The 57,377-nt window shown below is 66.9% G+C and carries 52 protein-coding genes (2 of these 52 cut by a window edge); 14 read left to right on the top strand and 38 right to left on the bottom strand.

Features of this window, described 5'->3' with window-relative positions; all coding sequences use genetic code 11:
- The 3 genes in view from ligA to E3O06_RS16805 are tightly spaced (at most 55 nt apart) and all read right to left on the bottom strand, a layout consistent with a single transcriptional unit that may run on beyond the window.
- Positions 1–1,161, bottom strand: the 5' portion of a protein-coding gene (gene ligA, locus E3O06_RS16815) for an NAD-dependent DNA ligase LigA (RefSeq protein WP_134504602.1). The gene continues 1,089 nt to the left of window position 1, outside the view; only the first 1,161 of its 2,250 coding nucleotides appear in the window; it begins with the start codon at positions 1,159–1,161; its stop codon lies beyond the left edge, outside the window.
- Positions 1,154–2,317, bottom strand: a complete 1,164-nt coding sequence (gene mnmA / locus E3O06_RS16810) for a tRNA 2-thiouridine(34) synthase MnmA (RefSeq protein ID WP_134504600.1) — start codon at positions 2,315–2,317, stop codon at positions 1,154–1,156. Before mnmA ends, ligA begins: the two co-directional genes overlap by 8 nt.
- Before the next feature lie 55 nt (positions 2,318–2,372).
- Positions 2,373–3,569, bottom strand: coding sequence for a cysteine desulfurase family protein (locus E3O06_RS16805; protein ID WP_134504598.1), 1,197 nt, complete (start codon positions 3,567–3,569; stop codon positions 2,373–2,375).
- Between the two features lie 85 nt (positions 3,570–3,654).
- Here E3O06_RS16805 and glgX point away from each other — a divergent pair, with 85 nt between their 5' ends.
- Complete coding sequence (gene glgX / locus E3O06_RS16800) at positions 3,655–5,733, top strand: glycogen debranching protein GlgX (RefSeq protein WP_134504596.1); 2,079 nt, start codon at positions 3,655–3,657, stop codon at positions 5,731–5,733.
- A gap of 8 nt (positions 5,734–5,741) precedes the next feature.
- Here glgX and glgP read toward each other — a convergent pair whose 3' ends face one another.
- Positions 5,742–8,309: an alpha-glucan family phosphorylase gene (gene glgP, locus E3O06_RS16795; protein ID WP_134504594.1), complete on the bottom strand. Its 2,568-nt coding sequence runs from the start codon at positions 8,307–8,309 to the stop codon at positions 5,742–5,744.
- Between the two features lie 114 nt (positions 8,310–8,423).
- Between glgP and E3O06_RS16790 the strand changes: the two genes are divergently transcribed.
- Together E3O06_RS16790 and glgB are read left to right on the top strand one after the other, a co-directional pair.
- The gene (locus E3O06_RS16790) at positions 8,424–10,514 is read left to right on the top strand and encodes an alpha-1,4-glucan--maltose-1-phosphate maltosyltransferase (protein WP_420898895.1); all 2,091 of its coding nucleotides are present in this window, start codon (positions 8,424–8,426) and stop codon (positions 10,512–10,514) included.
- The gene (gene glgB / locus E3O06_RS16785) at positions 10,511–12,835 is read left to right on the top strand and encodes a 1,4-alpha-glucan branching protein GlgB (protein ID WP_134504592.1); all 2,325 of its coding nucleotides are present in this window, start codon (positions 10,511–10,513) and stop codon (positions 12,833–12,835) included. Before E3O06_RS16790 ends, glgB begins: the two co-directional genes overlap by 4 nt.
- A gap of 76 nt (positions 12,836–12,911) precedes the next feature.
- Here the strand turns inward: glgB and E3O06_RS16780 are convergent, their stop codons facing one another.
- Together E3O06_RS16780 and E3O06_RS16775 are read right to left on the bottom strand one after the other, a co-directional pair.
- Positions 12,912–13,904 carry a tetratricopeptide repeat protein gene (locus tag E3O06_RS16780; RefSeq protein ID WP_134504590.1) on the bottom strand — a complete coding sequence of 331 codons (993 nt, stop codon included), beginning with the start codon at positions 13,902–13,904 and terminating at the stop codon, positions 12,912–12,914.
- On the bottom strand, positions 13,901–15,739 hold the full coding sequence (locus E3O06_RS16775) for a DUF8094 domain-containing protein (protein WP_134504588.1): 1,839 nt from the start codon (positions 15,737–15,739) through the stop codon (positions 13,901–13,903). The genes E3O06_RS16780 and E3O06_RS16775 overlap by 4 nt, the downstream gene beginning before the upstream one ends.
- Positions 15,740–16,005: 266 nt before the next feature.
- On the opposite strand from E3O06_RS16775, the gene E3O06_RS16770 reads away from it, so the two are divergent.
- Complete coding sequence (locus tag E3O06_RS16770) at positions 16,006–17,613, top strand: coiled-coil domain-containing protein (protein WP_134504586.1); 1,608 nt, start codon at positions 16,006–16,008, stop codon at positions 17,611–17,613.
- A gap of 23 nt (positions 17,614–17,636) precedes the next feature.
- Positions 17,637–18,686: an AI-2E family transporter gene (locus E3O06_RS16765; RefSeq protein ID WP_134504584.1), complete on the top strand. Its 1,050-nt coding sequence runs from the start codon at positions 17,637–17,639 to the stop codon at positions 18,684–18,686.
- Between the two features lie 63 nt (positions 18,687–18,749).
- On the opposite strand, the gene E3O06_RS16760 is transcribed toward E3O06_RS16765, so the two are convergent.
- From E3O06_RS16760 to rpsB, 9 genes are all read right to left on the bottom strand, one after another.
- Positions 18,750–19,490 carry an alpha/beta hydrolase gene (locus E3O06_RS16760; protein ID WP_134504582.1) on the bottom strand — a complete coding sequence of 247 codons (741 nt, stop codon included), beginning with the start codon at positions 19,488–19,490 and terminating at the stop codon, positions 18,750–18,752.
- 29 nt (positions 19,491–19,519) lie between these two features.
- The gene (locus E3O06_RS16755; RefSeq protein WP_174843250.1) at positions 19,520–19,825 is read right to left on the bottom strand and encodes a hypothetical protein; all 306 of its coding nucleotides are present in this window, start codon (positions 19,823–19,825) and stop codon (positions 19,520–19,522) included.
- A gap of 47 nt (positions 19,826–19,872) precedes the next feature.
- Complete coding sequence (locus E3O06_RS18135; RefSeq protein WP_241980354.1) at positions 19,873–20,535, bottom strand: aggregation-promoting factor C-terminal-like domain-containing protein; 663 nt, start codon at positions 20,533–20,535, stop codon at positions 19,873–19,875.
- Positions 20,536–20,589: 54 nt separating this feature from the next.
- Positions 20,590–21,327: a DivIVA domain-containing protein gene (locus E3O06_RS16745; RefSeq protein ID WP_134504580.1), complete on the bottom strand. Its 738-nt coding sequence runs from the start codon at positions 21,325–21,327 to the stop codon at positions 20,590–20,592.
- A 47-nt stretch (positions 21,328–21,374) separates the two neighbouring features.
- The gene (locus E3O06_RS16740; RefSeq protein WP_134504578.1) at positions 21,375–22,388 is read right to left on the bottom strand and encodes a phosphatidate cytidylyltransferase; all 1,014 of its coding nucleotides are present in this window, start codon (positions 22,386–22,388) and stop codon (positions 21,375–21,377) included.
- A gap of 11 nt (positions 22,389–22,399) precedes the next feature.
- Positions 22,400–22,954 (bottom strand): ribosome recycling factor, encoded by a 555-nt coding sequence (gene frr / locus E3O06_RS16735; protein ID WP_092108831.1) that lies wholly within the window; start codon positions 22,952–22,954, stop codon positions 22,400–22,402.
- 30 nt (positions 22,955–22,984) lie between these two features.
- Entirely contained in the window at positions 22,985–23,746 is a 762-nt protein-coding gene (gene pyrH / locus E3O06_RS16730; protein WP_134504724.1) for a UMP kinase, read from the bottom strand.
- A 144-nt stretch (positions 23,747–23,890) separates the two neighbouring features.
- Positions 23,891–24,718, bottom strand: coding sequence for a translation elongation factor Ts (tsf, locus tag E3O06_RS16725; RefSeq protein ID WP_134504577.1), 828 nt, complete (start codon positions 24,716–24,718; stop codon positions 23,891–23,893).
- A 10-nt stretch (positions 24,719–24,728) separates the two neighbouring features.
- Positions 24,729–25,664: a 30S ribosomal protein S2 gene (rpsB, locus tag E3O06_RS16720; protein WP_134504575.1), complete on the bottom strand. Its 936-nt coding sequence runs from the start codon at positions 25,662–25,664 to the stop codon at positions 24,729–24,731.
- A gap of 342 nt (positions 25,665–26,006) precedes the next feature.
- Between rpsB and E3O06_RS16715 the strand changes: the two genes are divergently transcribed.
- Positions 26,007–26,573: a murein hydrolase activator EnvC family protein gene (locus E3O06_RS16715; protein WP_134504573.1), complete on the top strand. Its 567-nt coding sequence runs from the start codon at positions 26,007–26,009 to the stop codon at positions 26,571–26,573.
- A gap of 53 nt (positions 26,574–26,626) precedes the next feature.
- Here E3O06_RS16715 and E3O06_RS16710 read toward each other — a convergent pair whose 3' ends face one another.
- The gene (locus E3O06_RS16710; protein ID WP_134504571.1) at positions 26,627–27,658 is read right to left on the bottom strand and encodes a tyrosine recombinase XerC; all 1,032 of its coding nucleotides are present in this window, start codon (positions 27,656–27,658) and stop codon (positions 26,627–26,629) included.
- Positions 27,659–27,698: 40 nt separating this feature from the next.
- Complete coding sequence (locus tag E3O06_RS16705) at positions 27,699–28,616, bottom strand: phosphodiesterase (RefSeq protein WP_134504569.1); 918 nt, start codon at positions 28,614–28,616, stop codon at positions 27,699–27,701.
- A gap of 165 nt (positions 28,617–28,781) precedes the next feature.
- Here E3O06_RS16705 and E3O06_RS16700 point away from each other — a divergent pair, with 165 nt between their 5' ends.
- Complete coding sequence (locus E3O06_RS16700; RefSeq protein WP_134504567.1) at positions 28,782–30,266, top strand: pyridoxal phosphate-dependent decarboxylase family protein; 1,485 nt, start codon at positions 28,782–28,784, stop codon at positions 30,264–30,266.
- Between the two features lie 45 nt (positions 30,267–30,311).
- Here E3O06_RS16700 and dprA read toward each other — a convergent pair whose 3' ends face one another.
- The 4 genes from dprA to E3O06_RS16680 all read right to left on the bottom strand — a co-directional run bounded on the left by dprA (position 30,312) and on the right by E3O06_RS16680 (position 34,782).
- The gene (dprA, locus tag E3O06_RS16695) at positions 30,312–31,652 is read right to left on the bottom strand and encodes a DNA-processing protein DprA (protein WP_134504565.1); all 1,341 of its coding nucleotides are present in this window, start codon (positions 31,650–31,652) and stop codon (positions 30,312–30,314) included.
- A complete protein-coding gene (locus tag E3O06_RS16690; protein WP_134504563.1) occupies positions 31,649–33,184 on the bottom strand; it encodes a YifB family Mg chelatase-like AAA ATPase in 1,536 nt (511 codons plus the stop codon). Before E3O06_RS16690 ends, dprA begins: the two co-directional genes overlap by 4 nt.
- Complete coding sequence (locus tag E3O06_RS16685) at positions 33,184–33,540, bottom strand: YraN family protein (RefSeq protein ID WP_134504561.1); 357 nt, start codon at positions 33,538–33,540, stop codon at positions 33,184–33,186. The genes E3O06_RS16690 and E3O06_RS16685 overlap by 1 nt, the downstream gene beginning before the upstream one ends.
- A 102-nt stretch (positions 33,541–33,642) precedes the next feature.
- Positions 33,643–34,782: an alcohol dehydrogenase catalytic domain-containing protein gene (locus tag E3O06_RS16680; RefSeq protein ID WP_134504559.1), complete on the bottom strand. Its 1,140-nt coding sequence runs from the start codon at positions 34,780–34,782 to the stop codon at positions 33,643–33,645.
- A 39-nt stretch (positions 34,783–34,821) separates the two neighbouring features.
- Here E3O06_RS16680 and E3O06_RS16675 point away from each other — a divergent pair, with 39 nt between their 5' ends.
- Positions 34,822–35,265, top strand: a complete 444-nt coding sequence (locus tag E3O06_RS16675; protein ID WP_134504557.1) for a nitroreductase family deazaflavin-dependent oxidoreductase — start codon at positions 34,822–34,824, stop codon at positions 35,263–35,265.
- Positions 35,266–35,383: 118 nt separating this feature from the next.
- Here the strand turns inward: E3O06_RS16675 and E3O06_RS16670 are convergent, their stop codons facing one another.
- The 9 genes from E3O06_RS16670 to nirD all read right to left on the bottom strand — a co-directional run bounded on the left by E3O06_RS16670 (position 35,384) and on the right by nirD (position 41,857).
- Positions 35,384–36,859 carry a glyceraldehyde-3-phosphate dehydrogenase gene (locus E3O06_RS16670; protein ID WP_255453639.1) on the bottom strand — a complete coding sequence of 492 codons (1,476 nt, stop codon included), beginning with the start codon at positions 36,857–36,859 and terminating at the stop codon, positions 35,384–35,386.
- 63 nt (positions 36,860–36,922) lie between these two features.
- Positions 36,923–37,246 (bottom strand): DUF2469 family protein, encoded by a 324-nt coding sequence (locus E3O06_RS16665; RefSeq protein WP_022886464.1) that lies wholly within the window; start codon positions 37,244–37,246, stop codon positions 36,923–36,925.
- Between the two features lie 12 nt (positions 37,247–37,258).
- Positions 37,259–37,903, bottom strand: coding sequence for a ribonuclease HII (locus E3O06_RS16660; RefSeq protein WP_134504554.1), 645 nt, complete (start codon positions 37,901–37,903; stop codon positions 37,259–37,261).
- A complete protein-coding gene (lepB, locus tag E3O06_RS16655; protein ID WP_134504722.1) occupies positions 37,903–38,631 on the bottom strand; it encodes a signal peptidase I in 729 nt (242 codons plus the stop codon). Before lepB ends, E3O06_RS16660 begins: the two co-directional genes overlap by 1 nt.
- Positions 38,632–38,779: 148 nt before the next feature.
- The gene (gene rplS / locus E3O06_RS16650) at positions 38,780–39,121 is read right to left on the bottom strand and encodes a 50S ribosomal protein L19 (RefSeq protein WP_092108884.1); all 342 of its coding nucleotides are present in this window, start codon (positions 39,119–39,121) and stop codon (positions 38,780–38,782) included.
- A gap of 176 nt (positions 39,122–39,297) precedes the next feature.
- Positions 39,298–39,849 carry an MFS transporter gene (locus E3O06_RS16645; RefSeq protein WP_134504552.1) on the bottom strand — a complete coding sequence of 184 codons (552 nt, stop codon included), beginning with the start codon at positions 39,847–39,849 and terminating at the stop codon, positions 39,298–39,300.
- A gap of 29 nt (positions 39,850–39,878) precedes the next feature.
- The gene (gene trmD, locus E3O06_RS16640) at positions 39,879–40,679 is read right to left on the bottom strand and encodes a tRNA (guanosine(37)-N1)-methyltransferase TrmD (protein ID WP_134504550.1); all 801 of its coding nucleotides are present in this window, start codon (positions 40,677–40,679) and stop codon (positions 39,879–39,881) included.
- 9 nt (positions 40,680–40,688) lie between these two features.
- Positions 40,689–41,471 (bottom strand): sirohydrochlorin chelatase, encoded by a 783-nt coding sequence (locus E3O06_RS16635; protein ID WP_134504548.1) that lies wholly within the window; start codon positions 41,469–41,471, stop codon positions 40,689–40,691.
- The gene (gene nirD, locus E3O06_RS16630) at positions 41,468–41,857 is read right to left on the bottom strand and encodes a nitrite reductase small subunit NirD (RefSeq protein ID WP_134504546.1); all 390 of its coding nucleotides are present in this window, start codon (positions 41,855–41,857) and stop codon (positions 41,468–41,470) included. The genes E3O06_RS16635 and nirD overlap by 4 nt, the downstream gene beginning before the upstream one ends.
- Before the next feature lie 215 nt (positions 41,858–42,072).
- Here nirD and nirB point away from each other — a divergent pair, with 215 nt between their 5' ends.
- From nirB to E3O06_RS16615, 3 genes are all read left to right on the top strand, one after another.
- Positions 42,073–44,784, top strand: coding sequence for a nitrite reductase large subunit NirB (nirB, locus tag E3O06_RS16625; RefSeq protein WP_134504544.1), 2,712 nt, complete (start codon positions 42,073–42,075; stop codon positions 44,782–44,784).
- Positions 44,785–44,788: 4 nt separating this feature from the next.
- Positions 44,789–45,598, top strand: coding sequence for a uroporphyrinogen-III C-methyltransferase (cobA, locus tag E3O06_RS16620; protein ID WP_134504542.1), 810 nt, complete (start codon positions 44,789–44,791; stop codon positions 45,596–45,598).
- A 119-nt stretch (positions 45,599–45,717) separates the two neighbouring features.
- Positions 45,718–46,860 (top strand): uroporphyrinogen-III synthase, encoded by a 1,143-nt coding sequence (locus tag E3O06_RS16615; RefSeq protein ID WP_134504720.1) that lies wholly within the window; start codon positions 45,718–45,720, stop codon positions 46,858–46,860.
- Positions 46,861–47,178: 318 nt separating this feature from the next.
- Here the strand turns inward: E3O06_RS16615 and rimM are convergent, their stop codons facing one another.
- Genes rimM through rpsP form a run of 3 tightly spaced genes read right to left on the bottom strand, consistent with a single transcriptional unit; the run spans position 47,179 to position 48,534 of the window.
- The gene (gene rimM / locus E3O06_RS16610) at positions 47,179–47,856 is read right to left on the bottom strand and encodes a ribosome maturation factor RimM (protein WP_241980350.1); all 678 of its coding nucleotides are present in this window, start codon (positions 47,854–47,856) and stop codon (positions 47,179–47,181) included.
- A gap of 33 nt (positions 47,857–47,889) precedes the next feature.
- Entirely contained in the window at positions 47,890–48,126 is a 237-nt protein-coding gene (locus tag E3O06_RS16605) for an RNA-binding protein (protein WP_035879344.1), read from the bottom strand.
- A 3-nt stretch (positions 48,127–48,129) separates the two neighbouring features.
- Positions 48,130–48,534, bottom strand: a complete 405-nt coding sequence (rpsP, locus tag E3O06_RS16600) for a 30S ribosomal protein S16 (RefSeq protein WP_092341199.1) — start codon at positions 48,532–48,534, stop codon at positions 48,130–48,132.
- 216 nt (positions 48,535–48,750) lie between these two features.
- Here rpsP and E3O06_RS16595 point away from each other — a divergent pair, with 216 nt between their 5' ends.
- Entirely contained in the window at positions 48,751–49,887 is a 1,137-nt protein-coding gene (locus E3O06_RS16595; protein WP_134504540.1) for a glutamate--cysteine ligase, read from the top strand.
- A 42-nt stretch (positions 49,888–49,929) separates the two neighbouring features.
- Here the strand turns inward: E3O06_RS16595 and E3O06_RS16590 are convergent, their stop codons facing one another.
- The 3 genes from E3O06_RS16590 to E3O06_RS16580 form a co-directional block, all read right to left on the bottom strand.
- A complete protein-coding gene (locus E3O06_RS16590) occupies positions 49,930–50,715 on the bottom strand; it encodes an LLM class F420-dependent oxidoreductase (protein ID WP_134504538.1) in 786 nt (261 codons plus the stop codon).
- Positions 50,716–50,943: 228 nt separating this feature from the next.
- Positions 50,944–52,533 carry a signal recognition particle protein gene (gene ffh, locus E3O06_RS16585; protein WP_134504536.1) on the bottom strand — a complete coding sequence of 530 codons (1,590 nt, stop codon included), beginning with the start codon at positions 52,531–52,533 and terminating at the stop codon, positions 50,944–50,946.
- Between the two features lie 7 nt (positions 52,534–52,540).
- Positions 52,541–53,140: a TetR/AcrR family transcriptional regulator gene (locus E3O06_RS16580; RefSeq protein ID WP_134504534.1), complete on the bottom strand. Its 600-nt coding sequence runs from the start codon at positions 53,138–53,140 to the stop codon at positions 52,541–52,543.
- Between the two features lie 70 nt (positions 53,141–53,210).
- Here E3O06_RS16580 and E3O06_RS16575 point away from each other — a divergent pair, with 70 nt between their 5' ends.
- A complete protein-coding gene (locus tag E3O06_RS16575) occupies positions 53,211–54,773 on the top strand; it encodes an MFS transporter (RefSeq protein ID WP_134504532.1) in 1,563 nt (520 codons plus the stop codon).
- 87 nt (positions 54,774–54,860) lie between these two features.
- Here E3O06_RS16575 and E3O06_RS16570 read toward each other — a convergent pair whose 3' ends face one another.
- Entirely contained in the window at positions 54,861–55,364 is a 504-nt protein-coding gene (locus tag E3O06_RS16570; protein WP_134504530.1) for a DUF2004 domain-containing protein, read from the bottom strand.
- Positions 55,365–55,386: 22 nt separating this feature from the next.
- Positions 55,387–56,262: a signal recognition particle-docking protein FtsY gene (gene ftsY, locus E3O06_RS16565; protein WP_134504528.1), complete on the bottom strand. Its 876-nt coding sequence runs from the start codon at positions 56,260–56,262 to the stop codon at positions 55,387–55,389.
- Between the two features lie 323 nt (positions 56,263–56,585).
- On the opposite strand from ftsY, the gene E3O06_RS16560 reads away from it, so the two are divergent.
- Positions 56,586–57,377 carry the 5' end (the start) of a nitrite/sulfite reductase gene (locus tag E3O06_RS16560; RefSeq protein WP_134504716.1) on the top strand. Its footprint extends 942 nt past the window's final position, so 792 of the gene's 1,734 nt are visible here — the first part of the coding sequence; it begins with the start codon at positions 56,586–56,588; its stop codon lies beyond the right edge, outside the window.

Genomic DNA, 57,377 nt, shown 5'->3' with positions numbered 1-57,377 from the left:
GCCCTTGGCCTTGACGACGTCCTGGTTGTGCAGGGTGGCCTGGCGCACCTCGCTGCCGGCCACCAGCACCTTTTCCATCACGGCAAAGGGGGTGGCGCGGCCGGTGCGGCCGACGCTCACGACGATGTCGAGCAGTTTCGTGTTGACCTGCTCCGGCGGGTACTTGTAGGCGATCGCCCAGCGCGGGGCCCGGTTGGTGGCGCCGAGCTCGGCGTGCAGGGCGAGCTCGTCGATCTTGATCACGATGCCGTCGAGTTCGTGCACGACGCTGCCGCGGTGTGCGCCGTAGTAGTCGATGAACTCGGCCGCCTCGTATACCGTCTCGACGACCGTGAAATAGCTGCTGGTCGGCAGACCCCAGCCCGCGAGCAGGCCGTAGACCTCGGACTGGGTCTGAACGGGCGGGTTCTCCCAGGCGCCGATCCCGTGCACGAGCATGCGCAGCCGGCCGAGGCGGGCCTTCATCAGACGCAGCTGGTCGGCGTTCTTGCCGGCGGCTTTCTGCCGCAGCGACCCGGCCGCCGCGTTGCGGGCGTTCGCGAAAACGCGCTCGCCGGCGGCGGACTGTGCGGCGTTCAGGTCGTCGAACGCGGCCGTGGGAAAGAACACCTCACCACGTACCTCCATGAGCGGCGGATGCCCGGTGCCGGCCAGCCGCGACGGGATGCCGGGCACGAGGTCGATGTTTTCGGTGACGTCTTCGCCGACCACTCCGTCGCCGCGGGTCGCCGCGGAGACGAGCACACCGTTGGCGTAGCGCAGGTTGATGGCGAGGCCGTCAATCTTGAGCTCACACAGGTAGTGCACGGCGCGGCCCGAGTTCTCCGCGGTTTTGCGCGCCCAGCCCTCGAATTCTTCGAGCGAGAAGACGTTGTCGAGGCTGAGCATCCGTTCGGCGTGGGTGACCGGATCGAACAGGGTGACCTCGGCGCGGCCGCCGACGGTCTGGGTGGGGCTGTCCTGGCTCTGCAGCTCGGGGTGCAGCCGCTCGAGTTCGCCGAGACGCTGCACCAGAAGGTCGTATTCGGCGTCGGCGATGACGACCGCGTCCCGCCCGTAGTAGGCGTCACGGGCGGCGAGCACGCGCGTGGTGATGTCGGCAGCCTCGGCGGCCGCGGCGGCGAGGCTCGCCGGAGTGGTGTCGGCGACGGACTCAGGCATTGACCGGGACGGGGCTGGCCGAAGCGGTGTTTGTTGAACTGATGGAAACCGGAATGGCGCTGACCGTGCGGTCGATGGTGCACTGGCCGAGCACCCTGGTACCCACGTAGACGACGGCGGTCTGGCCGGGGGCGACGCCGGCGAGCGGCTCGTTCGGAATGATGCGCAGTTCGAGGGTGCCGTCAATGCCGGTAACCGCCGTGGTTGACACCACCTGCGCGACCGCCGGAACCGGGTCGGCGTGGGCGCGAATCTGCACGTGGCAGGCGAATTCCACCTCGGGATGTTCGGGCGCGAGGCCGGCCCAGGTGTATTTGTTGCCGGCGATCTCCCTGATGGCGAGTGCCTCCTTGGGCCCGACGATGACCGTGTTGCTGATCGGGCGCACCTCGAGCACGAACCGCGGCTTGCCGTCGGCGGCCGGCGTGCCGATCGACAGCCCCTTGCGCTGGCCGACGGTGAACGCGACGGCTCCGTCGTGCTGGCCGAGCGTATTGCCCTCCCGGTCGAGGATGTCGCCGGTCACCGGGGCGACCCGTTCGCCGAGCCAGCCCTTGGTATCGCCGTCCGGGATGAAGCAGATGTCGTAGGAGTCCGGCTTGTTCGCCACCGAGAAGCCGCGTTCGGCGGCTTCGGCCCGCACCTCGGCCTTGGTCGGCGTCGCGCCGAGCGGGAACAGGGAGTGGTTGATCTGGTCGGCGGTAAGCACGCCGAGCACGTAGGACTGGTCCTTGGCCCAGGCGGCCGCGCGGTGCAGCTGCTTGTTGCCGTCGGCATCCGTCAGAATGCTCGCGTAGTGGCCGGTGCAGACGGCGTCGAAGCCGAGGGCCATGGCCTTTTCGAGCAGGGCGGCAAACTTGATCTTCTCGTTGCAGCGCATGCACGGGTTCGGGGTGCGGCCGGCCGCATATTCGGCGATGAAGTCATCGACGACGTCGAGCTTGAACCGTTCGGAGAAATCCCAGACGTAGTAGGGAATGCCCATGATGTTGGCGGCGCGCTGGGCATCCATCGAGTCTTCGACGGTGCAGCAGCCGCGGCTGCCGGTGCGCAGTGTGCCCGGCATGCGGCTCAGGGCAAGATGCACGCCGACCACCTCGTGTCCAGCTTCGACCGCACGCGCGGCTGCGACGGCGGAATCAACACCGCCACTCATTGCTGCTAAAACCTTCACCCAACGAGTGTACGCGGAGTGCCTGTTGGAGCCAACGTCAGCGCCCCGGCACCCGATCGGCCATGCCGGCGGCGAGCGCCTGAGCGTGCGCGGCCGGCAGGGCCGCGAGCAGCGCGTCGACGTCGGCCTCGGTCGACGAGTGGCCAAGCGTGATGCGCAGGGCACCGCGGGACTCGGCCTCGCTCCGCCCCATGGCCCGGAGTACGTGCGACGGTTCTGGCACACCGGCCTGGCAGGCCGACCCGGTCGACACCGACACCCCGGCAGCGTCGAGCAGGAACAACAGCGAGTCACCCTCGCAGCCGGCAAAGCTGAAGTGGGCGTTGCCGGGCAGCCGGTGCACAGGGTCGCCGTTCAGCACCGCACCGGGGGCGAGCCGGGCCACCCCGTCGATCACCCGGTCGCGCAGCGCGGCCAGACGGGCGGTTTCGACGCCACCCGCAGCCGCCGACAACCGGTCGAGAACAGCGGATGCCGCCACCGCGAACGAGACCGCCGCCGCAACATCCTGAGTACCGCTGCGCACCTTGCGCTGCTGCCCGCCGCCGTGGATGAGCGGTTCGACCGTGGTGGCGCGGCCGAGCACGAGGGCGCCGATGCCGACCGGACCGCCGATCTTGTGCGCCGAGACGCTCAGCGCCGACACTCCGGCAGCGGCGAGCGTGCGAAAGTCCACCGGAATGTAGCCGTAGGCCGCGACGGCGTCGACGTGCACGGGAATGCCGTGGGCCGCGGCGAGCGCCGCCACCTCCGCGACGGGCTCGATCGTGCCGACCTCGTTGTTGGCCATGATCACGCTCACCAGCGCCACATCGAGGGGGTCACGCGCGATGGCAGCCGCGAGCGTGCCGAGATCGATGCGTCCCTGGTCGTCGAGCGGGATCCACTCGACGGTCGCTCCGTCATGCTGCGCGAGCCACTCGACGGTGTCGAGGGTCGCGTGGTGTTCGCCACCGGGCACCAGGATGCGGCGGCGCGGGGCGCGTGCCCAGTACAGGCCCTTGATGCCGAGGTTGATGGCCTCGGTTCCGCTGCCGGTGAAGACCACCTCGATCGGGTCGCAGTGAAGGCTGGCGGCCACGATTTCACGCGACTCTTCGAGCATCCGTTTCGCGTTCTGGCCCTGGCTGTGCACCGAGGCGGGGTTGCCGACGATGCCCATCGCTTCGGCATAGGCAGTAATAGCGGCGGGAAGCATGGGCGTGGTCGCCGCATGGTCCAAATAGACAACCATGCGCCCTATTTTACGCCCCCAAAATTTACCGTCGAGCGGATGCCGGTGGTCGTCACGCTCCCCCGCACTGATTACTCTTGAACCCATGAGTTCCACCGACCCCCTGCGCAACCTCGGTGTGCGATTGACCAGCGCCGGCGGCGAACTCCGCGTATGGGCCGAGCACGCCGACGCGATGGACCTGTGCCTGTTCGACGACACCGACCCGAACTGGATCATCAAGAGCGTGCCGATGACCATGGACGTGCACGGCGTCTGGTCCGGCAAATCGCGCACCCTGTCGCCTGGGCGACGCTACGGCATCCGGGTGTCGGGTCCGGCGAGCCAGAAGAACTCGTTCCACCCGGAAAAAACCCTGATTGAACCATATTCTCGTGGTCTGGTGCGGGTCGGGGCCGGGCTGTGGCAGTCCTCGGTCGTCGACGACTATTTCGACTGGAACGGCACCGGAAAACCGGCAACGGCCCTCGATCACACCGTGGTCTACGAGGCGCACGTGCGCGGCCTCAGCCGGCTGAACCCGTTGGTTCCGGCCGCGCTGCGCGGAACCTACGCGGGTCTCGCCCACGAATCGACCATCGCCTACCTGAAAGACCTCGGCGTGACCGCGGTCGAACTGCTGCCGGTGCAGGCGTTCGTCTCGGAGCAGCGCCTGATCAAACAGGGCCTGATCAACTATTGGGGGTACAACACCCTCAACTTCTTCACCCCGCACGCCGACTACGCCACCCAGGCGGCCCAGTCCGCCGGGCCGGCAGCCGTGCTGCGCGAGTTCAAGGGCATGGTCAAGCTGCTGCACGAGGCCGGCCTCGAGGTCATCCTCGACGTGGTCTACAACCACACCGCCGAAGAGGGACGCAACGGACCGGTCACGAGCCTGCGCGGCATCGACAACGCGGCCTACTACCGGCAGGATGACTCCGGCGCCTACATCGACGTGACCGGCTGCGGCAATACGGTCAACTTCAGCCACGACGTGCCAAAACGGCTCGTGCTCGATTCGCTGCGCTACTGGGCCAACGACCTGCAGATCGACGGGTTCCGCTTCGACCTGGCCGCGACGCTCGGCCGGGACGCCGGCGTCGTCTACGACCCGGAGCATCCGCTGCTCACCGAGATTCGGGACGACCCGGAGCTGGCCGGCGTGAAACTCATCGCGGAACCGTGGGATGTCGGCCAGGGCGGCTGGCAGACCGGCAATTTCCCGCCGGGCTGGACCGAGTGGAACGACCGCTACCGCGACCGCATGCGCGATTTCTGGCTGTCGGATATGAAAAGCCTGCGCCTGACCGGCTCGGCAGGCAGCGGCATCGGCCGGTTCGCGACCCGCGTCGCGGGGTCGTCGAACACCTTCTCGGAAGCTCGCGGGCCGCTCGCCTCGCTCAACTTCATCACCGCGCACGACGGATTCACACTCGCCGACCTGACCGCCTACGACGTGAAGCACAACCTCGGCAACGGCGAGTCGAACCGTGACGGCACCGACAAGAACAGCTCCTACAACCACGGCGTCGAGGGGCCGACTCGCGACGTGGCGATTCTGGCGACAAGGCGCAAGGCCATGCGCAACCTGCTCGGTACGCTGCTGCTGTCGGCCGGCATTCCCATGCTCACGGCCGGCGACGAGTTCGGGCGCAGCCAGCGCGGAAACAACAACGCCTACTGCCAGGACAGCGAGCTGACCTGGCTCAACTGGGACTTCGACGACTGGCAGCAGGACCTGCACCGGGTCACCCGCCGCCTGCTGCAGCTGCGCCGGGAGAACCCCGCGTTGCGACCGGTGCACTTCGGGCGGTTCGGAGAGACGACGCCGAGCGCCAGCCAGCTGGACTGGTACAACAGTGCCGGCGAGGCGCTCACCGGCGACGCCTGGAACTCGCCGACCGAGCGCACCCTGCAGTACATGGCTGCGTCCACCCCCGAGCACGAAGCGTTCAACCGCATACTGCTCGTGATCAACGCCCGGGAGCAGGACGAGACGGTCACCCTGCCCGCGCATGAGGGAGTGGATGCCTACACGCTGCTCTGGGATTCCAGTCACGACGACCTGCGCGACTTTCGTCTCGAACACGCGCCCGGTACTCCCCTGATCGTGCCGGGAGCCTCGATGCAGCTGATGCGCGCACACGGCGCGTTCGTGCCGCGCCGCACGCCGCGGGTCTGACCCCGGGCTCAGTTCGCGACGGCGACCAGGCCCATCTCGGCCGGACTGATCAGCAGGTCGTTCCGGGGAACGACACGCACGGTGTACCCGAACGCTCCGGCCCGGTCGAGTTCGACCGTTCCGGTGAACAGCGTGGCCCCGCCGACCGGGGCTTCCTTCACGGGGGCCGGTTCGAGCGCTTGGATGGCCACATTACGCAGTTCGTCGGTGCCGAGGCTCTTGCCGTAGACGACCTCGACGGTGACGTCCTCCGGCGCCAGTCCGCCCAGCTGCACGTGCGCACGCAGGTGCAGGTCATCACCCACTTCGGGTACCGACGAGACGCCGCCGGATTCGACGTGGGTCACTGCGACCTGCGGCCAGGCCGAGACGATCCGGCCCTTCCAGGCTGCCAGTTCACGGGCGGCACGGTAGTTGTTGGCCGACATCAGAGCTTCGTAGTGGCCGGCCGGGCGGTACAGTCGCTGCACGTACTCGCTCACCATGCGGTCAGCGGATAGTTGCGGCGACAGGGTGGACAGGGTATGACGGATGTTGGACACCCAGCGTTCGGGAACGTCATCGGCGTTCCGTTCATAGAAGGTCGGTGCCACCTGGTGTTCGATCAGGTCGTAGAGCGCCTCGGCCTCAAGCCGGTCGCGTTCGGCGGCGTCGCCGGCCGAATCGGCCGACGGAATAGCCCAGCCGTTCTTGCCGTCATAGTATTCCGGCCACCAGCCGTCGAGGATCGACAGGTTCAGCGCGCCATTGAGAGCCGCTTTCATGCCGCTCGTACCGCAGGCTTCGAGCGGGCGGAGCGGATTGTTGAGCCAGACATCCGTTCCTGGATACATCAGCTGAGCCATCGCGATGTTGTAGTCGGGCAGGAAGGCGATGCGCGAGCGCAGGGCCGGGTCGGCGGCGAACTGAACGATCTTCTGGATCAGCCGCTTGCCCTCCTCGTCGGCGGGGTGCGATTTGCCGGCAATGACGATCTGAATCGGATGTTCCGGGTGCAGGAGAAGAGCTCGCAAGCGGTCCGGATCGTGCAACATCAGGGTGAGGCGCTTGTAGGTGGGAACACGGCGGGCGAACCCGATGGTCAGAACGTTCGGGTCGAAGACCTGGCTGATCCAGGCCGGCGGGATGCCGCCCGGGTTCTGGTCGCGCCAGGCGCCCAGCAGCCGACGGCGGGCATCCTCGACGAACTGCAGGCGCATCTGACCGCGCACCGACCAGAGGTCCTGGTCGGACACCTCGCTCGAGGCCCAATTCGCGATCGACGTGTCGCTCGTGCCGAGCTGGGCCTGCGCGAGGCTCTTGAGCGCCGGGTCGGTCCAACTCTGGGCGTGCACACCATTCGTGATCGACGTGATCGGCACATCCGCTGAGTCAAAACCCGGCCAGAGACCGTTGAACATGCGGCGGCTGACCTCACCGTGCAGGGTGGACACACCGTTGGCATGCTGGCCGAGGCGCAACCCCATGATGGCCATGTTGAACACCTCGGAGGAGCCGCCAGCGTAACTTTCCGCACCGAGCGCCAGCAGGTCGTCCACGTCGACGCCGGGCAGCAGGTCGGTGCCGAAATAGCGACGCACGAGCGAACGCTCAAACCGGTCGATGCCGGCGGCGACCGGGGTATGGGTGGTGAAGACGGTGCCGGCCCGGGCCACCTGGAGGGCTTCCTGAAAGCTCAGGCCCTCGCCGATCAGGCTCGAGATACGTTCGAGGCCGAGGAACCCGGCGTGGCCCTCATTGGTGTGGAAGACCTCGGGCTCCGGCAGTCCATGCAGCGAGCTCCACAGTTTCACGGCGCGCGCGCCGCCGATGCCCAGCAGCAACTCCTGCAGCAGTCGATGTTCGCCGCCGCCGCCATAGAGACGGTCCGTGACCAGGCGCAGGTCGTCGACGTTTTCGGGGATGTCGGCGTCGAGCAGCAGCAGGCGCACCCGGCCCACCTTGGCCTGCCAGACCCGCGCGTGCAGGGTGCGGTCGTCGGGAAGAGCGAGGGAAACCTGCACGGCCGAGCCGTCGGCGCGGCGCAGCACGGCGAGCGGCAGCCCGTCGGGGTCGAGCAGCGGGTAGCTTTCCATCTGCCAGCCGTCGGGCGAGATGGCCTGGCTGAAGTACCCGGCACGGTAGAACAGACCGACGCCGACGAGCGGCAGGCCGAGGTCGGAGGCGCTCTTGAGGTGGTCACCGGCGAGGATGCCGAGACCGCCTGAGTACTGCGGCAGGGCAGCGGCGATCCCGAATTCCGGTGAGAAGTACGCGATCGCGGCGGGCTTCTCGCCCTCGAGCCCCTGATACCAGCGCGGCTGTTCGAGATAGTCTCGCAGCCCGTCGCGGGTGGCATTGACCTCACCGACATAGTCACGGTCCCGCGCGAGCTCGTCGAGGCGGCGCGGGTCGACAGCGCCGAGCAGAGCCACCGGATCGGTGCCGATCTCGCGCCACAGATCCGGGGCAATACGCTCGAACAGCTGCCGAGTGGGCTCGTGCCACGACCAGCGGAGATTGCCGGCAAGCTCCTCGAGCGCCGCAAGGGGCTCGGGGAGAACGGCACGGACGGTAAATTTGCGGATGGCCTTCACGAGGTCAACCTTAGGGGTGCCACGTGTCCAACACGTAACACCCAAATTCGCAGGTCCGGGCGAGCCGTGCGCCAGACGGGAGCCATTGCCACGCTTTCACGCTACGGTCGTGGTGTGGCCAAGACAGCAGCAAAAAAGACGACCCTGCCGACAGCATCGAGCAGCGCACCCGCGACCGTGTCCACGGTCTCGAGCAGCGCCGGCGCATTCGTAGGTCGAATCCCCGTTCTCGACCTCTCTCCCCAGCTGAACGACAATCTCTGGCCGGCCCGCGCCTTCGTCGGTGAAGTCGTGCCGTTCGCAGCGACTGCCTTTCGCGAGGGGCACGACCTCATCGGTGTCGAGCTGCAGCTCACCGCGCCCGACGCCAGCACCACACGGCATCCCATGACGCTGCAGGCCGACGGCGCCGACCGCTACGGCACCGCGGCTCAGCTCGGCGTCGCGGGCCGCTGGACCTATCGGGTCCGCGCCTACGCCGACGATTTCGCCACCTGGGAGCACAACGCCGCAATCAAGATTCCGGCGGGCATCGATGTTGAACTCATGTTCGTGATCGGCGGCGCACTGCTCGGCCAGGCCGGTCTGGACAAGGCCCGCCCACTTGCCGCTCGCCGCCTGTTCCAGACGGCAGCAAAAACCCTCGCCGACACTGAAAAATCGGCCACCGAACGTTTTCTGGCGGTAGCGGATGCCGCCCTCCGGCAGGCCATCGCGGCCCACCCCCTCGCCGGGCTGGCCTCGCTCTCGGCCGAACGCACGATCATCGTCGAACGGGCCAGGGCCGGGGTCGGCTCCTGGTACGAGTTCTTTCCCCGTTCGGAAGGGGCTGTGCGCCGGGCCGACGGCAGCTGGCAGAGCGGAACCTTTCGTACCGCGGCCAAGCGCCTGCCCGCCGTCGCGGCCATGGGCTTCGACGTGCTGTACCTGCCCCCGATCCACCCGATCGGGCAGGCTTTTCGCAAGGGACCGAACAATTCGCTCGAGGTCGCGCCGGGCGACCCCGGCTCACCGTGGGCGATCGGCTCGAAAGACGGCGGCCACGACGCCATCCACCCCGACCTCGGCACCGTCGCCGACTTCACCTTCTTTCTGAAGAAGGCGGCCTCGCTCGGCATCGAGGTGGCCCTCGACTTTGCGCTGCAGGCCTCCCCCGACCACCCCTGGGTGCTGGAGCACCCGGAATGGTTCACCACCCTTCCCGACGGCACCATCACCTACGCCGAGAACCCGCCGAAAAAATACCAAGACATCTACCCAATCAATTTCGACAACGATCCCGCCGGCATCCGTGCCGAAGCGCTGCGCCTCGTGCGCTACTGGATCAGCGTCGGCGTGCGCATCTTTCGGGTGGACAACCCGCATACCAAGCCGCTCGACTTCTGGGAATGGCTCATCGATGAGGTCAACGCCACCGATCCCGACGTGGTTTTCCTCGCCGAAGCCTTCACCCGACCGGCCCTCATGCAAGCGCTCGGCAAGGTCGGGTTCCAGCAGTCATACACGTATTTTACCTGGCGCAACACCAAAACCGAGCTCGAGGAATTCTTCCACGGCCTCGCCTCCGACACCCCCGACTTTCTACGTCCGAACCTATTCGTGAACACCCCCGACATCCTTACCGAATACCTGCAGTTCGGCGGGCCGGCGGCCTTCAAGATTCGGGCGGCCCTCGCCGCGACGGCGGCGCCGACCTGGGGGGTCTATGCCGGCTTCGACCTGTTCGAGAACGTTGCCCGGCCAGGTGCCGAAGAAAGCATCGACAACGAGAAATACGAGTACCGGCCGCGCGACTGGAGCAAGGCGGAGGAGCTCGGCAAGTCCCTGGCGCCGTACCTCACCCTGCTCAACCGCATTCGGGCCAAGCACCCGGCGCTGCGTCAGCTGCGCAACCTAAACATCCATGCCAGCGACGACGATTCGATCCTCGTCTACAGCAAGTACCTCGACGCCGCGTTCACCGGCACCGGCCAGGCGGATGCCCTCATCATCGTCGCCAACGTCGACCCGCACTCGGTGCGCCAAACGGTCGTGCACCTCGACGTGACCCGGTTCGGCATTGCAAGCGGCGACACCTTCGACGTGCACGACCTCGTGTCGGGAGCCACCTGGACCTGGTCGGCCGACAACTTCGTGCGGCTCGATGCCTTCACCGAACCGGTGCACATCCTGCACGTCACCCCCCACGATCCGGGCCACGCATGAGCGGCGACAAGAAGAAGTCCAAGAAGAAGAATTCGAGCAAGCACCAGAAGGGTCAGGGAAAGAACATCGACGGCAAGAAGGCTCAGTCCCCGACGACACAATCCACGAAGGCTGCGAAGCACGTGGCCCCCACTGAGCCGGCACCCATTCCCGACCACGTTCTCGAGGCCGTCGCCGCCGGCAGCTACTACAATCCGCACGAGATCCTCGGCCAGCACCTCGCCCACCAGGCCGGTGTCTCCGACCCGCTCGTCATCATCCGCGCGCTGCGGCCGCTCGCCACCGAGGTCTTCGCGATTCTGGCCAGCGGCGCGCACGTGGAACTCGCCCACCTCAAGCACGGCATCTGGCAGGGTGAAAGCACCCTCGGGCCCACCGACTACACGATCGAGGCCCGCTACCAGGATGCCCCGCCCTGGATCTGTGATGACCCCTATCGCTTCATCCCGACGCTCGGCGAGCTGGACCTGCACCTGATCGGAGAAGGCCGCCACGAGCGACTCTGGGACGTCCTGGGGGCACACCACCGCGAGCACCAGGGCGCCACGGCCGCCTCGACCGGAACCTCCTTCGCCGTGTGGGCGCCGCACGCCCGCGCCGCCCGGGTGATCGGTGATTTCAACGGCTGGAACGGCACGACCCACGCCATGCGCAATATGGGCAGCACCGGCGTCTGGGAGCTGTTCATTCCGGGCCTCGAACTCGGCACCAGGTACAAGTTCCAGCTGCTCACGCAGTCCGGCGCCTGGGTCGAAAAGGCCGACCCGATCGCCCGGCTGGCCGAGGTGCCGCCACTGACCGCGTCGGTCGTCACGGCATCGCACTACGAGTGGGCGGATGCCGCGTGGCTGGCCAACCGCAAGGCCAACGATCCGCACAACCAGGCGATGAGCGTCTACGAAATGCACGTCGGTTCCTGGCGACCCGGTCTCGGCTACCGCGACCTGGCGGATGAGCTCGTCGGCTATCTGCAGGAACTGAGCTTCACGCACGTGGAATTCATGCCTCTCGCGGAGCATCCGTTTGGCGGATCGTGGGGCTATCAGGTCAGCGGCTATTACGCGCCGACCAGCCGGTTCGGCTCCCCCGACGACCTGCGCTATCTCATCGACCGGCTGCACCAGGCCGGCATCGGCGTGATCATGGACTGGGTGCCCGGCCACTTTCCCAAAGACGACTTCGCCCTGGCCCGCTTCGACGGCCAGGCCCTCTACGAGCACCCGGACCCGCGTCGGGGTGAGCAGTTGGACTGGGGCACCTACATCTTCGACTTCGGCCAGATGCAGGTGCGCAACTTCCTCGTCGCTAACGCGCTGTACTGGCTCGAAGAGTTCCACATCGACGCCCTGCGCGTCGACGCCGTCGCGTCGATGCTCTACCTCGACTACTCGCGCGAGGACGGCCAGTGGGAACCGAACAAGTACGGCGGCAACGAGAACCTCGAGGCGATCAGCCTGCTGCAGGAGATCACCGCGACGGCGTACAAGCGCAACCCCGGAACGATCATGATCGCCGAGGAATCCACCAACTGGGGCGGGGTGACGGCGCCGACCAGCGGCGGCGGACTCGGGTTCGGATTCAAGTGGAACATGGGCTGGATGCACGACTCCCTCGAGTACATGCAGGTCGACCCCATGTACCGCTCCTACCACCACAACGACATCACCTTCTCGTTCATCTACGCGTTCAGCGAGAACTTTCTGCTGCCGATCAGCCACGACGAGGTCGTGCACGGCAAGGGCGCCCTGGTGTCGAAGATGCCCGGTGATTCCTGGCAGCAGCTCGCCAACGTGCGCGCCTACCTTGCCTTCATGTGGGCCCACCCGGGCAAGCAGCTGCTGTTCATGGGCAGCGAGTTCGGGCAGCGTTCGGAGTGGAGCGAAGAACGCGGCCTGGACTGGTGGATGCTCGACCAGCCGGCCCACCGCGGCCTGTTCAATCTCGTCGGCCAGCTCAACCGGGTGTACCGCGACAACGCGAGCCTGTGGAGCCGCGACAACGACCCGGGTGGCTTCGAACTGCTCGACGGCGGGGCCGCGAGCCAGAACGTCGTGTCGTTTCTGCGCTGGGACAACCACGGCGTTCCGGTCGCCTGCTTCTTCAACTTCGCCGGGCAGCCGCACACCGACTATCGAGTCGGCCTGCCGTTCGCCGGACAGTGGGAGGAAATCCTCAACACGGATGCCGGCGACTTCGGCGGCTCCGGCGTGGGAAACCAGGGAAACGTCGAGGCCTACAACGAGCCCTGGGCTGGTCGCCCCGCCTCCGCAACCCTGACTCTGCCTCCCCTGGCTGGACTCTGGTTACGCCTGCGCCGCTGAACCGCCCCGTGAGAGAGTAAAAGTGCCCGTTTGACTGAGTCAGACGGGCACTTTTGCGCTCTCGCGAACGACTGGATCAATAGAGCAGGGCCGCTAACCGAGACCGGGTGGGAGCGACCCGGGGGTCGTCGGTGCCGATGACCTCGAACAGTTCGAGGATGCGCTCGCGGATGGTGTTGCGACCCGGGGCCGGCTGCGCCGGGAACAGGCTCAACAAGCGATCGAAGGCGTCCTCGATGTGGCCGCCGGAGAGGTCGAGGTCGGCGACCAGCAGCTGCGCGTCGAGGTCGTCGGGTGCGGATGCGGCCCCGTTACGGATCTGGTCGATGGTCTTGCCCTGTAACCGGGCGAGCAGGCTGACCTGGGCCAGTCCGGCCACGGCCATGGTGTCGTTCGGGTTCTGGGCCAGGGCCGTGCGGTATTCGCTCTGGGCGGTGGCGTAGTCGCCGGCTTCGATGGCCGCGTAGGCCTCCAGGTGGTGCGGTGGCAGGGGCTCGTCGACCACGGCGGCCGGTTCGGCGTCAGCGGCAACGCCGGCGGCCTCGGCCGTGCCGGTCACGCCCTGCTGCGCGGCGAGCTCGAGTACGCGACCGAGCACGTCGGCGATCTGTTCCTCCGCGAGCGGGCCGTTGAAGAGCTGCACCGGCTGACCGGTGATGACGGCGGCGACTGTGGGTACCGACTGGGCCTGGAACGCCTGCGCGAGCTGCGGGTTCGAGTCAATGTCGACGCGGGCCAGCACGAACCGGCCGGCGAGGCCGGTCACGAGCTTCTCCAGCACCGCCAAGAGCGCGGTGGACGGCTCACTCCACGATGCCCACAGTCCGACGATCACGGGAACACGGGAGGAGAGTTCAAGCAGCTCACCGAAATTGGCGTCGGTGCCGTCGAGAACAAGGCTCGGAACCGTGACAGCTCCGGTCGGTGCTGCCGGCCCACCGACGGCGGCGCCCGTGGCGGGTGCGCCGTTCGTGGCGACCGGAGGGGTTCCGGCCGGCGCCCGGTTCACGAGGGAGGAAAGATCAACCGCTCCGCGCAGGTTCGATCCGGAAGGGGGCATATTCGTCATGGAAGTTCCGCCGATGTGATGAGGCCCTGGGCAAAGCCCAGAAGCACGATTTTGTCGCTTGAACCCGACGTGGGTACGTAGAACAGAAGTTGGTCGCGGTAGGTGTTTTGAAAGCCCTTGGTCGTGGTGGTGATACCGGACAGCGCTTTAGCGGCGAGGGCATCGCCCGCCGGGCCCACCGTGGCGCCCTCCTGGACGGGTTTGACCGTTTCAGTCTCCGTCATGCTGACGGCCACGATGCTGCCGGAGTCGTTGGTGGCCAGGGCAACGGCCTCGTCACTGCCCGCGGCCGCGGCGAATTCGATCGACGCGGTCGACGGCAGCGCGGCGACCTTGGCGGCATTGAGGTCAGCGACCTGGATACGGAAGTTGTCGCCGTCGCTCTCGAACAGCCCGTACGAGGGGCTGGCTGCGCCCTGTATCAGGATGTCGGCATACGCGGCAGCCAGCTGGTCCGGCGGCAGCAGCAGCAGCTTGTTGTCGGGGGCGATGGCCGGGGCGCCGACCACGGCCGGGGCTACCTCCGGTACGTGCGCCGACTGCTCCAGGGCGAACAGGTAGTCCACCTGGTAGTTGCTGCGGGGCGATTCCTGCTTGAGCATGACAGCCAAGGTCGGAATGCTGGGATCGTTCTCGTCCTGGATGACGGTCATGACCACCCGCGGCCAGGAATTGGTCTGCTGCGGCAGCGTGAACGTGATTGGGGCGCCGGGCAGGGCCACGAGCGGGGCGACCGCCGGATCGACGGCACGGATCTTATAGTTGGCGAGGCGTTGTTCCAGGGCCGGGCCGGTAAATCGCGTGCTGATGGTCTCGGTGTTGAGGGTGGCGTCCGCGTCTGCGCTGAGCAGCGAAATCTCGCCCATGATGGTCTCCAGCTGGGAGACGGTCACGGCGGGCGGCGGCAGCTCGGCGGCAGCTTCGACCGAATCGGTGGACTGGGGCGTCGGTGTGGGGGTGGCAGTGGCGGTGTCGGCCGTGCTGAAATCTGGCCACAGGTCGGCTGAACAGCCGCTCAGGGCAAGGCCGGAGACCAGGACCATGGGGAGGATGGCCACCCGACGGGTGATTCCCCGCCGCGACGTGGTGATCTGGCTGGCCTTGATCGACTTCGGACGCGGGGCGCGGGGCAATCGGGGCATGCGGGGTCCGCGCGGGATGTTGCGGCGCGGCCTCCGCGAGCGCCGCAGGTGCAGCAATGCCAGCAGGTACAACACGAGGCCGGCCAACAACAGCAGGGCACCGCCGGCGAGAAGCGGGCCAGCCCATGGGGTGGAATTATCAGAAGCCCACGACAGACGGATGCTCGCGGGCGCCGGTTCGATACCGTCCGACGCGACGATCACCGAGATGTCGTCTGGCAGGGTCAGCGTGGTCGTCAGGGAATGGGTGCCGGTGTACTCGTCGAGCCAGAGGTCGGAGCCGGCCGGATTCACGATCGCTGCGGCCTCGTCCGCTGGGACGGCATCCGCTGCCCCGGCATCTGGTGCCACCTCATCGTCGGGAGTGACGGCCTCGGTGACGGTGGAGGTGAGTTCACCGGTCTCCTCGCTGAAGCCGACGGTGGAATACGCATCCGTGCCGATCCAGGCGGCAACGTCGTCGGAACGCCCGTAGGCGAGAAAAACCGCGCCGTCACCGCGCACGTTGATGGTCTGGCTGCCCGACGAGGCCGCGAGGGCGCTCGGATCGATCACGGTGTATGTCGTGTCACCGGTCACGGTCGAACCCAGGGAGGTGAAGGCGGGCTCGAGCAGGATCGTACGCTGCGCGATGCCGAGAACGATCATCACGGCAGCAAGAACGAATGCCACGATGGCAAGAACAAAACGCACGTATCACCCTTCAGCAGTTGCTGGTCGGTATTGTCTGGTTGGCACTGTCTGGTCGGTACTGGTCAGTCACTGTGGTTGATTCACGTGGCTGAAGCTCGCCAGACACGGACCTTCTACGTTACTGCGTTCTCCTGAGAGGTGCCTAATAGCGGCCAGAGTGCCCTCGTCCGGTGGGCGCATACGGGGCGGGGCAGAACCCACTAAAATCGAGCTGGCCCGTCATGCATGATCCATCGAGGGACGGGGCCCATCTGTAAGGAGCACACGTGTCTGACGACGAAGCTGATTTCACCCAGGTATTCCGCGGCTATGACAAGGATGAGGTCGCGAAGGCCATTCAGTCGCTGCGACGCGAACTGATTCAGGCGAACACCCAGAATGCTGAGGCCGGTCGCGAGGTCAAACGTCTCGCCGGTCGCATCGACGATCTCAACGCCGAGATCGAAGAAGTCGGAAGCCCAACGTTCTCCGGTCTCGGTACCAAGCTGGAGAACACCCTGCGCGTCGCAGAGGAGCAATCCACCCGCGTCATCGCCCAGGCCGATATCGACGCCGAGAAGCTGCGCGCCGCGACCAACGACGAGGTGCAGCTGCTGCGCCAGAACGCGGTCGAGCAGGCCGAACGAACCCTGTCCGATGCCGCCGTCAAGGCGCGCCGGGTGCTCGATGATGTGCGCGTCGAAGCGGATGACGTGCGCGCGCGTGCGCAGGACGAGCAGGCCCAGGTCACCCAGGACGCTATCCGCGATGCCTCGCTGATTCGTGGCGCCGTTGCCACCGAGGCCGCCGAAGCACGGGCCACGGTGAAACGTGAGGTCGCGGCCATCCGCTCTGAAGCAGATCGGGAAGCCGCCGAAGTGCGCGTCGTCGCCCAGCGGGAGGCCACTGAAGCCCGCGAAATCGCGGCCGGACTGACCCACGAGACCGAACTCACCCGCGCTGAAGTAGCCCTCGAACTCGACCAGCAACGCGCCGACCTGCAGCGCGAGACCGACCAGGCCCGCGTCGATCTTGCGGCCGAGACCGAGCAGGCCCGGGTGGATCTGGCTCGGGAGTCCGAGCAGGCGCGACTGAATGGCGCCCACGAGGCTGACCAGGCCCGCACCCTGCTCGCCGCCGAGGTGGAGCAGGGTCGAATCGACCTGGCCCGCGAGGTCGAACAGGCTCACGCGGTGACCGAGGTGGAACGGGAACAGGCGCAGACCGACCTTACGCGTGAACTCGATCGCAAGCGCGCCAGCCTGGCCCGCGAGATCGAGCAGGCCCGTGCCGCCCTCGCCGCCGAGGTGGAGCAGGCCGGCGCCGACCTCGCCCGCGAGAACCAGCAGGCCCGCCTCGACGCCGAGGCCGAGGCCGAGCAGGCCCGCATCGACCTGGAGAACCAGCTCACCGCCACCCGCAAGAAGGGCGAGCACGAGGCGAGCCGGCTGGCCCGGGAAATCGACCAGGCCCGCGCCGACTTCGATGTCGAGCTGAAAGCCCGCCGGGACGAGGCCGAGCAGGAGCACCTCGCCCGCCACCAGGAGGCCGTGGCCCAGGCCCAGAAATTCCAGACGGATGCCGCCAGGCAGCTCACCGAGACGACCGACCGCACCGCCGAGCTGCGCGTTCTCAACGAGGAACTCGACGCCGGCGCCCGCGAGGAAGCCAAGGCCAACAAGGAACTCGCCGAGGAGAATGCCGAACGTATTCTCCGCGACGCCCACGCCACCGCCACCGCCCTCGTCACCGACGCCACGACACGCTCACGCACCCTCGTCGCCGACGCCGAAGACCGGCTGTCACAGATTAGGATTGAGCGCGACGCCGTGGCCGGGTACTTTGAAAGCCTGCGCAGCGTTTTGACCCAGGCAGAACGGGTCGCAGCCGAGTAATTCCCTACTCCTGGAGACTCCACGTGAAAATTCAGAATGCCTTCCGGTTCGGACTCGTCGGAACCCTGGGGGTTGGGCTGGGCTTACTGATCATCACCTCGGTGATCACCCTGCAGACGATCATCATCTACGTCGGGGCTGCGCTGTTCATCGCGCTCGGCCTCGACCCGGCCGTGTCATGGCTGGAGAAGAAGAAGTTTCCGCGCTGGGCCGCCATTCTCACCGTGGTCGCGGCCGTACTCGGCGTGCTGACCGGCGTCATATTCGCCATCGTTCCGATCATCGTCGACCAGGTATCCAAGCTGTCCAAGCTCATTCCGGAGCTGGTGCGGGGGGTTAACAGCTCGACTTTTCTGGACGATCTGAAAAAGCAGTTCCCCGGTCTCGACATCGACGAAATCACGAAGACGATCACCGATTTTCTCGGTGGCAACCTCACCAACATCACGACGACCGTCGTTCAGTCTGGCCTCGCCATTGTCAACGGCCTGTTCGGCGGCCTCATCATTCTCATCCTCACGCTCTACTTCACGGCCTCGCTGAACAGCATGAAGCGGGCCACTTATCAGTTGGTTCCCGCGTCCAAGCGGGAGCGCTTCACCGATATCAGTGAGCAGATCACCACGGCGGTCGGTCGTTACATCGTGGGGCAGGCCGCGCTGGCCTCGGTCAACGGAGTGCTGAGCTTCATCTTTCTGTCGATCATCGGCGCTCCGTTTCCGGCACTGCTCGCGTTCATCGCCTTCCTGCTGTCGCTGATTCCGCTCATCGGTACCATTTCGGGCTCGGTCATCATCGTCCTGACCTGCCTGATCCCAGAAATCGGCAGCTCGCCGCAGACAGCGCTGGCCGCGGCGATCTATTACCTCATCTACATGCAGGTCGAGGCTTATGTGCTCAGTCCGAAGATCATGAACCGGGCCGTGTCGATTCCGGGCGCGGTTGTCGTGATCGCGGCCCTGGCCGGGGGCAACCTGCTGGGAATTCTCGGCGCGCTGATCGCCATCCCCGTCGCCGCCTCGGTCATCATGATCGTCAAACAGGTCGTCATCCCCCGCCAGAACGAACTCTGACGTCGAACGCGCGCTTCAGGAGACGCCGGGTTTAGGAGGCACCGGGTTTAGGAGGCACCGGGTTTAGGAGGCACCGGGTCGCGGCGCCGTCCATTCGGTCGGCAGCGGCAGCGCGCCGGGGTTGACCGTGGCGACGATCTCGGTGAGCACCCGGCGGGTCAGGTTCTCCCCCACCCACAGGTGTTTGCCGCCCTCAACCGCGACCAGGCGCAGGTCGGGCACACTCGCAAACCGCAGGCGGGCAGCGTCCGGTCGCAGGTAGTCGTCGAACTCGGGAATGAGAGCCACCAGGGCGCGTTCATTACCGGCCCAGGCCGCCAGTTCTTCGTTGGTGGTGCGGTGCAGTGGCGGCGAGAGCAGGATGGCCCCGCGAATGGCATGCTCCAGCCCGTATTTGAGGGCGAGTTCGGTGCCGAACGACCAGCCGACCAGCCACGGGTTCGGCAGGTGCCGCTCGGCGACGAAGGCCATCGCCGCGGCCACATCGGCGCGTTCGGTCAGTCCGTGGCCGAAGTCGCCGTCGCTCGTGCCGCGCGGCGAGGCGGTGCCGCGAGTATTGAACCGCAGCACGGCCAGGTCAGCCAGTGCGGGCAGCCGGTTGGCGGCCTTCCGCAGAATATGCGAGTCCATGAAGCCGCCGGCGGTCGGCAGCGGATGCAGCGTCACGAGGGTCGCGACCGCCGCCCGCCCTACCGGGGTCGCCAGTTCGCCCACCAGGGTGAGTCCGTCGCTGGTGTGCAGTTCGATGTGCTCGACAGTGGCGGGCAGTTCGATGCCGCCACGAATATCGACCGAGGCGGTCATGGGTTCTCCTGGGATCTCGGGTTCGCCGGTCACGTGATTTTCCAACAGTGCGAGTGCCAGTGCCGCCGGTTGGAGAGGTCGGCGGCGTCGCCGAGCACTCCGTCGCCGCGCCACGTGACGATGTGCGCCGCGCCCGGCACGATGTCGAGAGTGCACCCGGGGCACAGGTAGGTTTTTACGGCTTGCTTGGCGGGAACCGGCTGCACGTACCACAGGCCGTCGCGCCGAACTTCGCTGCGACGCCACCCCGCAAGCAGGTGGTTCAGGTCGCCGGTCTCATCGTCGTCGGCAGGCTGCGGGGCTTTGCGGCCTCTGGGTCGATTGCTGCGCGCCATGATTCCAGTCTAAAGTGCGGGCAGCCAGGCCCGGCACCAGCCTGCTGCTAATACCAGCCGGAGGCTTGGGACTTGCCCCACGCGCCGCACGGCGTGCCATAGCGGTCGGTGATGTAGCCGAGGCCCCACTCGATCTGGGTACCGGCGTTCGTGGCCCAGTCTTCGCCGGCGCTTGCCATTTTGGAACCGGGCAGTGACTGCGGAATTCCGTAGGCTCCACTCGAGCTGTTCTCGGCATTGACCCGCCAGCCGGATTCCTTCTGCCAGAGCGAGACGAGGCAGCTGTACTGGTCTTCGCCCCAGCCGCGCGCTGCAACGGCATCGTAGGCATAGGCCTGGGCCGATCCAGGATCCGGCACGGCGGCGGACGGCGCGGTGAAACTCTGCGTCTTCTTTTCGACCGCCACGACCACCGGCACCGGCTTAGGTTTCTCGGTCACGGCGTAGCCGTCACGGGTGATGGTGTTGGTGTAGCCGCCGGCTACGAGCACGGCCTGCGCCGGCCCGACATCGGCCGTACTCCCGGCGATTTGAAAATACGGGGACGCGGTCGCGCCGGAGTAGGGGTCTACCACGGTGACGAGCACGAACGCGCAGGCGGCGGTGAACCCGAACACAAAGTGCGCCGGCTTCACCCGCGGCCGGGTACGACGAACAAGCGGCCGTGCTGCGGCCGGAACAGTGTCGATTGCTTTGAGATGCCTACCCATTAGTAAACGACCTTAGCCGACAAGTTTGATACCAACCAAGTAACGGAGCCCAAATCAGCGGACCGCGAGCATGACGTCGACAACACTGTCCAGCACCAGGTCGACCTGCGCTTCCCGGTATCCGCCCCGTTCAGGGCGAAAAACGGCAGTTCGAACCTCATCGACGGTGAGCTCACGACCGTCTTGAAAATACTTGACCAGTTTGTTGGCGAGACGATCGACATCCACTCGTTTATAGCCGACCGCCAACACGCTCGCCCGGGTGAAACGGTGACCAGGCGCGCGGCTGAGCCGGGCCACGAGCACGTCGGCGGTGCTTTCGGCCTCAGCCATCCACGCCTGCTCTCTCCCGGCGCGGGCAGCCTGAAAACGTTCCCGGGCCGCAAAGGCGTCTTCCAGACGTTCCAGGGCCCCATCGACGTGTTCGGGCGAGAATCCGCCCCTGTGCATTGCAAAAGCGGTATGACGGATGCCTTCGGCCGTCAGGGTGAGTCCGGTGCGATTCGCTTCCGCCTCCGCCTTCTCGGCAACGATGGCATGGATGGCGTCGGTACCGTCGGTACCCGCCGTCTCGTCGCCGGGCACAGCCTCGAGCGGATCATCATCGGGCTCGGTGCCGGCTGCGATCTCATCGACGGATTCCACGGTGCCGGTATCGGTATCGGTATCGATGTCATCGTCGTGCTGTTCTGGCTGGTCGTAGGCGCGGCGAGCAGCAGCCAGGAACGCTTCGACCTGGCCAACGTTGTAGCCGAGCGTCTTCTTGCCCACTCGGGGAAATATGGTGCTCATGGTCTCATTGTCTCGTACTGGCATCGTGCGGGAAGAATCGGGCGCACTCACGCGAACACCAGGTAGAGCGCGTAGGCGGCAGCGGCCGACGGCAGGATGGAGTCCAGCCGATCGAGAAAACCGCCGTGCCCTGGCAGCCACGAACTCATGTCCTTGATGCCGAGGTCGCGTTTGATGAGCGATTCGGCCAGATCGCCGAAGGTCGCCGTCAGCAGAATGACCGACCCGAACACCAGGCCGAACCACCACGGCTGGTCGAGCATGAAGATCGACAGCAAAACGCCGGCAATCATGCAGATCAGGCCGGCACCGATGAAGCCTTCCCAGGTCTTCTTGGGGCTGATCGAGGGTGCCATTGGGTGCTTGCCGAAGTTGAGCCCGCTCACGTACGCACCGGTATCGGCGGAGATCACCAGGATGAGAAAGGCGAGCGTCCACCACTGGCCGTGGTCCTGGGCGACGAGCAACACGGCGAAGCTCGCGAGGAATACGACGTAGACCTGAATCAGGATGCCGCCACCCACGTCACCGACGACGGAACGGGCCGAGGCGCGATGTGACGGAATCACCAACAGCGCCAGCCGCCACAGCGCGATCAGCGCGATACCGCCAAGCATGACCAGCCACTGGCCGGTCGCCTCGCCGTAGAACGCCGCAGGGACGATCGCGATCGCGGAGATGATCACGGGGATGCGGGGCACGTTGCGCCCGGCGTACCGCAGGGCCTGCGCCAGCTCAAAGGCACAGAAAGCCACGATCACGACCGCAAAGATCATGAAGAGCTGTTTGATGATGATGAGGCTGACCAGCATGGAGCCGCCGAGTACGAGCCCGATCAGAATGGCCAGAATGAGGTTGCGCCCGGTGCGTGCTTCGATGCGCTCGTTCGTCGCGTCGAGCTGGGCGCGGGTGGCCTGCACCTGACGTTCGAAATCGGCCTTGGTGGTCTGCACCTGCCGTTCGAAGTCAGCGCGCGTCGTTTTCACCTGCGCCCGAAACTCGGCGCGACTGACGCCGTGACCGCGTTTAGGCGGCTGGTCGTTCCCCGGTTTCTCGGTCATCTGATCGTTTCCTAGATCTCGAGGAGTTCGGCTTCCTTGCGCTTGAAGGCGTCGTCAATGCCGTCCACGTGGCTCTTCGTGATCAGCTCAAGCTCTTTCTCGGCACGACCGACCTCGTCGTCGCCGACCTCGCTCTTGAGCGCGTCGAGCTCGTCCTTGGCCTTGCGGCGAATGTTGCGCACGGAGATGCGGGCATCCTCCGCCTTGGCCTTGACGATCTTCACGAATTCCTTGCGGCGTTCCGTGGTGAGTTCGGGGAGGGTGGCCCGAATGGTGGTGCCGTCGTTGCCGACGTTGGCGCCCAGGTTCGGAGTGTCGCGAATGGCGATCTCGATGTCGCGCAGCGCAGCCTTATCGTACGGGCCGATCAGCATCGTGCGGGCTTCCTGGTTTTGCAGCGATGCGAGCTGTTCCAGCGGGGTCAGCGTGCCGTAGTAGCTCACCAGAATCTTCGCGAACATCTGCGGGTTGGCGCGGCCCGTACGCACGGTGCCAAAATCGTCTTTGGCGGCCTCGAGGGCCCGGTTCATGCGCGCAGTGGCGTCGGAAAGAACATCCGCGATCACGGTGACTCCTTTATTGGTGGTGGAACAATTCTAGTTGGAGACGCGAGTGCCCAGATCGGTGCCGAGGATGGCAGCGGTGACGTTACCCTCCGGCGCCATGCCGAACACCTGCATGGGCATGTGGTTGTCCATGCACAGGCTGAACGCAGTGGAGTCGACCACCTTGAGGCCGCGCTGTAGGGCCTCCAGGTAGGTGATGTGATGGATCTTCTGGGCGTCGGGGTTGGTGCGGGGGTCGTCGGAATAGACGCCGTCGACGCCGTTCTTGGCAACGAGCACGACGTCGGCGTCGATTTCCAGGGCGCGCTGGGCTGCGACCGTGTCGGTGGAGAAGTACGGCAGTCCGGCGCCGGCACCGAAGATGACGACACGCCCCTTCTCCAGGTGACGCTCGGCGCGCCGCGGAATGTACTGCTCGGCGACCTGGGTCATCGAGATGGCGGACTGCACGCGGGTCTCAGCGCCGGCCTGTTCGAGAAAGTCCTGCAGGGCGAGGGCGTTCATGACGGTGCCGAGCATGCCCATGTAGTCGGCGCGGCCACGGTCCATTCCGCGCTGAGAGAGTTCGGCGCCACGAAAGAAGTTTCCGCCACCCACGACGATGGCCACTTCGACGTGCTTGGCACCCTCGGCGATCTCGCGGGCCAGCGAGCTGACGACATCCGGATTCACACCGACGGCGCCGCCGCCGAAGGCCTCACCGGACAGTTTGAGAAGCACTCGTCGCTTCTTCACGACCGGGGTTGGCCTGACCGCGCTAGCGAAAGCGCTGGTCGGGCTGGTGTGGGTCATGGGCGTGCTGGCCGTGTCAGTCATGTCGTGCGGGGCCTTCCGAGAGGGGATGCTACCAAACTACCAAGTGCGCTACCCCTGCCGGGGGCACACGCAAAAACGGAGGCCGGATCGCTTTCGCAATCCGACCTCCGTCATTTTTTGTTAGGCGCCGACCTTGAACCGGGCGAAGCCCGACACGGTCAGTTTTGCGTCGTCGAGAACCTTCGCAACGGACAACTTGTTGTCCTTGGCGTAGTCCTGTTCGAGCAGTGCGACCTGCTTGAGGTACGCCTTGACGCGTCCCTCAACGATCTTGGGCAGTGCCGCTTCCGGCTTGCCCTCGTTCTTCGAGATCTCGGTGACGATCTTGCGCTCGGTTTCCACGAGTTCAGCAGGAACATCGCTCGCCGCGAGGTACTCGGGGTTGGCGAACGAGATGTGCTGGGCCACGCTGCGAGCGGTCTCCACGTCGAAACCGGAGAAGCCGAGAACAACGCCGACCTGCGGGGGCAGGTCCTTGCTGGTCTTGTGCAGGTAGATCGAGAACGATTCGCCCGTGACGGCGGCAACACGGCGAAGTTCGAACTTTTCGCCGATGATGGCGGCTTCGCCGTCGATGAGCTCGGCGACGGTCTGCGTTCCGGCCGCTGCGGCCAATCCGGCCTCGACCGTGGTCGCGCCAGCGGCGGCGATCGCGTCGAGAACCTTGTCGGCCAGGACGACGAACTTGTCACCCTTCGCGACGAAGTCGGTCTCGCAGGCGAGTTCGATCATGTACGCGGTCGTACCGATTTCCTTGGCAGCGACGAGTCCCTCAGAGGTGGAACGGTCAGCGCGCTTAGCGTTGCCCTTGGCACCCTTGAGACGCAGGATCTCGATGGCCTTGTCCATGTCACCGTCAGCTTCAACGAGGGCATTCTTGGTGTCGACCATTCCGGTGCCGAGGTTCTCGCGAAGAGCCTTGACGTTTTCGAGTGTGAAGTTTGCCATACCGGGTTCCTTACTTGGTCTCGTCGGCGACGACAGGCTCGTCAGCGACGGCGGCCAGTACGGCGGCAACCTCGGTGTCGGCGACAGCGTCGGCGATGGTGGGCTCTGCAACAACGGCCTCGTCGGTTGGGACGCTAGCGTCGGCAACCTTCTCGGTCTCGGCAGAGGACTGCGCGGGGGTGGTCTCGGTCTCCGAGGCCTGGAGAAGTTCAGCTTCCCATGCGGCGAGGGGCTCGACTTCGGCCTCCGGCTTGGCGTGGCGCTGGATGAGTCCCTCGGCTGCGGCGTCCGCGATGATGCGGGTCAGCAGGCCAACGGAGCGGATGGCGTCGTCGTTGCCCGGGATCGGGTACTGCACGTCGTCGGGGTCGCAGTTGGTGTCGAGGATAGCGATGACGGGGATGCCGAGCTTGCGCGCCTCGTCGATGGCGAGGTGCTCCTTATTGGTGTCAACAACCCACAGCGCAGACGGGGTCTTCGTGAGGTTGCGGATTCCGCCGAGGCTCTTGTGCAGCTTGACGAGCTCGCGCTTCTTGATGAGCATTTCCTTCTTCGTGAAACCGCTCTTGGCGGTGTCTTCGAAGTCGAGCTCTTCGAGTTCTTTCATGCGGGCCAGACGCTTGGAAACGGTCTGGAAGTTGGTGAGGAGTCCACCGAGCCAGCGCTGGTTGACGTAGGGCTGGCCCACGCGCTGCGCCTGCTCTGAGATGGATTCCTGGGCCTGCTTCTTGGTGCCGACGAAGAGGATGGTGCCGCCGTGGGCAACCGTCTCCTTGACGAAGTCATAGGCCTTGTCAACGAACCCGAGCGACTGCTGCAGGTCGATGATGTAGATGCCGGAACGCTCGGTGAAGATGAAGCGTTTCATCTTCGGGTTCCAACGGCGGGTCTGGTGCCCGAAGTGCACGCCGCTGTCAAGCAGCTGGCGAATGGTTACGACGGCCATGTGCCGTACTCCTGTTCTGGTGCGGGCTCGAAAAGCCACACCAATCGGTTTGTGCGATGATCGGTCGATCATCGCTCCTGGTGCCCGGCACACGTCCGCCCTGTTTCACGCGAGAATCTCGTGAGACGGGACCGATTGGACATGGCGGCCAAATGGGCACGCGTAGTCAGCGCACAAAGCGCTGCTGGGGATAGCGTATCACCGCCGGGGGTGCCGGTGCGACCGGGTGGGAGTCGGGGTCTGCTGCGCGCGCCGTCTCCTGCACAGGCCCGAAAGTGCAGAAGCGTGCACTGGTCCGTGCGACGCGCGACTACCACCGCGATCGGGCGGCAGGGTGGGAGCATGCAGAATTTGCGCGCACCGGCGGCATCCGCCCTCATCACCGTGATCCTAATTCTCGGTGCCGGGTCGCCAACCGGCGCTACCTCGTCCACGCCGCCGGGGGGTGCCGCACCGACCAGAGCGGATGCCTGGCGCTGGCCACTCGCGGCACCACACCCCGTGACCCGGGCCTTTCTGGCGCCGGCGTCACCCTATGCCGGCGGCCACCGCGGGATCGACCTCGCAGCCGAGGCGCAGCAGTCTGTGTTGGCACCGCACGAGGGCGTGGTGTCGTTCGCGGGCACCGTCGTCGATCGGCCGGTCCTGTCGATCACGCAGCCGGGTGACGTGATCATGACGGTCGAGCCCGTGGATGCCGTCGTCGCCGTGGGCGACCGGGTGCGCGCCGGGCAGGTGATCGGCACCGTGGGCAGCGGCGGTCACTGCCCGCCCGGGTGCCTGCACCTGGGGGTGCGTCTGCACGGGTCCTACGTCTCGCCGCTGCTCTATCTTGAGAAGCTCCCCCGGGCCGTTCTGCTGCCGACGGCGCCTGATGCGACGGCTCCGAGGTCTGGCCCCTGGCGCTGATCGCTGCTCGCTGCTCGCTGCTCGCTATTCCCGCGGCTGAGCCCTCGGCCGAGTCAGGCGCGCGGGTGGGCGAGCCCGTAGCTCGCTTTGAGGCGTTCCGCCGAGACGTGGGTATAGATCTGGGTGGTGCCGAGGCTGACGTGCCCGAGGAGTTCCTGCACGGCGCGCAGGTCGGCCCCGCCATCGAGCAGATGGGTGGCGGCCGTGTGGCGCAGGGCGTGCGGGCCGGCCGGGCCGGCACCAGGAACCGCTTCGAGCAGCGCGGCGACAAGGCGGTAGACCCCGCGCACGCCGAGACGCTTGCCCTGACGGCCCAGGAAGACTGCGGCGACGTTGGGGAGCGCAGGATTCGATCGGGCGTCCGTCGCGGGTTGCACTGCGCCGGCTTGCACGAAAACGGCTTTCCCGGCACTGGTCTGCCCTGCATTGGTCTGCCCTGCATTGGTTTTCGCTGGCGCCGCGGCACCGGCTGCGAGTGTGAGCCGGGCCTCGCGCAGGTACTCGACGAGGGCACGCTGCGCCGGAACCCCGAACGGAACCACGCGTTCCTTCGCGCCCTTGCCGGTGACCCGCACGGTCAACTGTTCGAGGTCGACGTCGGCAAGATCGAGGCCGACCAGCTCGGAGACGCGCAGCGCCGAGGCGTAGAGCAGCTCGACGATGGCGAGGTCTCGCAGCGCGAGCGACTCTCCCCCGGCGGCACGAGCCGCCAACAGGTCGAGCAGGTCGGTCATCTGCGTGTGGTTGATGACGCGCGGCAGGGTGCGACCGGGCTTCGGCGAGCGCAGGCGAGCCGCCGGGTCGATGCCGTCGTCGTGGCTCTGCGCGAGCCAGGCGGTGAAGCTGCGGGCCGACGCCGAACGCCGGGCCAGGGTGGCCCGGGCCAGGCCGGCCTGGGTGGCCACCCAGAGCCATTCCCGCAGCAGTTCCAGGCTCAGCTCAGCGGATGCCGTTGCGCCCCGCTCGGCCGCAAACCCGGCCAGTTGGTGCAGGTCGGTGCGATAGGCCCGCACCGTGTGGGTCGAGTAGCCGCGCTCGGCGGTGAGATAACGCAGAAACTCGTCGATGTCGTCGCTCAGCTGCACGGGGTCAGTTTCTCTGTCTCAGGGTTTCGCGCCGTGGCCGTCAACGCTGCCGCGAGAAGGCCTGCCGGCGGTCCTCGGGCGAGAGAGTGGCCAGCTCCTCGACATAGTCGGCGGGAAACTGCGTGACAGCGGCATAGTCGCCGATCGGCAGCTGGGAGTGGGTGATCTGGTCGGCGTAGACGTGCACGAGGTTGAGTGTCTGGCCGCCGCTCACCCCGGTCAGTTCACGATCGGGTGCGCTGAGGTCCATCGTGTAACAGGTAGCCGCCGCGACCGACACGGGGATGCCGACGAAGAGGCCCTGGGTGGAGTAGTGCAGGTGCCCGCCGAGTATGGCACGCACGTCACTGCCGGTCAGAACAGCAGCCAGCCTCGGCTGATCCTGCAGCTCGAGCACGCTCATCAGCGGCAGCGGCGTGGGAATCGGTGGGTGGTGCAGCGCCAGAATCGACCCGCGCGGGGCCGGACGCTGGAGGACATCGGCCAGCCAGCGCAGTTGATCGTCGGTGACCTCACCGTGGTGATAGCCGGGAACGCTCGTGTCGAGGGCGATGAGGCGCAGGCCATCGAGATCATATGTTTGATCCACGGGGTGTAGGTCGGCGGGGTGGTGATCAGCGGGCGTCTGGCCGAGCAGCTCGGTACGAAAGGGTTCGCGCTGGTCGTGGTTGCCCATCACCCAGATGATCCTGGCGTTCCACCGGGCGGCAGCGGACTCGACGATGCCGCGGATGCGGCGGTAGGCATCCGCTTCGCCGCGGTCGGCCACGTCGCCGGTGAGAATGATCGCGTCGGGGTGAATGCCCGAGCGGTGCAGCTGCTCGAAGGCGCGGTGCACGGTGTGGTCGGTGTCGACGGCGCCGTAGAGGGCCGCGCCATCCGCTAGAAAATGGGTGTCACTCAAATGCACCAGAATCTTCTCGGCGGGCGCGTACTGGCCCAGCTGCACGGCTGCCATGGATCACCTCTCGTCGGGTCTTTAGACTACGGGCACCCACCGACACTCGCTTCGTCAGAACTGTGGACGTCAGCGAAAGGGGAGGGGCGGCTGGCGATGGTGCGGGTCACAGCAACCCCGTTACGAACCGGCGACACGGGCAGACCGGCGGGCTATCATGGCGCCATGTCTGCCCAGCCGGACGCTTACACCGCGGCTCTGGACCGTGCACTGCTGCACGCCCACGCCTGGCTTGCGTCGTTACCTACCCGCCCGGTCGGCCCTCGGGTCGACGCCGATACCCTCGCCGCCGTCTCGGCCGGCCCGCTGCCCCCGTCTTCGTGCGCTGCGGCGGACGTCATCGATGAACTCGCCGCCTTCGCGGAACCCGGGCTGATGGCGATGCCGTCCGGCCGATTCTTCGGGTGGGTGATTGGGGGAACCCTGCCCGCCGCGCTCGCCGCCGACTGGCTGGTGACCGCGTGGGACCAGAACGCCGGAATGCGCTTCGCCACTCCCGCGACCGCCGTGCTCGAGGAGACCGCCGCCGCCTGGCTGCTCGACCTGCTCGGACTTTCTGCCGGAGCGGATGTCGGTTTCACCACCGGCGCGACCATGGCCAATTTTGTCGGTCTCGCCGCGGGGCGTCAGTGGGTTCTGGAACGGGCCGGGTGGGACCTGGACCGGGACGGCCTGGCCGGTTCGCCCCGCGTGCGGGTTTTCGTGGGGGCGGAGCGTCACGACGTCATCGATCTCGTGCTGCGCTACCTCGGTCTCGGTGCGCCCATCGTGGTCGACGTCGACCGGGAGGGACGATTGCGGCCAGACGCCCTGGCCGAGCTACTGGAGGCCGGTTCCGGCCCGGCCATTGTCTGCCTGCAGGCCGGCAACCTGCATTCCGGAGCGTCAGACCCGATGGGGGCAGCGATCGACGCGGCAGGCCAACACGGAGCGTGGGTGCACGTCGACGGAGCGTTCGGCCTTTGGGCCGCCGTCAGCCCGAACTATCGTGACCAGCTGGCCGGCGTGGAACGGGCCGACTCCTGGGCGACGGACGCTCACAAGACGCTCAACGTGCCCTACGACTGCGGGGTGGCGATCGTGTCCCGACCTGAAGTCGTGCGCAGGGTATTCGGCGTGCATACGAGCTATCTGGTGGCGGCCGACGGCGCTCCCGGTAACCCTGGCCCCGGCAACCCCTTCGAGAAGGTACCCGAGCTGTCCCGCCGGGCCCGAGGCGTTCCCGTGTGGGCGGCGCTCCGATCACTCGGCCGCGCCGGCACGATCGCACTGGTGGACGGTCTCGCGGCGAATGCACGGGCACTGGCCGAGGGCCTATGCTCGCTGCCGGGCGTTGAGGTACTCAACGAAGTGGTGTTCACACAGGTGTGCGTGAGTTTCGGCAGTGATGAACGCACCCGGCGGGTGACCCAGCAGCTCATCGCCGACGGCTCGGCTTGGATGTCGGGGTCGCGCTGGCACGACCGGGACATTCTGCGCATCTCGGTGAGTAACTGGTCGACGGATGCCACGGACGTCGCCCTCTCCCTCGCGGCGGTGGCGCGGGCCTGCGCGGGCGCCGACGCCGCCAACCCAGACGCCGACGCCGACACTACCCGACCTGCGGCCGCGTCCCCACATCCGTCCCAGGCGACGAACGACCGGGACTGACGTCAGGGGCTGACGATCGGGTCTGACGCCTCCTCCCTGCCGGCACTACAGCCGCCGTACCCAGCCGGCCTCCCGCTCGTGGGCGGCCCCGTCGAGATCGAGACCGCCGAGGGCGCCGCGCACGGCCGCAGTCGACAGGCCGGCACGGCGCGCCAGGTCGCCGACCGTGCGCGGCGAGCGCCCGCTCAGCGCATCGAACACGCGCACCTGGTCGCTCGTGCGCGGTAGCGGCCCTGGGCCCGCGTCGGTCGCGGGCCCCGCTTCTATCTCGAGATTGGCGAGTGGTACCTGGATCGACCGTTCGCCGACCAGTTCGGCCATCTCGGTCGGGTTGGTGACACAGACCGCGGCGAATTCGCGAATGAGACGATGACAGCCGGCCGAGGTCGGGCTCGTGATCGGCCCCGGCACGGCGCCGAGCGGCCGGCCCAACGCCGAAGCGTGGCCGGCCGTGTTGAGCGAGCCCGACCGCCAGCCGGCTTCGAGCACGACCGTTGCCGCACTCGCTGCGGCAATCAGCCGGTTTCTCTGCAGAAAACGCCACTTGGTGGGGGCCGCCCCGCAGGGCAGCTCCGATACGACGGCCCCGGTCGCCACGATGCGGGTGAGCAGGGAGTCGTGGCCGCTCGGGTAGAACCGGTCGACTCCCCCGGCGAGAAAGGCGACGGTCGTGCCGTCGCTGGCGAGCGCGGCCCGGTGGGCCATCCCGTCGATGCCATAGGCGGCACCGGAGACGATGGCAAAACCTCGATCGACGAGCCCGGCCGACGCTTCCATAGCGATGTGTTCGCCGTACCCGGTAGCCGCCCGGGCCCCGACCAGCGCGATCGAGTTGGTCAGGGCGGCGAGGGCGCCCGGCACACCCCGCCACCACAGCGCGAGCGGAGCATGCTGCTCGAGGTCGTCGAGCGCAGAAGGCCAGAGGGCATCCGTGGCCAGCAGTAATCGGGTCTGCATGCGGGCCGCTTGCTGCAGCGAGCGGATGACCTCGTTCGAGTTGAGCCGCGGCCGCCAACGTTGCAGCCCCAGGTCGAGGGCCTGTTCCAGCTCGGCGCTGGTGTCGGCATCCGCTGCGGTGGGGTCGGCGCTGGGACTGGCAGCGAAGACGATGTCGGGCCCGCCCGGCTCGTCGCCGAGGGCATCGCGCACGAGTGCGCCGATACGCACCGGGCTCCAGGACTCGAGAATGGCCGTCAGGGCCACGCTCGCGCCGACGCTGGCCACGAGCAGGCCGGCGGTACCGTCCCCGGGTTCGGCGAGACCCGACCAGGCAGCGCGGGCGAACACCTCGCCGGCCGTGGCGGGGTCGTCGCCGTCCGGAAGTGCACCGCGTACTCCCGCGGCGAGTTCGCCCACCCGGTTCTCGTCCAGACCGAACAGCGTCATGTGGTCATTCCTTTGCGTAGGTAGAGGGCCTGGCCCACCTGGTCGGGGCCGGGGATACTGAGGCCGTCGTAGTCGGCGAGGGTCCAGGCGATGCGCAAAACCCGGTCGTAGCCGCGCATGGTGATGCCGCCGCGTTCGAGCGCTCGATCGAGCCCCGCGGTGGCGCTCGGGGCCAGGCGCACGGACGCGCCGCGCAGCCACGGGCCGGGAACCTGGGAGTTCAGGGTCCACGGTGTACTGCCGAGGCGTTCGGCCGCTGTCGCCCGCGCGGCCACCACCCGTTGCCGGGCGGTGACGCTCGTCATCCGCTGCGTGCCGGCGGCGACGCGCAGTTGGGCGGCGGTGATGCGCTTGACGTTGAGCTGGATGTCGATGCGGTCCAGCAGCGGTCCGGAGATGCGGGCAAGGTAGCGGCGGCGGGCGTTCGGTGGACAGGTGCAGCTGAGGTCGCCAGCGCCGTATTGCCCGCACGGGCACGGGTTGGCCGCCATCACCAGCTGGAACCGAGCAGGAAAATGGGCGACGGCGTTGGCCCGGTGAATGCTGATCCAGCCGGATTCGAGCGGCTGGCGCAGGGCGTCGAGCACTGGAGAGGCGAATTCGGGGGCCTCGTCGAGGAACAACACGCCGTGCGAGGCCTGCGACGCAGCCCCCGGCCGAATCTGGCCGCCGCCACCGCCGACCATGGCCGCGGCCGTCGCGGTGTGGTGCGGTGCTTCCCACGGCGGCCTGGTGATCAGGGCTCCGCCGAGTCCGAGGCCGCTGAGCGAACGTAGGGAGCTGACTTCGAGTGAGCTGACCGGGTCGAGGTCGGGGAGCAGGCCGGGCAGGCGGGCAGCGAGCATCGTCTTGCCGGCGCCGGGCGGGCCGAGTAGAAAGACGTGGTGCCCGCCGGCGGCCGCGATCTGCAGCGCCAGGATGGCGTCGTCGTTGCCGATCACGTCGGCGAGGTCGGGTTCGGCGGCCAGACTGTCGGGTGTGACCGCCGCCAGAATCGGCTCGACCTGTTTCGGTGGAAGTGTGGCACCGTGGAAGATCGCCGCCTCCCGCAGCGAGGCGACGCCGATCACCCTCATGTCGGGCACGAGTCGAGCCTCGGCCTCGTTGCCGATCGGCACCATGACCGTGGTGTGCCCGAGGCGGGCAGCGGTCATCACCCCCGGCAGGATGCCCGGGGTCGGCCGCAGCCGGCCGTCGAGGGCGAGCTCGCCGAAGTGCACGACGGTGCCGACTGACGCGGCCGAAATGGTGCTGTCGGCGGCGAGGCAGGCCAGCGCGATCGCAAGGTCGAAACCGGCGCCGTGCTTGGGTAACGCGGCCGGCGACAGATTGATGGTGAGGCGGTGAACGGTGAGGGGGCATCCGCTGTTGGCAGCCGCGGCACGCACCCGTTGGGTGGCCTGGGCGAGCGCCGCGTCGGGCAGCCCGATCAGGATCATACCGGGCAGTTGCGCCGAGATGTCGGCTTCGACCTCGACGAGCGCGCCGGTCAGCCCAAGCAGCGCCACCGCGTGGGTGCGGGCGATCCCCATCAGAACACGCCCTCGAGGTGTTCGATGATCGGTTCCCGGCCGGCCGGGGCGATGACCGCCACGACGTCGAGCCGGATCTGGCGCGGCCACCGCTCGGCCTGCACGCACCAGGCGGCGGCGAGGCGGCGCATCCGGGCGAGCTTTTTCACGGTGATGGCTTCAAACGGATGCCCGAAACTCAGGCTGCTGCGCGTCTTCACCTCGACGAAGACCACCGCGGCCCCCTGCTGCACGACGAGGTCGATCTCGCCCTCTTTACACCGCCAGTTGCGGGTCAGGATGGTGTAGCCGGCGCCCTGCAGAAAGCGCGCGGCCTGTTCTTCGCCGAGTTTGCCGAGTTCGTCTTTGCGCGCCACGAGTGCCTCCAGACACCAGAGTGCGCGCTCTCACCCTGCCGTCGCCGGGCTGGTGGCACATCGGTGGACAGCGGCGCGACCCGGGCTCTTGTGGAGAAGCGGCTACTCGACGTGCAGCACGAAGAGGCGACGCACGACGTCGCCGGCCACGAGGGCGTCAAGGCTTTCGTTGAGGTCCGTGAGCGGGCGGGTGTCGGTGTGCAGCAGCTCGACCGGCAACCGGCCGTCCCGCCACAGTTGCAGGTAGGCCGGAATGTCCCGGCTCGGCACGGAATCACCCATGTAGGAGCCGAGCAGCCGCCGACCCATGCCGGCGAACTGCAGCGCTGGCGTCGTGAGGGTCTGCTCCGGGTGCGGCAGGCCGACCGAGACGAGGGCGCCACCGCGGGTGAGCAGGGCCAGACTCGCCTCCATCACTCGGGCGCTGCCGACAGCCTCGATGGCCAGGTCGACGCCGTCGCCGGCGTACTCACGCACGAGGTCGGCGGCATGCTCGGGCGTACCGGCGTGGTGCGCGCCGCAGCGAAGGGCCAGCGCCTGCTTCTCCGGCAACGGATCGATCGCGATGACGGTCGTGCCAGCCACCTGCGCGGCGGCCATGACGGCCATCAGTCCGACCGCGCCGAGTCCGAATACGATCAGGGACTGGCCGGGCGCGAGGGCGCCGGTGTTGAGCACGGCGCCGATGCCGGTGAGGGCCGCGCAGCCGAACATGGCGGCCACGTCGAAGGGAACGTCCTGGTCGATCGCGACGACCGATTCGCGGGCGACGACCGCGTACTGCGAGAACGCTGAAACGCCCAGATGATGGTTGATGCGCTCCCCCGCGCTGCTGGCCAGCACGGCCGGGCCGTGCAGCAGGTCGCCGGTGCCGTTCACTTCGGCGCCGCGGTGGCAGAGCGCGGGGCGCCCGGCCAGGCAGGCCCGGCAGTCGCCGCAGCTCGGCACGAAGACCAACACGACCCGGTCGCCGACGGCCAGATCGTCGACGCCGTCGCCGATCGCGGTGACGGTGCCGGCCGCCTCATGACCAAGGGCCATCGGCAGGGGGCGAACCCGTGAGCCGTCGATGACCGAGAGGTCGGAGTGGCAGAGGCTGGCGCGTTCGATGCGCACGAGCACCTCGCCGGCGCGCGGTACCGGCACCGGAATCTGCTCGAACGTCAGCGGGCGGCTGTCGGCGTAGGGGCGGGCGGAGCCGGCATCCCGAAGAATCGTGCTGAGCATCGTTGCTGGAGTCATTTCTCCAACCTAACGCCAGACGCGCCGTACGCTGGGCCTATGACTCTGCGCAACCGGGTGACCGATCTGGGCATGCTCGCCATGAACGGCGCGCACCGGATGCTGCTGGCTCTGTCGGGCGGACGCCTCGGCTGGACCATCGGCACCATGGCGACCGTCGAACTGCACACGATCGGCCGCAGTAGCGGGCAGCGTCGGTCGACGATGCTCACGGCGCCGGTGCACGAGGGCGGCCGGTACGTGCTGGTGGCGTCCAAGGGCGGCGACGACCGGCATCCGTTCTGGTATCGCAACCTCGTCGAGCAACCCGAGGTGGAGCTGACCATTCGCGGGGTGACGCGGCCGTTTCGGGCGCGCACCGCATCATCCGCTGAGAAAGCCGAGCTCTGGCCGCGCATCGTCGCCGCCTACCCCGGGTATGGCGCCTACCAGGGCCGCACCGACCGTGACATCCCCGTGGTCATCTGCGAGCCCCGCCCCTGACCAGCCTCCCGCTAGGTGCACTCTCGCCCGGGCCCACCCTCGGAAAGCGGGCCCACGATAGATCATGGGCCCAGTTTCCGGGCCCGGGCCCCGTACAGATCACACCGCGAAGAACGGGTCAGGCGACGGGCTCGAGGGCGTCGGCGACGACGATGGCCGGGAAGATGGGCGCGTGCGCCCCGGACATCTCTTCGAGCACCCGAATCACCTGGCAGCTGTAGCCGTATTCGTTGTCGTACCAGACATAGAGCACCGCCTTCTGGTCGGTGACGATGGTGGCCAGTCCGTCGACGATGCCGGCACGACGCGACCCGAGGAAGTCGCTCGAGACCACCTCGGGCGAGTCGATGAAGTCGATCTGGCGGTGCAGCGAGGAGTGCAGCGACATGGTGCGTAGGTAAGTGTTGAGCTCGTCCTTGTCGGTTGCGCTGGCGAGGTTCAGGTTGAGGATCGCCATCGACACGTCGGGGGTGGGCACGCGGATCGCGTTGCCGGTGAGCTTGCCGGCCAGTTCGGGCAGGGCTTTCGCGACGGCCTTCGCCGCACCGGTCTCGGTGATCACCATGTTGAGGGCGGCTGAGCGGCCGCGACGGTCACCCGAGTGGAAGTTGTCGATGAGGTTTTGGTCGTTCGTGAACGAGTGCACCGTTTCGACGTGGCCGTCGATGATGCCGTAACGGTCGTTGATGGCCTTGAGCACCGGGGTGATCGCGTTCGTGGTGCAGGACGCCGCGGTGATGATGCGGTCGCTCGCCAGGATGTCGGTGTGGTTGATGCCGTGCACGATGTTCTTCAGCGCGCCCTTACCCGGCGCGGTCAGCAGCACCCGGGCCACGCCGGGACACTTGAGGTGCTGCGACAGGCCCTTTTCGTCGCGCCACTTGCCGGTGTTGTCGACGACGATCGCGTCGTGGATGCCGTACTTCGTGTAATCGACGCTGGCCGGGTCGCCGGAGTAGATCACCTGGATGAGTGTGCCGTTGGCGAGGATGGTGTTGTTCTCCTCGTCGATGGTGATCGTGCCCTCGAACGGGCCGTGCACCGAATCGCGGCGCAGCAGGCTGGCCCGCTTCATGAGGTCGTTGGCCGAGCCGCGGCGCACGACGATCGCGCGCAGGCGCAGGCCCTGGCCGCCGCCGGCGTGTTCGATCAGGATGCGCGCGAGCAGGCGGCCGATACGACCGAAACCGTAGAGCACGACGTCGGTGCTGGTGCGGCCGTCGAGTCCGTGCTGGCCGACGACGTCGGCGAGTTCGGCGCGCAGGTATTCGTCGAGGGTGACCCGGTCGTTTTGCTCGCGAAAACCGAGGGCGAGGCGGGCGAGGTCGATCGACGCGGCACCCAGGTTCAGGCCGTCCACAGCCTGCAGGATTGGGAGGGTCTCGTCGAGGGGAAGCTCGACATCCGCTATGTGGCGCGCAAAGCGGTGCGCTTTCAGCAGGCCGACGACCGACTTGTTGACCAGGCCGCGCCCGTAAACGCTCGTCACGACGGAGTTGTCACGGTAGAGGCGCCCGATCAGGGGAATCATCGCCTCGGCGAGAGCCTCACGGTTGCTCCACGTTGCACGGGCACGATCAGCGTCCTGGATCACAGGGGTTGCCTTCCTAAACCTTCGTTGGCCTTGTCCGGCCACCCGAGGCCCCGGAGTCATTCCTTATTCGTCGAGCGCAAGTTCCTTGGGAAGTTCGAAGTCTTTCGACGCGAGTTCTTCCACGTTGACGTCCTTGAAAGTCAGTACGCGCACCGATTTCACGAATCGGTCGGAGCGGTAGACGTCCCAGACCCAGACATCCTTCATGGTCAGTTCGAAGTAGAAGTCGTGTTCCGTGTCGCGGCGCACCAATTCGACCTCGTTCGCGAGGTAGAAGCGTCGTTCGGTTTCGACGACGTACTGGAATTGACCAACCACGTCTCGATATTCCCGGTACAGGGCCAACTCGACCTCGCGGTCGTAGTCCTCGAATTCGTCTTCTTCCATGGTGATCTCATCTTACGCTGAGATTTTGAGCCATGATTTTCGGTGTAGAGGGCTTGGTCCGAGCAGGTCAATCGCACTCATGTGCGCCGCGCTGCCGTAGCCCTTGTTCGACGCCCAGCCGTAGCCGGGCGTTTCATCGTGCGCGGCGATCATGAGTCGATCCCGGTGCACCTTCGCAATAACGGATGCCGCCGCCACCGAACCGCAGTCCCGGTCGGCCTTGATGCGGGTCACGACGTTCAGCGGGGTGGCCAGCGCCTTGTTCAGCCAATCGTCATTGCCGTCGAGCAGCACGATGCTGCCGGCCACGTCGACGCCCTGCGCGTAGAGCGCGGCCAGCGCTCGCTTGCCGGCGAGGCCGAGGCAGGCGATGATGCCGAGCTCATCGACCTCGGCAGCCGAGGCGAGCCCGACGGCCGAGTAGGTCGCCCAGGCGACGGCAAGTGGTGCGAGCAGTTCCCGTCGCGGTTCGCTGAGCATCTTCGAGTCGCGAAGTCCCACCGGCATGGTCAGAACGGATGCGTTCACCGCGGCGAATCCCACGGCTACCGGCCCGGCGAGGGCGCCGCGACCCACCTCGTCACAGCCGATCACGAAACTGGCACCGGTGCGGAGCAGGTCGTGCTCCACGTCGAGGGTGGGGTCGCACACCGCCACTATTCGGTGCCCGTCTCGGCTTGTTCCACCTCGCGGAAGACGTCGGGATAGTCGTCGAGCCAAGCCCAACGCGCGAGTGGCCAGCTCACGACGAGCGCGCGACCGACGACGTTCTCGACCGGAACATAGCCTTTGCCGGCCGTCTCGCCGTTGTAGCGGGAATCTTTGGAGTTGTAGCGGTTGTCGCCCATCATCCAGAGCGAATCAGCCGGGATGGTGACATCGAAGTCGTCCTTGGAGACCTTGGTCTCACCGGCTGGCAGCAGCACGTAGGCGGATTCGTCGAGCGGAATGTCGTTGACGCTCATCTGACCGAGGGCGTTACAGCAGACGACGTGGTCGCCGGGCAGCCCGATGACCCGTTTAATGAGGTGGTCGTTGCTATCGGGCGCGGATAAGCCCACGACCGATAGCAGCCAGTCGGCCCCGGCGACGATCGGATTTTGCACGATCTCGGCCTGCGGCAGCAGCCATCCGCCTGGGTCTTTGAACACGATGACGTCGCCGCGGGTGATCGGGATCAGCTCGGGTTCCAGTTGGTTCACGATGATGCGGTCGTTGATCTGCAGGGTGTTCTCCATCGACCCGGAGGGGATGTAGAAGGAGCGGATCAGGAACGTCTTGATCAGAAACGAGATGAGCAGTGCGACCACGAAAATGATGAGAAGGTCGCGGATGAACAGCAGCACGCTGCGCTTTCGGCTGGGCGCCTGCTTGCTTCGGGCCATCTTGCGGGGAAACCTCTTCGACTCTGATACCCGACGATCGGACCTGGAGGCGAGCACTTCATCTGTCATTTAACCGCCTGAGCTCCCCATCAGTTTAGGTGATGGGGAGCTCAGGGAAGAATCCGGTTACAGCGGTTTAGCGCGAAAGTTAGCGCTTTTCCTTGATCTTGGCCTTCTTGCCACGCAGGTCGCGCAGGTAGTACAGCTTCGCGCGACGAACATCGCCGCGGGTCACGATCTCGATGTGGTCGATGACCGGAGAGTGCACCGGGAAGGTACGCTCGACGCCGATCTGAAAGCTGACCTTGCGAACGCAGAACGTTTCGCGCACGCCTTCGCCGGAGCGGCCGATGACGACTCCCTGGAAAACCTGGATACGAGAGCGGGTTCCCTCAATGATGTTGACGTGAACCTTGACGGTGTCGCCGGCACGGAAGTCAGGAAGATCCTTCTTCAGCGATGGGGCGTCTACCGCGTCGAGAATATGCATGTTGTTTCGCTCTCTGTACCCGCCACAGGTCGACTACGCTAGGGGCTTCATTCGAAGCAATCAGTATGAGGATGTGCGCCGCGCAGTGCAGGTTCCCCTGTGGCAGAGTCCTGCAGCGGCACAATCGCCCATTCTGCCATGAACTCGCGCCCGCTGCAAAGTCGGGGCGGTCGCGGTCAGGCCCGGTCGCGTTTTTCTTCGATGACGATGACCTCTGGCGTGCCCGTTCGGCCGAAAGTCGCTGCTGGCCTGGTTTGATTGGGTCGTGACGTGTCGGGCAGCGGATGCCCCGGCCCGGCCGGTCCGGGCATCGTCTGCCCGCGCGCCGTCTGTTCCACCAGGTCGACCATGGCGCGCATTCGACGCTTGGCGGAGTCGAACAGTTCCCAGACGGCGAACCAGAATACGGCGAGTCCGCCGAGGATGACGAGCACGCTGAGCCAGCCCGCGGCATCCGTTGAAAAGGGAATGGCGATGATCAGGGCGTGCCAGAGGGCGAGCACGCCGACGTCGGCGTAGGAGACGGCCCGGGTTTCGCGTACTTCTTTGCGCGCGAAGATGACGAGGGCGACGAGCAGCATGCCGAGGCCGATGAGCACGGCTCCGAAGAAGATGCCCAGAACCGCCCAGGCGCCCGATCCGAAGATCGAGGACCCGACGAGGAGCCAGAGCGGCAGGGCTCCGGCGGCAATGAATTGCCAGTGGTAGAAGGCGCGGCGGATGATCACGGCGTTTAGTTTATCGACGGGGACTGACACTAACCTTGGCGTTCGCTGGTGGCTGAAGGTGCCAGCAGGTCGGGCCGCACGCGTTCGGTGCGTTCGATCTGCTGCTCGTGGCGCCAGGTGCTGATGGCGCCGTGGTTGCCGCTGCGCAGCACCGGCGGCACAGCGAGGCCACGCCAGCTGGCCGGCTTGGTGTAGCTGGGATATTCGAGCAGGCCGTCTTCGTGGGATTCCTCGACGAGGCTCGCCGGATTGCCGACGACTCCGGGAATGAGCCGGCCGATCGCTTCGATCATGGCCATGACGGCGACCTCTCCCCCGTTGAGCACGTAGTCGCCGAGGCTGACCAGCCGCACCCGACCGCGCTGCGAGTAGTGGTCGACGACGCGCTGGTCGATGCCCTCGTAACGGCCGCAACCGAAGACGAGGTGCTGTTCGAGCGACAGTTCGCGGGCCATGGCCTGGGTGAACTGGTCTCCGGCCGGTGAGGGAAAGATGAGGATGGGGCCGTCGTCGGCCGCGTTGACGGCGATCGGCGTTTCGGTCGCAGCCGGGGCCGTTGCAGTCGGGGCAGCGGCCGGGTCGGTCGGGGCAGCGGCCGGGTCAGCACCGAGGATGGCGTCGAGGGCGTCGCCCCACGGTTCGGGCTTCATGACCATGCCGGCGCCGCCGCCGTAGGGGGTGTCGTCGACCGTGTGGTGCCGGTCGTGGGTGTGGTCGCGCAGGTTGTGCACGCCGAGCTCGAGCAGCCCGCTCTGACGGGCCTTGCCGAGCAGCGACAGATCGAGCACATCGAAGAATTCGGGAAAAATGGTGACGATATCGATGCGCATGGTCAAATTCTAGAAGAGTTGCGCGTGCTCTTTCGCCTCGAGGTAGCGGTCGATGATCAGATCGACCAGCGGGGCGGGGGCTGTTTCTCCCGGCAGCAGCAGCGGGGCGGTGACCTGGTCGGCGCCCGCACCCTGGGCTCGGGTGAGGTCGAAGAAGAATCCCGGCGCCATCAGATAGGTGCTCACGGTGACGCTGGCACCGCGCAATCGGGCCGCGGTGACTGCGCAGGCCACGCGTGGTGTCGCGGCGGAGAGAAAACCGACCGTGACGCGCACCCCGAGCCGCTGCTGCAGCATCGCGCCGACCCGGCGGCAGTCCTCGACCGCGCGCACGTCGCTCGAACCGGCCGCGGCGAGCACGATTTCCCGGCCCGGTGCCAGGCTGTCGAGTCCGGCAGCGCGCAAGCGATATTCGAGCACGTCGATGAGTCGGTCGTCGGGGCCGAGCGCCCGCGACAGGGCCGTGACACGGTCGTGCGCGCTGGTCTCCCGTTGCAGGTCGACGTGCACGTGATACCCGGCCGAGAGCAGCAACGGCACGACGACCGCGGCAGAGTCGGGGCGCACAGCTCCGAGGCTCGCTGCGACATCCGGTTGCTGAACGTCGACGAAACCGCCGGTGACGGCCAGATCTGGCCGGGCGAGGGCGACGCCGTCGACGAGGGCCTTGATGGCGGCCTGGCCGTCGGCCGAGTTGGTGCCGTGCGATATGGCGACGAGCGCGGCGGGTACGGCTGTCGTCCGACCGGCACGCGGTCGTTCAGTTCTGCGCCGTTCGCCGAGCAGGGTCATGCCGCCTCTGATAGTCCAGACTCGACCGCGACCTCGATGTAGCCGCCGACGACGCGGGTTTCGTAGGTGTTCAGCACGAGCGTCGGGTTGGTGAAGCATTCCCCGGTGCCGAGGTCGTAGACCTCTTTGTGCAGCGGTGAGGCGATGGTGGGGCGGTCGCCCTTGGAGCCGACGATGCCGCGGGCCATGACGTGGGCCTCGGTGTGCGGGTCGCGGTGGTCGACGGCGTAGATCTCGGTCGGTGAGAGCAGGAACAGGGCGATCTGCTTCATGCGGATGAGGGCAGCTTCGCCCCAGCTGGGTTCCAGGTCGGTCACGGCGCAGGCGCGCTCCCAGACCAGGGTCACTGCGTTGCTCGGGCGGGTGTCGGCCAGTGTCATCGTCATCGTGCGCTCCCAGGGGGTGTGTGGTGTTGCGTTGGTCCCACGGTAGGCGCGCCATATTTCGGCCAGTCGCCCGCCATGTTTCCCCTTGGTGAAACCCGCCTCACAGTGGGGGCGCTCCACTGTGGGGCTTTCGACCAGTACGGGACACACGAGCGACACGAGGGGGAAACTGCCCCGAACTACGCTCACAATTGCCCCGCTTTGAAAGGATGCTGATGCCAGCTTCTCGTGAAACCGCTTCCGCGTATTCTGCCCCAGACACCGCAGCATCCGCTGTGGAGGCGACACACGCCGTCACATCGGTGAGCCCGGCGGATGCCGCCACACCGGCTCCGCTCACACCGCGCCGCGTCATCGTGATCGGCGGCGGCCCGGCCGCGCACCGCCTCACCGACGCCCTGCACTCCCGGGACACCGAACACTCCCTCTCGATCGTCGTGCTGGCCGAGGAGAACCACCGGCCCTACGACCGGGTCGCGCTGAGCCAGCGCCTCGCCGGACTGATCGACCTCACCCTGGAGCCCACGGCACCGTGGGACAGTGAGCGCATCGCTCTGCGCATCAACGAGCGCGCCACGAGCATCGATCCGGTCGCCCAGACCGTCACCACATCGACCGGGGCTGTGCTCGAGTATGACGACCTCGTGCTCGCCACCGGCTCGAGCGCCCCGGTGCCGGAGCTGCCGAATCGTGAACACATCCGGGTGTACCGCACCGTCGACGACGTCGATGCCCTCGTCGACGAGCTCGCCTCCCTCACCGTCTCCCTGGGCCGCACCCCGCGGGTGGTCGTGGCCGGCGGCGGCCTGCTCGGCCTCGAAGCGGCCGGCGGGCTGCACAAGCTCGGCGCCGACTCGGCCATCGTGCATTCCGGCGGCTGGCTGATGTCGGCGCAGCTCGACGAGGGTGGCGGACAGGCCCTCGGCCGGCTGATCGTCGCCCAGGGCATCGAGCTGCACCTCGGCACCCGCGCCCGCACCATTCTCTGCGACGATAGCGACGCGGTGACCGGCCTGCAGCTCGGCAACGGCCGGGAGATCGCTGCCGATATGGTCGTCTACGCCATCGGCATCTCACCGCGGGACGAGCTGGCCCGCGACGCCGGCCTGATCGTGGGCACCCGCGGCGGCGTCACAATCGGCAACGACTGCCGCACGAGCGACCCAAAAATCTGGGCCATCGGCGAGGTCGCCAGCTGGAGTGACCGCTGCGTCGGCCTCGTCGCTCCGGCCAACGCCATGGCCGAGGTCGTCGCGGACCGGCTGCTCGGCGGCACCGCCGAGTTCACGACCGTCGACGACGCCACCAAGCTCAAGCTCTCGGGAGTCGACGTCGCGAGCTTCGGCGACGCCCTCGCGACCACTCCGGGATCGCTCGAAATCGTCTACGCCGACCCGGCCCGCGGGCTGTACCAGAAGCTCGTCATGACCGACGATGCCAAGACCCTGCTCGGCGGCATCTTCGTTGGCGATGCCACCCCCTACTCGGCCCTGCGCCCCCTGGTCGGCCGCGAACTCAGCAGCGAACCCGCCGCGTACCTCTCGGCGGCGGGCGCCGAAGCTCCGGCCGGCGACGAGTTGCCCGACGACGCCCTGGTCTGCTCCTGCAACATGGTCTCGGTCGGTGCGGTGCGGCAGGCGGTTCGCGGCGATGAACCCGGAACTGAAAATGCTCGTGATGCCTGCACCGAACTCGGTGCGCTCAAGGTCTGCACGCGCGCCGGTACCCAGTGCGGGTCGTGCGTGCCGCTGGTCAAGAAGATCCTCGAGGCCGAGCTGACGGCATCCGGTCAAACGGTGTCGCGCGCTCTGTGCGAACATTTCGAACTGAGTCGGCAGGAGCTGTTCGAGTCGGTGCGGGTGCTCGGGCTCACGTCGAGCGACGAGATCTTCTCGCGCTTCGGCACCGGCCGTGGCTGCGATGTCTGCAAGCCGGCCGTCGGCTCCATTCTGGCCAGCCAGAACACCTCCTATATTCTGGATGCCGGTCGCGGCACCCTGCAGGACACCAACGACCGCGCCATGGCCAACATGCAGAAGGACGGCACCTACTCGGTCGTTCCGCGCGTTCCCGGCGGCGAGATCACGCCGACCAAACTCGCCGTGATCGCGCAGGTCGCTCTCGATTTCGACCTCTATACCAAGATCACCGGCGGCCAGCGGATCGACCTGTTCGGCGCCCGGCTGGAACAACTGCCCGACATCTGGCGCATCCTCGTGGACGCCGGGTTCGAGTCGGGACAGGCCTACGGTAAGGCGCTGCGCAACGTGAAGTCCTGTGTCGGGTCCACCTGGTGCCGCTTCGGCGTGCAGGATGCCGTCGGCCTCGCCATTCGGCTCGAGCTGCGCTATCGCGGACTGCGCGCACCGCACAAGTTCAAGTTCGGAGTCTCCGGCTGCGCCCGGGAGTGCGCTGAAGCCCGGGCCAAGGACGTGGGCATCATCGCGAGCGACAACGGCTGGAACATGTACGTCGGCGGAAACGGCGGTTTCCAGCCGGCCCACGGGCAGTTGCTCGCCACCGACCTCGACGAAGAAACCCTGATCAAGTACATCGACCGCTACATGATGTACTACATCCGCACGGCCGATCGGATGCAGCGCACCGCCCGCTGGATGGAAGACCTCGAGGGCGGCCTCGAGCACGTGCGCGACGTGGTCATCAATGACTCGCTCGGCCTTGCCGACGAGCTCGAACAGGCCATGCTCGCCCACGTCGACAACTACGAAGACGAGTGGGCCGCGACGCTCGCCGACCCGGAACGCCTGCGCCGGTTCCGCTCCTTCGTCAACGCGCCGACCGAACCTGACCCGAGCATCGCGCTCGTTACGGAGCGTGACCAAATCCGGCCGGCAACTCCGGCCGAACGGGCCTCGTCGAGTACTGTTCTACTAAGTGGAAGCCGCATTCCCGTTCGAAAAGAGTGAGCAGATGACAGCCCAGAGTTCCCGTACGGCTGGGTCAGTCAGCACCGGGTCGGTCACCCTGGTCGGCGGCGGCCCCGGTACCGCCGAGCTTCTGACCATCGCCGCCGTCACCGCGTTGCAGCAAGCGGATGTCGTGCTGTTCGACCGCCTCGCGCCGAACGACGACCTCGCCTCCCTCGCACCCAAGGCCACCCTCATCGACGTCGGCAAGCGCGCCGGCAGCCACCCGGTCTCCCAGACCGGAATCGAAGACCTCATGGTCGAGCATGCCCTGTCCGGCCAGCGCGTGGTGCGGTTGAAGGGCGGCGACCCCTATGTGTTCGGTCGCGGCAGCGAAGAAGTGCTCGCCTGCCACCGCAACGGTATTGCCGTCACCGTGATCTCGGGCGTCACGAGCGCGATCGCGGTGCCGGCGGCGGCCGGGATTCCGCTGACCCACCGCGGCATCAGCCACGCCTTCACCGTGATCAGCGGCCACGCGCCGCTCACCGACAACGAACTCGAGGGTCTCACCCTGCTCGGCAGCACCATCGTCGTGTTGATGGGCGTCGGCACCCTGCCGACCTTCAGCCAGGGCCTGCTGCGCCACGGCATGCCTGCCGCCATGCCGGTGGCCATCATCGAGCGCGGGTTCAGCGCCACCCAGCGTACGACCGTGAGCACACTGTCGACGGTGCTGGCCGATGCCGCAGCGGCGGGCGTGCGCAGTCCCGCCGTTCTGGTCGTCGGCGAGGTCGTTCGCCTCGCTTTCAGCGGCGATTCTGCTGCCGAAGACCTCGTGGCCCGCGCGGCCGAGTTCGCGGTGAGCGACTGATGGCGGGGACGAACGACGAGGCGGGCGGTGTCTTGGGAGCGAGCGGTGTCTCGGGAGGCGCTGAGGCATCCGCTGTGACTCGTGCGACCGCACCGGATTTGAACGCGCACCACGTGCGCATGCCGGGAGCCGCCGAGCCGATCGAGGTCGCGGCCCCCTTTCTGCAGCCGAACCAGCTCGAGGGTTTTCGCATCGGGGTCACGAGCGATCGCCGCTCGAGCGACCTGATCGACGCGTTCGAGCGGCGCGGTGCTCGGGTCGTGCACGCGCCGACCCTGCGCATCGCGCACTCGCAGCAGGACGGCCCGCTGCTCGAGGACACCCGCCTGATGATCGCGGCACGGCCCGATATCCTGCTCGCGACGACCGGCTACGGCGTGCGGCGCTGGTTCGAGGTGGCCGAGGCCGATGGCATCGGATCCGAGCTGACCGATGTCCTGGCCGAGACGACCATTCTGGTGCGGGGGCCGAAAGCGCGCGGCGGCATTCGTGCGACCGGGCTGAACGACTCCGGCATGAGCGATTCGGAGACGACCGCGTCGCTCGTCGACAAGGTTCTGGCCGAGTATCCGCCGGGGCTCGTGATCGGTATCCAGGTGCATGGGGCCACCGACGAGGTGCAGCTGGACCGGTTGCGTGCCGTGCATGAGCGCGTGCTCGTGGTCGCGCCGTACCGCTGGATCGCCATGGACGACACCGATGAGCGCGTCTACAAGCTGGTCGAGGCCATCTGTTCGCGCCAGCTGGACTGCGTCACGTTCACGAGCGCGCCGGCCGTGCACGCCCTGTTCACCGCGGCCGAGGGCATGGAGGTCTACCCCGAGCTGATTGCGGCCCTGCGATCCGAGGTGTGCGCCGCCGCCGTCGGCCCGGTGACCAGCGCGCCGCTCATCGCGGCCGGGATCGCTCCGATCCAGCCGACCCGGTTTCGCATGGGCGCGCTGATTCGGCTGGTCTGCGAACACCTGGAACAGAACATGATCGAGCGGGTTGACACCCAGAACGGGCTGGTGCAGCTGCGCGGTTCGATCGTGCAGGTCGGCGAGGAGCACGTGCAGCTGCCGCCGACGGCCCTCGCGATCATGCGGGCGCTCGTGCGTGCTCGCGGCGCGGTCGTCTCCCGCGAGGATCTCACGCTCGCGCTGGCCGGTGACTCGGATGATCACGCCATGGAGGTCTCGCTCAGCCGACTGCGTCAGACGCTCGGCGTGCCCGGGCTCGTCGCGACCGTGGTCAAGCGCGGCTACCGGCTCAACGTGTAGCCGGCACTGCGCCACTCGTGGCCGGCGCCTCACCTTGCGCGGGAGCTGCGCCGGCGCGCGGGGGTTCCGCCAGTGCGCGGGACTTGAAGCAGCGGGCAGCCCACTCAAGGGGTCGCGCTACGCGGGAGCTACGCCAGAACGCGGGACTTACAGTATCCCAGGCGTGCCAGCCAAGCTCGCTACGCGGGGGCTGCGCCAGTGCGCGGGACTTAGGGTATGACCAGAAGTCCCGCGTATCGCGCTACGCGGGAGCTAAGCCAGTGCGCGGCAGTTTTACCTCCCGCGTAGCGGCGCAAGTCCCGCGTGACGGAAATCAGGCTAGGACGCGGTGGGAGCGGATGCCGCAGCATCCGTTTCAGAATCGGTCACAGCATCCGCTTCGGCGTCGGCGTCGGCATCGGCTTCAGCAGCGTGAGAGTCGGCCGATTCGGCGTCGGCGGGGTCCTCGGGCAGCTCTTCCAGCAGCCCGGGCGGCGGCGTGATCGTGACCAGGCCGTTCTTCACGTCGACGCTCGGAACGATGGCCTTCACGAACGGGATCATGACATCGCCGGTGGGCGTCTTCACGATCAACAGGTCTTGTGCGGGCATATGCTCGAGGCGACCGATGGTGCCGATGCGCACACCGTCGCGCATGACGGCGAGGCCGACCAGCTGGTGGTCGTACCAGGCGTCTTCTTCGTCCGACTGCTCGGCGACGTCCGCGTCGATCCAGAGGATCGCCTTCGCGAGCGTTTCAGCCGTGGAGCGGTCGGGGACATCCTTGAAAAATCCGACCGCGTGCTGGTTGTACCAGCGCAGCTCGACGAGTTCGATCGTCTTGCCGTGCCAGGCCGAACCGGTCGGAACCTGCAGGGTGAACACGGCACCCGGGACGAAACGTCGTCCCGGGTCATCCGTGAACAGTTCGAGCTTGATTGCTCCCTTGAGGCCGTGAGCCTTGGTCAGGCGCCCCACCCGTAACTGCTGGGTGCGGTCCTTCTCGCTATCGTCCACTGTCGCGTCGTTCACTGGCTGTAGTTCATTGAACTAGAAATCGGTGTCGACGACGTCGACGCGAACGCGTCGACCATCGGCCAGAGCCGCAACGAGGGTACGCAGGGCCTTGGCGGTGCGACCCGCACGACCAATGACCCGGCCGAGGTCCTCGGGGTTCACACGAACCTCGAGCACCTCGCCTCGCGGCGAATTCTTTTCTGCAACGTGCACATCGTCCGGGTGATCAACGATCCCCTTGACGAGGTGTTCGAGCGCGGGAGCAAGCAACAGTTACGCCTCTTCGGTTGCTTCGGCAGCAACCTCGGGGGCCTTGGCGACCGGCTTCTCGGCCTTGGGCTTGAGAACCGGCTTCTTCTTCTCGTCGGCGACGAAAGCAGCCTTCGGTTCCTTCACCTTGACGGTGCTCTTGGCGTTCTTGTCGCCCTTGAAGATGCCCCAGTCGCCCGTGAGCTTGAGGAGTGCAGCAACCTGCTCGGTCGGCTGGGCGCCGACGCTGAGCCAGTACTGCGCACGCTCGGACTTGACCTCGATGACCGAGGGCTCCTCCGTGGGGTGGTAGATGCCGATTTCTTCGATGACACGACCGTCGCGCTTGGTGCGCGCGTCGGCAACGACGATGCGGTAGTACGGTGCACGGATCTTGCCCATGCGCTTCAGACGGATTTTGACAGCCACAATTCTCCAGTGTTGATTCGGTGTTTGGCGAACCTTGGGCCGTGAGCGTGGGGGCACACTCGGCATAAGCTCTATAGGATCACGTTGCACCGAGATAGAGGGTCGGGCACAACGGATCGCGACTAATCATTGTGTCAGAGATTACGCACACGGTGTTAATCGAAACCCGACAATCGGCCGTCTACGGCTTTCACCGGCCCACCCAAGGAGTACCCCGTGTCACTGGAATTCGCCCGATCCGCCCGCTCCACCGTGGGCATCGAGTGGGAAGTCGCCCTCGTCGACCGCGCCACCGGCGACCTGGTCAATATCGCCGACGAGGTGCTCGACGTCCTGCGCGGCCCCGACGGCTCTCCGCACCCCACCATTACCGGCGAGCTGCTGCTCAACACGGTCGAACTCGTCTCCGGGGTGCATGACACCGTCGGCCACGCCGTAGCGGATGTCGCGGGCCAGCTCGGTGAGGTACGTCGCGCCCTTGCGGAACGCGAGGTGGACGTGATCTGCAGCGGGTCGCATCCGTTCGCGCAGTGGTTCGACCAGACCGTCACCGACAAGGCCCGCTACCACAAGCTGATCGACCGCACCCAGTGGTGGGGACGCAACATGATGATCTGGGGCATCCACGTGCACGTCGGCATCGAGGACAAGGCCAAGGTCATTCCGATCATGAACGGCCTGCTCACCTATGTGCCGCACCTGCAGGCGCTCAGCGCATCGAGCCCGTTCTGGGCCGGCGTCGACACCGGGTATGCAAGCAACCGCTCACTCATGTTCCAGCAGCTGCCGACCGCCGGCCTGCCGTGGGACCTGTCCGACTGGGAGGCGTGGGAGCGCTACGTCGACGACATGGCGGTGACCGGCATCATCGAGGACGTTACCGAGGTGCGCTGGGACATTCGCCCGTCACCGCGCTGGGGCACGATTGAGATTCGGGTCTGCGACGGCGTCTCGACCACCGTGGAGCTCGGCGCGATCGCCGCGTTCATCCAGTGCCTGGTCGAGTGGATGTCTACCCGCCTCGACGCGGGCAAACCTGTGCCGCGCATGCAGCCGTGGTTCGTGCGCGAGAACAAGTGGCGGGCAGCCCGCTACGGTCTCGAGGCCGAGATCATTCTCGATGCTTTCGGCGCCGAATGCCTCGTTACGGATGACGTGCGTCGCCTCATCGAGACCCTCGCCCCCGTAGCCGTTCGGCTCGGCTGCCTGCCGGAGCTGCTCGGACTGCACCGCATCATCAACGACGGCGGCAGCTACCAGCGGCAGCTGGCCGTCGCCGCTGCTTCGGGCGGCAGCCTGCCGGCGGTGGTCGCGGCGCTCAGTCACGAGTTGGCGCAGGGGCTCGGGAAATAGGCGGGCTGGTCGCGCGGGGGCGCAGCATCCGCTTTCGTCGGGTCAGGTGTTCTTGCTGTCACGCCAGGCGAGCCAGTCGATGGCTTTGCCCAGGTCGTAGTCGGGGCCGGTGATTCCGACGGTGAACAGGCGGGTACCGAGGTCGTAGAGGGCGTCGGCGTCGTGCACGGTGCGACCGCGCAGCTCGGTGGAGATCTCGATCTCTTTCACGTCGCGGCCGACCTCGTCGCACCAGGCGCCGAGCACGCCGAGCTTGTGTTCGAGCACCTGAGGGTTGGAGAACGAGTGCCAGATGTCGGCATGCTGGGCGACGATGCGCAGGGTCTTCTTTTCACCGCCACCGCCGATGAGTACGGGGATGTCGCGGGTGGGTGGCGGGTTGATAGTGGCCCAGCGGGCTTCGATGCGGTTCAGGCTGTCGTCGAGGGCGTTCAGCCGGGTGCCGGGGGTGCCGAACTCGTAGCCGTACTCGCGGTAGTCGCGTTCGAACCAGCCGGCGCCGGTGCCGAAGATGAAGCGTCCGCCGCTGATGTGGTCGATCGTGCGGGCCATGTCGGCCTGCAGGTCGGCGTTGCGGTAGCTGTTGCAGTTGACCAGGGCGCCGAATTCGATCGTCGTGGTCTGCTCGGCCCAGGCGGCGAGAATGGTCCAGGATTCGAAGTGCAGGCCGTCGGGCTCACCGGTGAGCGGAAAGAAGTGGTCCCAGTTGAAGGCCACGTCGAAGCCTCGCGTCTCGACCTCGGTGAGCGTGTCGCGAATCTTCGAGTACTCGGCGTGCTGCGGCGCGATCTGCACGCCGATGCGTACGTTCTGGTTTGTCGGGGTCATGCTTTCAGCCTAGGTGAGGGGCGCTGGCAGCCCTGAGCACCACCCGCGGGCCACCGCCCGCGCATAACTCCTGCAATTTCTTAAGCGAACGCCGCGGATCCCAGTGTTTTACAGGGATCGGTCTTCTGGCGGTCACGATTTGCAGGAGTTATGCGCGGGGCACGTGCCACGTTCGTGGACGGGGCCCGGGCCCCGTCCGGAAATATGCGCGGGTAGGGGGCGGAAGGGCTACCGGCCGAGCATTTTCTGTAGGGCGGCCATTTCCTCTTCGGTGGGGCCGCCGGCTTTGCCCTTGCCGGGCTGGGCGCCGGAGCCGAGGCCGAAACCCGAGCCAGCGGCATCCGCTGACGCAGTCTCGCCGACGGGCTTGACGCCCGAGGCGATCGCGGCATTCTCGGCCGCACGCTTCGCCGGGTTGCCCAACTTGGACCCCTTCTTCTTGGCGACCTGCTTGGGCTTGCCGCCGTAGCCGGCGCCGGGGATCGGGCCCATGCCTGGGATGTTGGGCATGCCGCCCTTGGCGACGGTCTTCATCATCTTGGCGGCCTGCTCGAAGCGCTGCACGAGCTGGTTGACCTCGGTGACGCTCGAGCCCGATCCGCGCGCGATGCGCAGGCGGCGGGATCCGTTGAGCAGCTTCGGGGTGGTGCGTTCGAGCTTGGTCATCGACTGGATGATGGCCTCCGTACGCACGATCTCGCGCTCGTCGAAGTTCTCGAGCTGCTGCTTCATGGCGCCGGCGCCGGGCAGCATGCTCATCATCTTCTTGATCGAGCCCATGTTGCGCAGCTGCTGCATCTGGCCGAGGAAGTCGTCGAGGGTGAAGGTGTCGGTCGCGAATTTCTCGGCGACCTTGCGGGCTTCGTCCTCGTCGAACGCGCCCTGCGCCTGCTCGATCAGGGTGAGGATGTCACCGAGGTCGAGGATGCGGCCGGCCATGCGGTCGGGGTGGAACGGTTCGAAGTCGTCGAGGCCTTCGCCGGTGGAGGCGAACATGATCGGGCGTCCGGTGAGCGAGGCGACCGAGAGCGCCGCGCCACCGCGGGCGTCGCCGTCGAGCTTGGTGAGCACGACGCCGGTGAAGTCGACGCCATCCTGAAAGGCCTTGGCCGTGGCGACGGCGTCCTGGCCGATCATGGCGTCGATGACGAAGAGCACCTCGTCGGGATCGATCGCCTTGCGGATATTTGCGGCCTGCTTCATGAGCTCGGCGTCGACGCCGAGGCGTCCCGCTGTGTCTACGATGACCACGTCGTGCACCTTCTGCAGGGCGTACTTCACGCCGTCGCGGGCCACCTTGACCGGGTCACCGACGCCGTTGCCGGGCTCGGGCGCGTACACGGCGACGCCGGCCTGCTTCGCGACGACTTCCAGCTGCGTGACGGCGTTGGGGCGTTGCAGGTCGGCGGCGACGAGCAGCGGGGTGTGGCCGTCTTTGGCGAGCCACTTGGCGAGCTTGCCGGCGAGGGTGGTCTTACCGGCACCCTGCAGGCCCGCGAGCATGATGATGGTCGGCGGCTTCTTGGCGAATTCGAGCCGACGCTGCTGGCCACCGAGAATCGTGATGAGCTCGTCGTTGACGATCTGCACGACCTGCTGGGCCGGGTTCAGAGCCTTGCTGACCTCGTCGCCGAGGGCGCGCTCGCGAACCTTGCCGGTGAAGTCCTTGACGACCTCGAGGGCCACGTCGGCGTCGAGCAGGGCGCGACGGATCTCGCGGACGGTGCCGTCGACATCCGCTGCACTGAGTTTGCCCTTGGTGCGGAGGTTTTTGAACGTCTCGGCAAGACGATCTGAGAGGTTTCCAAAAGTAGCCATGATGGTGTCAGTTTATCGGCCGGATTGCACACGGTGCGATCAGGCGCTCGACCGCGCGGATGACGTTGGTGCGGCGGCCCGCCATGGCTGCCGGGTCGGGAATGCCGCCGGGGGCCGGGGAAGCGCCAGGCTCGTGCACCCAGGCCGAGGCGATACCGAAGATGAGCGTCATGAGCTCAACCGGGTCCCACGCAGCGTCGACCCGTCCCGCCTCCTGCGCCAAGCGGATGCGGCGCACCTGCTCGTCGCGATAGCCGAGCATGACTTCGAGGGCCGGCCGCCATGTGCCGTCGGATTCGAGCCGCGCCCAGTCGATCATGCGCAGGTGGTCACCGTGCAGCACCGCGTGATCGAACAGCGCTCCGGCGAAGGCAGGCACGTCGTGGTCGGTGAGCACGGCGTCGCTCGCGAACTCGCGCAGGTTCAGTTCAAGCACCTCGAGGAATAACCGTTCCTTGTTGGAGTAGTAGGCGTACAAGCGCTCCTTGCTCGCCGACGCACGCTTCGCGATGCGATCGATGCGCCCTCCGGCGAGGCCGTAGGCGGCGAATTCCGTGCGTGCCGCCTCAAGAATCCGGGCCTGGGGGTCTGCTCCGTCGCGTGCCATATCTCGATCATAGCGAAATATTCACACAAAACGAACTGGTTCGTTCGGTTTGCGCGATAGAGTCGGTCCCATGTCGACCCCACCCTTGAGTACCGATTTATCCAGTACCGAACCATCAGACTCCCCCACCGCTCCAGCCAAGACCGCAGAAGCGCGGGCCACGCCGCCCGCGGCCGCGACATCCGCTCTGCTAACCCAGGCCAACCCGCGACGCTGGTGGCTGCTCGCCATCGTGGCGCTCGCCCAGCTGACCGTGGTGCTCGATGGCACGATCGTGAATATCGCGCTCCCCCAAGCGCAGGAAGCGCTCGGCATGAGCGACGGCGACCGCACCTGGGTCGTCACCCTGTACTCGCTCGTGTTCGGAGCCCTTCTGCTGCTCGGCGGGCGCATCGCCGACTTCTGGGGGCGCAAGCGCTCCTTCATCGTGGGCATGGCCGGGTTCGCCATCGCCTCCGCCCTCGGCGGTGCCGCCCAGAGCACCTCGGAGCTACTCGCCGCCCGCGGTCTGCAGGGACTGTTCGCCGCGCTGCTCGCACCGGCTTCGCTTGCCCTGCTCACCGTGAACTTTCCCGGCGGCAAGGACCGCATCAAGGCCTTTGCCGTCTACGGCGCGATCGCCGGTGGCGGCGCGGCCGTCGGCCTCATTCTCGGCGGGGTACTCACCGAGTATGCGAGCTGGCGCTGGTGCCTCTCCGTGAATGTGCCGATCGCCGTCGTGGCGATTGCGGCCGCTATCCCGGTGATTCGAGAGAGCAAGGCGCACGGCAACACCCGGTACGACGTGCCGGGGGCTATTCTCGTCGCGCTCGGGCTGGGATCCCTGGTCTTCGGCTTCGCGCAGGCGGAAAATGGCTGGGGCACGTGGCCCGTGCTCGTCTGCCTCCCGCTGGGACTGGTGCTGCTCGGTCTGTTCGTGCTGGTGGAAAGCCGGTCGAATCATCCGCTGCTGCCGCTTCGCATTATGGCGAACAAGGTGCGTGGCGGGGCCTTCCTGACGGCGCTGCTCTCGGGCGCCGCGCTGCTCGGCGGGCTGCTGTTTCTCACGCTGTACTTTCAGATAGTGCTGGGGTATGCCCCGATTCAGTCCGGTATCGCTTCACTGCCGATGACCGTGACGATCATGATCGGCGCCGGCCTGCTGTCGAAGTTTCTGGCCCGCACCGGCGTGCGCATACCGATGGCCGTCGGACCGATCGTGGGCGCGGCCGGGCTGCTCTGGATGACGCAGATCACGGTGGGCGGCAACTATGCGCTCGAGGTGTTGCCGGGGCTGATTTTGCTCGGAGCCGGCCTCGCGATGATCTTCGTGCCGCTGCAGAATGTGGCGCTGTCGGGGATCGCGGAGCATGACGCCGGTGCGGCGAGCGCTGCGGTGACGGCCATGCAGCAGATCGGCGGATCGCTCGGGACAGCCCTGTTCACCGCGCTGTACAGCGCTGCCGTGAGTACGTACCTGGTCGGTAAGGTGCCGTCGCAGGCGGCTGCGCTCGGTGCGCTCGTGAGCGGATATCAGTCCGCCTTCCTGTGGGCGGCCATCATTATCTTCGCGGCGGCGCCCATTGCGTTCTTCCTGGTGCGTCCGCGCAAGGAGGACCTGCTCGGCGCGGGGGCTGCGGTGCACCTCGGGTAGCCGGCGGGCTCCGGGCCCACCTTCGGGAAGCGGGCCCACGATAGATCATGGGCCCGGTTTCCGGGCCCGGGCCCGGGAAGAAAAGAGTTAGCTGTCTAGGGCCACCAGTACGGTGTCGCCGTGCACGTCGATCGTCACGACGAGCAGGCCGTCGGTGTCGTCGGGGCTGATGGCATATTCGAGTACGGCGAAGTGCGCCTCGCTGCCGTTGTGGTGCGGGTGAAAGCCGATGCGCTGCAGGCGCAGCGAGCGCAGAAAGTCAATCTGCTGGTCGCCGGAATCCCAGATGATGGCGTTCTCAATCGCCTCCTGGTCCATCTCCTCGAGCTGCTCACTGATGTACTGGCTCGTCACCGAGACCTCGGCCGACAAGTCGGCGACGAGGGACTCCCGCACCTGGGAGTCGAGGTCCTCCATCGAGCCGATCATGGCAGCGGCAATGTCGAGCGCTTCGGCGGTGACCGAATCTTCATCGGGCGAGCTGAGGTCGATTTCGACGCTCTGGTCGCCGAGCTCGGCCGAATCCGACCAGTAGACCTCGCCCTCGTCTTCGTCGCCGAGAATTCCGAAGAAATCGTGTTCGATGCTCATAGTGCTCCTCTAAAGTTCTTCATCAGCCGACGAGTTTCTGCGCGAACACGTGCGGGGTGAAACCGGTAAGGTCGTTGATACCCTCACCCTGCCCGACCAGTTTGATCGGAATGCCGGTCTTCTCCTGCACCGCCAGCACGAAGCCGCCGCGCGCTGAACCGTCGAGCTTGGTCAGCACGAGGCCGGTCACCCCGGCGTGCTCGATGAAGGCCTCGGCCTGGGCGAGCCCGTTCTGGCCGGTCGTGGCATCGAGCACGAGCAGCACCTCGGCGATCGGCCCCTGCTTTTCGACGACGCGGCGAATCTTAGTGAGCTCGTCCATCAGGCCGCCCTTGGTCTGCAGCCGCCCGGCGGTGTCGATGAGCACGATCTCGATGCCCTCGTTCTTCGCCTTCTCGACCGTTTGAAAGGCGACGGATGCCGGATCCTGGCCGGTCATCTGCGGCTTCACGATCTGCGCGCCGGCGCGTTCGGCCCAGGTCGATAGTTGTTCGACGGCCCCGGCCCGAAACGTGTCGGCCGCGCCGATCACGACGCTCCGGCCGTAGGTATTGAGAAACTTCGCGAATTTGCCGATCGTCGTGGTCTTGCCGACGCCGTTGACCCCGACGACGAGTACAACCGCGGGGCGCTCGGACAGTGTGAGGGTGGAGTCGAGAACCGAGAGGCGCTCTTCGATGCCTTCGCGGAGCATCCGCTGGAGGTCGGTCGGGTCGGTCGTGTTGTATTTGGCGACCTTGGCGCGCAGGTCGGCGATGACCGCGTCGGTGACGGTGGGACCGAAGTCGGCCTGCAGCAGGGCATCCTCGAGGTCGTCCCAGGTGTCGGCGTCGATGGTCTTCTTCGCGAACATTCCGCGCAGTGCGCCGGAGAGGGACCAGGGGGTGCGTTCAGCCATGTCCCTAGCCTACGGGGGTGTCACGGGGTTCGGCGCGGGGAAAGGCGCGAGCCCGGCGTTGCTTGGGCGGAGCGCCCGACAAGCGGATGCCCGCAGTACCCTCCTGCAGGCATCCGCCGGCCGCCGTTCGGCCGGTTATCGCCGAACACTCGTGGCCTGCCCCGCAACCTGTGTGACGCCGCGTGACAGTGTGTGACAGCACATGACCCTCACTGCACCCCCTGTTCGCGCGGCGCAGTAGCGTGAGTGTCGTTGCTTCGGTTCGTAAACCGGGGCGGCGCCGCGAACCGAGGGAGCCCGACGTGCCGAACGAAACCGAGACGGTGCACAGCACTGCGGCCGCGAACGCACCGGCAGCAGCCAAGCTGCCCGCCGCCCGACCGCCGCGGCCGTCGACCCGCCCGAACGGCCAGTGGAAGATCGACGGCACCGAACCGCTCAACGGCAACGAGGTCTGGAAGCAGGTCGACAACGGCCTCGCCGTGCGCGGCCGCATCGAACAGATCTACTCCAAAGAGGGCTTCGACTCGATCGACGGCACCGACCTGCACGGCCGCTTTCGCTGGTGGGGCCTCTACACGCAGCGCAAGCCCGGCATCGACGGCGGCAAGACCGCCACCCTCGAACCCGAGGAGCTCGAAGACCGCTACTTCATGCTGCGCGTGCGCATCGACGGCGGCCAGCTCAGCACCGAACAAACCAGGGTGATCGGCGAGGTGTCCCGCGACTTCGGCCGCGACACCGCCGACATCACCGACCGCCAGAACATTCAGCTGCACTGGATCCAGATCGAGGACATGCCCGAAATCTGGCGCCGCCTCGAAGCCGTCGGTCTCGAAACCACCCAGGCCTGCGGCGACGTGCCGCGCGTGTTCCTCGGCTCCCCCGTTGCCGGCATCGCCGCCGACGAACTCATCGACCCCACCGAGTCCATCAACGAGCTCGCCCGCAAGTTCCTCGGCACCGACGAATTCGCCAACCTGCCCCGCAAGTTCAAAACCGCCATCACCGGCCACCCCAGCCAGGACGTCGTGCACGAGATCAACGACATCGGCCTCGTCGCGCTCGAACACCCCGAACTGGGTATCGGCTACGACCTCTGGGTCGGCGGAGCG

This window comes from Cryobacterium glaciale, assembly GCF_004402535.1.
GTDB lineage: Bacteria > Actinomycetota > Actinomycetes > Actinomycetales > Microbacteriaceae > Cryobacterium > Cryobacterium glaciale.
This window is presented reverse-complemented; position numbering and strand designations above follow the sequence as displayed.

Coding starts and splice junctions, on each gene's coding strand:
- mnmA (WP_134504600.1), bottom strand. CDS start 2,317: ATGAGTGGCGGTGTTGATTCCGCCGTCGCAGCCGCGCGTGCGGTCGAA.
- E3O06_RS16805 (WP_134504598.1), bottom strand. CDS start 3,569: ATGGTTGTCTATTTGGACCATGCGGCGACCACGCCCATGCTTCCCGCC.
- glgX (WP_134504596.1), top strand. CDS start 3,655: ATGAGTTCCACCGACCCCCTGCGCAACCTCGGTGTGCGATTGACCAGC.
- glgB (WP_134504592.1), top strand. CDS start 10,511: ATGAGCGGCGACAAGAAGAAGTCCAAGAAGAAGAATTCGAGCAAGCAC.
- E3O06_RS16780 (WP_134504590.1), bottom strand. CDS start 13,904: ATGACGAATATGCCCCCTTCCGGATCGAACCTGCGCGGAGCGGTTGAT.
- E3O06_RS16760 (WP_134504582.1), bottom strand. CDS start 19,490: ATGACCGCCTCGGTCGATATTCGTGGCGGCATCGAACTGCCCGCCACT.
- E3O06_RS16755 (WP_174843250.1), bottom strand. CDS start 19,825: ATGGCGCGCAGCAATCGACCCAGAGGCCGCAAAGCCCCGCAGCCTGCC.
- E3O06_RS18135 (WP_241980354.1), bottom strand. CDS start 20,535: ATGGGTAGGCATCTCAAAGCAATCGACACTGTTCCGGCCGCAGCACGG.
- E3O06_RS16745 (WP_134504580.1), bottom strand. CDS start 21,327: ATGAGCACCATATTTCCCCGAGTGGGCAAGAAGACGCTCGGCTACAAC.
- E3O06_RS16740 (WP_134504578.1), bottom strand. CDS start 22,388: ATGACCGAGAAACCGGGGAACGACCAGCCGCCTAAACGCGGTCACGGC.
- pyrH (WP_134504724.1), bottom strand. CDS start 23,746: ATGACCCACACCAGCCCGACCAGCGCTTTCGCTAGCGCGGTCAGGCCA.
- tsf (WP_134504577.1), bottom strand. CDS start 24,718: ATGGCAAACTTCACACTCGAAAACGTCAAGGCTCTTCGCGAGAACCTC.
- rpsB (WP_134504575.1), bottom strand. CDS start 25,664: ATGGCCGTCGTAACCATTCGCCAGCTGCTTGACAGCGGCGTGCACTTC.
- E3O06_RS16715 (WP_134504573.1), top strand. CDS start 26,007: ATGCAGAATTTGCGCGCACCGGCGGCATCCGCCCTCATCACCGTGATC.
- E3O06_RS16705 (WP_134504569.1), bottom strand. CDS start 28,616: ATGGCAGCCGTGCAGCTGGGCCAGTACGCGCCCGCCGAGAAGATTCTG.
- E3O06_RS16700 (WP_134504567.1), top strand. CDS start 28,782: ATGTCTGCCCAGCCGGACGCTTACACCGCGGCTCTGGACCGTGCACTG.
- dprA (WP_134504565.1), bottom strand. CDS start 31,652: ATGACGCTGTTCGGTCTGGACGAGAACCGGGTGGGCGAACTCGCCGCG.
- E3O06_RS16690 (WP_134504563.1), bottom strand. CDS start 33,184: ATGGGGATCGCCCGCACCCACGCGGTGGCGCTGCTTGGGCTGACCGGC.
- E3O06_RS16680 (WP_134504559.1), bottom strand. CDS start 34,782: ATGACTCCAGCAACGATGCTCAGCACGATTCTTCGGGATGCCGGCTCC.
- E3O06_RS16675 (WP_134504557.1), top strand. CDS start 34,822: ATGACTCTGCGCAACCGGGTGACCGATCTGGGCATGCTCGCCATGAAC.
- E3O06_RS16665 (WP_022886464.1), bottom strand. CDS start 37,246: ATGGAAGAAGACGAATTCGAGGACTACGACCGCGAGGTCGAGTTGGCC.
- lepB (WP_134504722.1), bottom strand. CDS start 38,631: ATGGCCCGAAGCAAGCAGGCGCCCAGCCGAAAGCGCAGCGTGCTGCTG.
- rplS (WP_092108884.1), bottom strand. CDS start 39,121: ATGCATATTCTCGACGCGGTAGACGCCCCATCGCTGAAGAAGGATCTT.
- trmD (WP_134504550.1), bottom strand. CDS start 40,679: ATGCGCATCGATATCGTCACCATTTTTCCCGAATTCTTCGATGTGCTC.
- E3O06_RS16635 (WP_134504548.1), bottom strand. CDS start 41,471: ATGACCCTGCTCGGCGAACGGCGCAGAACTGAACGACCGCGTGCCGGT.
- nirD (WP_134504546.1), bottom strand. CDS start 41,857: ATGACGATGACACTGGCCGACACCCGCCCGAGCAACGCAGTGACCCTG.
- nirB (WP_134504544.1), top strand. CDS start 42,073: ATGCCAGCTTCTCGTGAAACCGCTTCCGCGTATTCTGCCCCAGACACC.
- cobA (WP_134504542.1), top strand. CDS start 44,789: ATGACAGCCCAGAGTTCCCGTACGGCTGGGTCAGTCAGCACCGGGTCG.
- E3O06_RS16615 (WP_134504720.1), top strand. CDS start 45,718: ATGCCGGGAGCCGCCGAGCCGATCGAGGTCGCGGCCCCCTTTCTGCAG.
- E3O06_RS16590 (WP_134504538.1), bottom strand. CDS start 50,715: ATGACCCCGACAAACCAGAACGTACGCATCGGCGTGCAGATCGCGCCG.
- ffh (WP_134504536.1), bottom strand. CDS start 52,533: ATGGCTACTTTTGGAAACCTCTCAGATCGTCTTGCCGAGACGTTCAAA.
- E3O06_RS16580 (WP_134504534.1), bottom strand. CDS start 53,140: ATGGCACGCGACGGAGCAGACCCCCAGGCCCGGATTCTTGAGGCGGCA.
- E3O06_RS16575 (WP_134504532.1), top strand. CDS start 53,211: ATGTCGACCCCACCCTTGAGTACCGATTTATCCAGTACCGAACCATCA.
- E3O06_RS16570 (WP_134504530.1), bottom strand. CDS start 55,364: ATGAGCATCGAACACGATTTCTTCGGAATTCTCGGCGACGAAGACGAG.
- ftsY (WP_134504528.1), bottom strand. CDS start 56,262: ATGGCTGAACGCACCCCCTGGTCCCTCTCCGGCGCACTGCGCGGAATG.